Source organism: Kaistia sp. SLG-1 (assembly GCF_059699055.1).
Map to the genome: position 1 here is coordinate 5079976 of NZ_AP048544.1, position 57671 is coordinate 5137646.

At 59.7% G+C, this 57671-nt stretch carries 42 protein-coding genes, 1 tRNA gene and 1 pseudogene (2 of these 44 only partly in view); 21 read left to right on the forward strand and 23 right to left on the reverse strand.

What is annotated here, in order from left to right:
* The 4 genes and pseudogenes from AC6HZP_RS23525 to AC6HZP_RS23540 form a co-directional block, all read left to right on the forward strand.
* Nucleotides 1-445, forward strand: a pseudogene (locus AC6HZP_RS23525) (DUF1254 domain-containing protein) (its annotated part extends 967 nt beyond the left edge of the window); the annotation flags it as partial.
* Between the two features lie 81 nt (nt 446-526).
* Complete coding sequence (locus tag AC6HZP_RS23530; protein WP_497524797.1) at nt 527-2038, forward strand: DUF1254 domain-containing protein; 1512 nt, start codon at nt 527-529, stop codon at nt 2036-2038.
* A 777-nt stretch (nt 2039-2815) separates the two neighbouring features.
* Nucleotides 2816-3196: an immunity protein CdiI family protein gene (locus tag AC6HZP_RS23535; protein WP_497524798.1), complete on the forward strand. Its 381-nt coding sequence runs from the start codon at nt 2816-2818 to the stop codon at nt 3194-3196.
* Between the two features lie 55 nt (nt 3197-3251).
* A complete protein-coding gene (locus AC6HZP_RS23540; RefSeq protein WP_497524799.1) occupies nt 3252-3695 on the forward strand; it encodes a hypothetical protein in 444 nt (147 codons plus the stop codon).
* Nucleotides 3696-4072: 377 nt separating this feature from the next.
* Here the strand turns inward: AC6HZP_RS23540 and AC6HZP_RS23545 are convergent, their stop codons facing one another.
* Both AC6HZP_RS23545 and AC6HZP_RS23550 read right to left on the reverse strand, forming a co-directional pair.
* A complete protein-coding gene (locus AC6HZP_RS23545) occupies nt 4073-4744 on the reverse strand; it encodes a response regulator (RefSeq protein WP_497524800.1) in 672 nt (223 codons plus the stop codon).
* Nucleotides 4717-6345, reverse strand: coding sequence for a sensor histidine kinase (locus tag AC6HZP_RS23550; RefSeq protein WP_497524801.1), 1629 nt, complete (start codon nt 6343-6345; stop codon nt 4717-4719). Before AC6HZP_RS23550 ends, AC6HZP_RS23545 begins: the two co-directional genes overlap by 28 nt.
* 238 nt (nt 6346-6583) lie before the next feature.
* On the opposite strand from AC6HZP_RS23550, the gene AC6HZP_RS23555 reads away from it, so the two are divergent.
* The 4 genes from AC6HZP_RS23555 to AC6HZP_RS23570 all read left to right on the forward strand — a co-directional run bounded on the left by AC6HZP_RS23555 (nt 6584) and on the right by AC6HZP_RS23570 (nt 12151).
* Complete coding sequence (locus AC6HZP_RS23555; protein ID WP_497524802.1) at nt 6584-8005, forward strand: DUF1254 domain-containing protein; 1422 nt, start codon at nt 6584-6586, stop codon at nt 8003-8005.
* 62 nt (nt 8006-8067) lie between these two features.
* Complete coding sequence (locus AC6HZP_RS23560) at nt 8068-9459, forward strand: DUF1254 domain-containing protein (protein ID WP_497524803.1); 1392 nt, start codon at nt 8068-8070, stop codon at nt 9457-9459.
* A 278-nt stretch (nt 9460-9737) separates the two neighbouring features.
* Nucleotides 9738-10571 (forward strand): acid phosphatase, encoded by an 834-nt coding sequence (locus tag AC6HZP_RS23565; protein ID WP_497524804.1) that lies wholly within the window; start codon nt 9738-9740, stop codon nt 10569-10571.
* 503 nt (nt 10572-11074) lie between these two features.
* Nucleotides 11075-12151, forward strand: a complete 1077-nt coding sequence (locus tag AC6HZP_RS23570; RefSeq protein WP_497524805.1) for a tyrosine-type recombinase/integrase — start codon at nt 11075-11077, stop codon at nt 12149-12151.
* Nucleotides 12152-12572: 421 nt separating this feature from the next.
* On the opposite strand, the gene AC6HZP_RS23575 is transcribed toward AC6HZP_RS23570, so the two are convergent.
* Nucleotides 12573-12800: a helix-turn-helix domain-containing protein gene (locus tag AC6HZP_RS23575; protein ID WP_497524806.1), complete on the reverse strand. Its 228-nt coding sequence runs from the start codon at nt 12798-12800 to the stop codon at nt 12573-12575.
* 61 nt (nt 12801-12861) lie between these two features.
* Between AC6HZP_RS23575 and AC6HZP_RS23580 the strand changes: the two genes are divergently transcribed.
* Nucleotides 12862-13704 (forward strand): hypothetical protein, encoded by an 843-nt coding sequence (locus AC6HZP_RS23580; RefSeq protein ID WP_497524807.1) that lies wholly within the window; start codon nt 12862-12864, stop codon nt 13702-13704.
* 151 nt (nt 13705-13855) lie between these two features.
* On the opposite strand, the gene AC6HZP_RS23585 is transcribed toward AC6HZP_RS23580, so the two are convergent.
* From AC6HZP_RS23585 to AC6HZP_RS23600, 4 genes are all read right to left on the reverse strand, one after another.
* Nucleotides 13856-14851 (reverse strand): phospholipase D family protein, encoded by a 996-nt coding sequence (locus AC6HZP_RS23585; RefSeq protein WP_497524808.1) that lies wholly within the window; start codon nt 14849-14851, stop codon nt 13856-13858.
* Between the two features lie 230 nt (nt 14852-15081).
* A complete protein-coding gene (locus AC6HZP_RS23590) occupies nt 15082-17580 on the reverse strand; it encodes a phospholipase D family protein (RefSeq protein ID WP_497524809.1) in 2499 nt (832 codons plus the stop codon).
* Entirely contained in the window at nt 17577-19052 is a 1476-nt protein-coding gene (locus AC6HZP_RS23595; protein WP_497524810.1) for a hypothetical protein, read from the reverse strand. The genes AC6HZP_RS23590 and AC6HZP_RS23595 overlap by 4 nt, the downstream gene beginning before the upstream one ends.
* 550 nt (nt 19053-19602) lie before the next feature.
* The gene (locus tag AC6HZP_RS23600; protein ID WP_497524811.1) at nt 19603-24021 is read right to left on the reverse strand and encodes an NACHT domain-containing protein; all 4419 of its coding nucleotides are present in this window, start codon (nt 24019-24021) and stop codon (nt 19603-19605) included.
* 193 nt (nt 24022-24214) lie between these two features.
* Here AC6HZP_RS23600 and AC6HZP_RS23605 point away from each other — a divergent pair, with 193 nt between their 5' ends.
* Nucleotides 24215-27058 (forward strand): type I restriction enzyme HsdR N-terminal domain-containing protein, encoded by a 2844-nt coding sequence (locus AC6HZP_RS23605; protein ID WP_497524812.1) that lies wholly within the window; start codon nt 24215-24217, stop codon nt 27056-27058.
* A 486-nt stretch (nt 27059-27544) separates the two neighbouring features.
* On the opposite strand, the gene AC6HZP_RS23610 is transcribed toward AC6HZP_RS23605, so the two are convergent.
* The 5 genes from AC6HZP_RS23610 to AC6HZP_RS23630 all read right to left on the reverse strand — a co-directional run bounded on the left by AC6HZP_RS23610 (nt 27545) and on the right by AC6HZP_RS23630 (nt 30315).
* The gene (locus AC6HZP_RS23610; RefSeq protein WP_497524813.1) at nt 27545-27865 is read right to left on the reverse strand and encodes a hypothetical protein; all 321 of its coding nucleotides are present in this window, start codon (nt 27863-27865) and stop codon (nt 27545-27547) included.
* 287 nt (nt 27866-28152) lie between these two features.
* Nucleotides 28153-29052 carry a bacteriophage abortive infection AbiH family protein gene (locus tag AC6HZP_RS23615; protein ID WP_497524814.1) on the reverse strand — a complete coding sequence of 300 codons (900 nt, stop codon included), beginning with the start codon at nt 29050-29052 and terminating at the stop codon, nt 28153-28155.
* Nucleotides 29053-29108: 56 nt separating this feature from the next.
* Nucleotides 29109-29798: a hypothetical protein gene (locus AC6HZP_RS23620; RefSeq protein WP_497524815.1), complete on the reverse strand. Its 690-nt coding sequence runs from the start codon at nt 29796-29798 to the stop codon at nt 29109-29111.
* Between the two features lie 5 nt (nt 29799-29803).
* A complete protein-coding gene (locus AC6HZP_RS23625; protein WP_497524816.1) occupies nt 29804-30022 on the reverse strand; it encodes a hypothetical protein in 219 nt (72 codons plus the stop codon).
* Between the two features lie 29 nt (nt 30023-30051).
* Nucleotides 30052-30315: a hypothetical protein gene (locus tag AC6HZP_RS23630; protein WP_497524817.1), complete on the reverse strand. Its 264-nt coding sequence runs from the start codon at nt 30313-30315 to the stop codon at nt 30052-30054.
* 176 nt (nt 30316-30491) lie between these two features.
* On the opposite strand from AC6HZP_RS23630, the gene AC6HZP_RS23635 reads away from it, so the two are divergent.
* Genes AC6HZP_RS23635 through AC6HZP_RS23645 form a run of 3 tightly spaced genes read left to right on the forward strand, consistent with a single transcriptional unit; the run spans nt 30492 to nt 34310 of the window.
* The gene (locus tag AC6HZP_RS23635; protein WP_497524818.1) at nt 30492-31274 is read left to right on the forward strand and encodes a DUF5677 domain-containing protein; all 783 of its coding nucleotides are present in this window, start codon (nt 30492-30494) and stop codon (nt 31272-31274) included.
* A gap of 33 nt (nt 31275-31307) precedes the next feature.
* Nucleotides 31308-32861 carry an amidohydrolase family protein gene (locus tag AC6HZP_RS23640; RefSeq protein WP_497524819.1) on the forward strand — a complete coding sequence of 518 codons (1554 nt, stop codon included), beginning with the start codon at nt 31308-31310 and terminating at the stop codon, nt 32859-32861.
* A gap of 27 nt (nt 32862-32888) precedes the next feature.
* Nucleotides 32889-34310, forward strand: coding sequence for a hypothetical protein (locus tag AC6HZP_RS23645; protein WP_497524820.1), 1422 nt, complete (start codon nt 32889-32891; stop codon nt 34308-34310).
* Between the two features lie 281 nt (nt 34311-34591).
* Here AC6HZP_RS23645 and AC6HZP_RS23650 read toward each other — a convergent pair whose 3' ends face one another.
* From AC6HZP_RS23650 to AC6HZP_RS23675, 6 genes are all read right to left on the reverse strand, one after another.
* Entirely contained in the window at nt 34592-35686 is a 1095-nt protein-coding gene (locus AC6HZP_RS23650; protein WP_497524821.1) for a tyrosine-type recombinase/integrase, read from the reverse strand.
* The gene (locus AC6HZP_RS23655; RefSeq protein WP_497524822.1) at nt 35670-36314 is read right to left on the reverse strand and encodes a helix-turn-helix domain-containing protein; all 645 of its coding nucleotides are present in this window, start codon (nt 36312-36314) and stop codon (nt 35670-35672) included. Before AC6HZP_RS23655 ends, AC6HZP_RS23650 begins: the two co-directional genes overlap by 17 nt.
* A complete protein-coding gene (locus tag AC6HZP_RS23660; RefSeq protein ID WP_497524823.1) occupies nt 36311-36940 on the reverse strand; it encodes a hypothetical protein in 630 nt (209 codons plus the stop codon). Before AC6HZP_RS23660 ends, AC6HZP_RS23655 begins: the two co-directional genes overlap by 4 nt.
* Nucleotides 36941-37069: 129 nt before the next feature.
* The gene (locus tag AC6HZP_RS23665; RefSeq protein WP_497524824.1) at nt 37070-37273 is read right to left on the reverse strand and encodes a helix-turn-helix domain-containing protein; all 204 of its coding nucleotides are present in this window, start codon (nt 37271-37273) and stop codon (nt 37070-37072) included.
* 100 nt (nt 37274-37373) lie between these two features.
* A complete protein-coding gene (locus tag AC6HZP_RS23670) occupies nt 37374-38312 on the reverse strand; it encodes a hypothetical protein (protein ID WP_497524825.1) in 939 nt (312 codons plus the stop codon).
* 195 nt (nt 38313-38507) lie between these two features.
* Nucleotides 38508-38597, reverse strand: a tRNA-Ser gene (locus tag AC6HZP_RS23675).
* Between the two features lie 218 nt (nt 38598-38815).
* On the opposite strand from AC6HZP_RS23675, the gene AC6HZP_RS23680 reads away from it, so the two are divergent.
* The 4 genes from AC6HZP_RS23680 (at nt 38816) to AC6HZP_RS23695 (ending at nt 47670) form a co-directional block, all read left to right on the forward strand.
* Nucleotides 38816-41683 (forward strand): SNF2-related protein, encoded by a 2868-nt coding sequence (locus tag AC6HZP_RS23680; protein ID WP_497524826.1) that lies wholly within the window; start codon nt 38816-38818, stop codon nt 41681-41683.
* Nucleotides 41683-43359 (forward strand): site-specific DNA-methyltransferase, encoded by a 1677-nt coding sequence (locus AC6HZP_RS23685; protein ID WP_497524827.1) that lies wholly within the window; start codon nt 41683-41685, stop codon nt 43357-43359. Before AC6HZP_RS23680 ends, AC6HZP_RS23685 begins: the two co-directional genes overlap by 1 nt.
* Before the next feature lie 2 nt (nt 43360-43361).
* Nucleotides 43362-46169: a DEAD/DEAH box helicase family protein gene (locus AC6HZP_RS23690; RefSeq protein WP_497524828.1), complete on the forward strand. Its 2808-nt coding sequence runs from the start codon at nt 43362-43364 to the stop codon at nt 46167-46169.
* 379 nt (nt 46170-46548) lie between these two features.
* Nucleotides 46549-47670, forward strand: coding sequence for a hypothetical protein (locus tag AC6HZP_RS23695; protein ID WP_497524829.1), 1122 nt, complete (start codon nt 46549-46551; stop codon nt 47668-47670).
* Between the two features lie 158 nt (nt 47671-47828).
* Here AC6HZP_RS23695 and AC6HZP_RS23700 read toward each other — a convergent pair whose 3' ends face one another.
* Entirely contained in the window at nt 47829-48518 is a 690-nt protein-coding gene (locus AC6HZP_RS23700; protein WP_497524830.1) for an NUDIX domain-containing protein, read from the reverse strand.
* 91 nt (nt 48519-48609) lie between these two features.
* Here AC6HZP_RS23700 and AC6HZP_RS23705 point away from each other — a divergent pair, with 91 nt between their 5' ends.
* From AC6HZP_RS23705 to AC6HZP_RS23720, 4 genes are all read left to right on the forward strand, one after another.
* Nucleotides 48610-50124, forward strand: a complete 1515-nt coding sequence (locus AC6HZP_RS23705; RefSeq protein WP_497524831.1) for an ADP-ribosylglycohydrolase family protein — start codon at nt 48610-48612, stop codon at nt 50122-50124.
* The gene (locus AC6HZP_RS23710) at nt 50121-50921 is read left to right on the forward strand and encodes a hypothetical protein (protein WP_497524832.1); all 801 of its coding nucleotides are present in this window, start codon (nt 50121-50123) and stop codon (nt 50919-50921) included. The genes AC6HZP_RS23705 and AC6HZP_RS23710 overlap by 4 nt, the downstream gene beginning before the upstream one ends.
* Nucleotides 50922-51050: 129 nt before the next feature.
* Nucleotides 51051-51530, forward strand: coding sequence for a hypothetical protein (locus AC6HZP_RS23715; RefSeq protein WP_497524833.1), 480 nt, complete (start codon nt 51051-51053; stop codon nt 51528-51530).
* Between the two features lie 400 nt (nt 51531-51930).
* Nucleotides 51931-52269, forward strand: a complete 339-nt coding sequence (locus AC6HZP_RS23720) for a hypothetical protein (RefSeq protein ID WP_497524834.1) — start codon at nt 51931-51933, stop codon at nt 52267-52269.
* Nucleotides 52270-52891: 622 nt separating this feature from the next.
* Here AC6HZP_RS23720 and AC6HZP_RS23725 read toward each other — a convergent pair.
* From AC6HZP_RS23725 to AC6HZP_RS23740, 4 genes are all read right to left on the reverse strand, one after another.
* Nucleotides 52892-53656, reverse strand: coding sequence for a VIT1/CCC1 transporter family protein (locus tag AC6HZP_RS23725; protein WP_497524835.1), 765 nt, complete (start codon nt 53654-53656; stop codon nt 52892-52894).
* A 520-nt stretch (nt 53657-54176) separates the two neighbouring features.
* Nucleotides 54177-54503: a hypothetical protein gene (locus AC6HZP_RS23730; protein ID WP_497524836.1), complete on the reverse strand. Its 327-nt coding sequence runs from the start codon at nt 54501-54503 to the stop codon at nt 54177-54179.
* 317 nt (nt 54504-54820) lie between these two features.
* Nucleotides 54821-56017 (reverse strand): hypothetical protein, encoded by a 1197-nt coding sequence (locus AC6HZP_RS23735; protein ID WP_497524837.1) that lies wholly within the window; start codon nt 56015-56017, stop codon nt 54821-54823.
* A gap of 962 nt (nt 56018-56979) precedes the next feature.
* Nucleotides 56980-57671: the 3' portion of a site-specific integrase gene (locus AC6HZP_RS23740; protein ID WP_497524838.1), read on the reverse strand. The gene runs 301 nt beyond the window's last position; 692 of the gene's 993 nt are visible here — the last part of the coding sequence; the start codon falls outside the window, past its right edge; it ends in the stop codon at nt 56980-56982.

Below are 57671 nucleotides of genomic sequence, written 5' to 3' on the forward strand. Positions count from 1 at the left end.
GCGCGCGACCTATTTCCAGGTCGCCTATGCTTCCGCGCCCGCCATGGTCATGCGCTCCATCGGTGCCGGCTCCAAATATCCCTTCACGTTCCGCGATGCAGACGGCGATTTCCTGCACGGATCACAGACCTACAGGCTCCATGTGCCGGCCAATCCTCCCGCAGCGCTGTTCTGGGCGGCGACGGCCTACAACATCACGGATGGCACGATGACCGAGGCGGCGCAGCTGCTGCCGTCGATCAACGGCATGAACAAGGTCACCAAGAACGACGACGGCACGATCGATCTCTATTTCGGCCCCAGCAGGCCGGCCGATGTGCCGGCTTCCAATTGGATCCAGACCGTCGACGGCCGCGATTTCCTGGTCGCCTTCCGCCTCTATGGCGCGGGAACCGAGTTCTACGACCAGACATGGAAGCTGGATGACGTCGTCAAGGTGAAATGAACCCGGCCGGCTGACGCCTCGCATCGTCCGGCCTCTCCTGTAGCGGCCGGACGATGCGATTGAACAAGGGAGTAGTGGGGAATGCTTGTCTCGCGCAGGGAACTCTATCGGCTGGCAGGCGGGGCATCCGTCGCCCTTCTGCCCGCCAGTGTCAGCACGCCGTTGCAGGCTGCCGAGTCTCCAGCATTCGAGCCGCTCGGCTCGGCCGGTGAAGAGCCGCTCGGTGGCCAACCCCGTCCCGGCGCCAGGCGCTCGGTTGATGACTTCGACTATATGATCAAGCACCAGCGAGCATTCGAGGCAGTGCTCTGGAACATGCCGGCGATCGCCATTTACAGTTTTCGCCGGGCAGCCTTCGACACGCTCGGCCTCAAGGACAATGACATCATCGCCTATTCGGCGCCGGCGACACCAAAGCTCGAGGCGATTACCGCCAACAGCACCACGCCCTACATCTCGGCCTTCACCGATCTCCGCCAGGGCCCGGTTGTGCTGGAGCTTCCGGCTGCAGGACCTGATGGCAGCGTTTACGGTCAGGTCGTCGACGCCTGGCAGTTCACCATTGCCGATGTCGGCCCATCGGGACTCGACAAGGGCGGCGGAGGTAAGATTCTGTTCACGCCTCCGGGCTTCGACGGCGCGGTACCGCCTGGGTATATGCACGTGGCGTCGCCGAACTACCGGATCGCTCTCGCCTTCCGCTCGGTGCCGGCCACAGGCAAGACCGCGGCTGACGCCTATGCCTACGCGAAGCGGCTTCGAATGTACTACCTCGCCGAGGCTGACCATCCGCCCCAGCAGCGCTTCGTCGATCCGATCGATCAGCGATACCCCACCCTGCCATTCTATGATGGGCGGCACTTCGAGGACATGCACGCCATCATGAGCGTGGAGCCCGTCCGCGAACAGGACAAGGTCATGATGGGCATGCTGACCTCTCTCGGCATTGAAAGAGGCAAACCGTTTTCGCCCGATGCCACCGCGAAGCGCGCCATGGAACAAGCCGCCGTAGATGCCTGGTTCTTCCTTCAGGAGTGGTTCGACAACATACCGGCCGACAGATATTTCTGGCCGGATAGACACTACGCCTCGCTGCTGATGGCGGATCAGAACCGGACATTCACCTGGGTGTATGACGACCACATCGACCTAATCAGCCGCGCCGCCGAGTATTTTTGGTGCACCTATATGCCCAAGGTACTGAGCGACTCGCCGGCGACGCAATATCTGATGGCCATCCGCGACAAGAATGGCAAATTGCTGGAAGGCGGTGCGCTCTATAAGCTCGACGTGCCGGCGGAGATGCCGGTGAAGCAGTTTTGGGCCCTGACCGTTTACGACCGGGCGACCAATGCCTTTATCTACAACGATTTGAACCGCACGACGCTGTCATCGTACGACCTGCCGAACATGAAGAAGAACGCCGACGGCAGCGTCACGCTCTATGTCGGACCGAAGGCGCCCGCGGGTCAGGAAACAAACTGGATACCGACGCGCGGCAAGCGGCCACTCCCCGCCATGCGCCTCTACGGCCCCACCGAGGCGCTCAACACCAGAAGCTTCAAAATGCCGGATTTCGAGAGGGTTGGCTAAGGCAGAGTTGTCCAAGGGCCGACCGACATAGCGACCGGCCGATTGAAAGGCAAACACCACCGCGCGTTACTACGACCTCTTTTTACGCCGTTGCTTGGTGGTCTCAGGAAGAGGAAGGATGGCTGCCTTGGATTTTGGCTTTTTCGGCGAGGGCACCGGCGAGGCGATAGTAGCATCCTCATAGTCGTCGTCGGAGCTGCCGTCCCGGTCATCCAGGCGATGCTGAAGCGCTAGCGCGTAGATGGTATCAAGGATATTGTGATCTTTGAGCGAGGGTTCACTCAGAGCGTCGAAAGCGGCCCTGGCAATCTTTTGCGTCTTCGCCTTGGGATATCGCTCTCGTACGTAGACAAACAGCTGGCTGCTCGCGAGACCCTGGGTTGCCCTTCGATCAAGGCTGTCTCGAGGTCGCTTTTGGACACGGGCATGCGCAAACTCCGCCGGTGGCTGGACACATAGCTAGCCAACCTGGAGGTCTTCGAGTCAACTCCCCGATCGAGAGCCTCGCCGCCAGCCGATGTATGGGTCACTGCAATGCTAGACGGTACTTCGCCGGCGTGATCCCAAGTGGCGGGAGAGCATGCGGATAAGGTGAGCCTGATCTGCAAGGCCGCACATCATGGCGATGTCAGCGAGCGATATGTGGTGATTGAATAGCACCGACTGCCGGTTGCGCTTCCGAACGTGCTAGGACGGGGTTGGAGGGGTGCCAAGGATGATCAGCCGCAAACTGGACACCTGCCAGGCCGACGTGAGCAGCGCGGAAAGGGGGCATTCATGCGCGACGACGATATCCTGAACCGCGAGAAATGGGTTCGCATCATGTGTGACTTCTCAGCGGACGGGGTTTGGGACAAGGAAGGTCGCGCCTGCAGTGCCGATGAGTTGCCGATTTCGGCGGAGATCAAAACCATGATCACCGGCTGGCAAGCATGGTATGAGCACAATGACCATAGCGAGATGACGCGCTGGTTCGATGCCAGCGCCCACGCCGCCTTTGGGCTCTTCATCGCCCGGCTCGTAAAGCGTGCCCTGCCCGATTGGACGGTCATCTACTTCGACGAGTCAGCGCCGCTCGGCGGATGGCGGCCCGGAAAACCGCGCGATTCGTTCGAATACGAGATCCTGCTCAATCCCGACGGAACGTTCTCTCGATGAACTCTAGGCGCTCGTCGCCAAGGTCTGGAACCTCGCGCATTGACACAGATCTGAGATGACCAGGTCGAAAATTCTCGCTCTGACCCTCGTACTCATCTCGTTTGCAGCCCCGAGCCTCGCAGCGGAGACTCGGGATTGCCGAGAGGCCAACGTTGACCTGACGTCGATCGTGATGCCACCATCCGCTAATGTGGTCACGATCTATGACGGCAAGGTTGCCCTCTACAACGTAGATATCATCGAGCCGGCCTGCTGCTCTGCGGCTATCGCGATCGTCCTGCCGGATGTGGAGAGCGAGCTTCACACTTCAAAATGCGTGGCGGTCACGGGCTTTCGGGAAGTCGACATCGTGCGAGCCCCACGCAGCTACGATCCGCGTCGCGGGCTGTTGATCAAGCTCCCGACCGTTGTCAGCACCAACGACGGCAACGGCGTTCGGGGGCCGACCCTGCACATCCGGATCAATCTGGCGAAGTCTTCGGTCGAACTGGAAAACTGAAGCCTCAGTGCCCCGGTCGTGGCCCGTTAGCCGAGGGCCGCCACAAGACAAGCGCCAGAGGCGCACAACCGGCCGGAAGAGCGCTTAAAAAGCCAACAATATCATGAAGTTAAATGGCGGAGAGGGGGAGATCGAGTCAAGCCCCTCTCGAAATCCAGCGTTTCTGCGGGTTTTGCGAGCCCGTGAGAGACGTCGTCTGTACCAGCCTGCTGGCCTCCAAGTCGAGCCCATCGGTGCATCAAATTGACAACACGAAGCCGCGTGTGAAGCATGTGCCGACAGCGCCGGCACCGACGACCGGCAAGAGGGACGAGGCTTCGGACTGAAGCGAACGTCTTGAGCCTTTCCACAAACTACGGATCGCCCGTCCCGGGTGCCTACGGCCACGTGCGTTCGAAAGGTTCCGCCGCCGCTCCAATGCGCAGTCGGCCAGCCTCCCTGACAAGTTCGATGCCGTTGCGGACGCCAAAGAGGCTCAGCAGCGCCTGACGGTGCGCTTCCACCGTGCGAACAGATAGGTTGAGCTTCGTGGCGATCTCACGCGAACGGAATCCGGAGACGAGCAAATCCAGAACCTCGCGCTGGCGAGCGGTAAGCTTGGGCGCGGCTTCGGTACGGGCGCACCTGGACCAGAGGGATGGGCTGACATAGGTTCCGCCACGCAAGACATCCCGCATGGCGCGGAGCAGATCATCGCCCGCCATGGACTTGACGACATAGCCTTGCGCACCCGCCCTGAACGCTTCCTCCACCATGGCCGGCTCGGTGTGCATCGACAGGAACAGAATCGGAACTGTGGCGCCCGCGGCCCTCAGCCGGCGCGTGGCCTCGATGCCGCTGAGTGACGGCATGGAAATATCAGTGATGACGAGGTCGGGAGCCTTATTCATGGCAACCTCCACCAGGCGCAGGCCGTCCGCGACGAGCGGCAGCACGCAGTAGTCGAGACGCAGCAGCTGCGCCACTCCCTCGGCCACGATGGTATGATCATCCCCGAGCAAAACGCGCGGTCGCCTGCCACCTAGGCTGTCGCTGGCATCTCGATCCAAAGTTCCGTCCCTTCCCCCAGACCTGTTCGGATAGTCAAGGTACCATTCGCCAGTCGAACACGCTCCTGCATGCTGATCAGCCCCAGGCCTGGTGCCGTTCCGATGGCGTTGAGATTGAACCCTTCGCCGTCGTCCTTGATGCTAAGCTGGTAGCTTGTTGCGCTGCGGGTCAAACGCACGACAATCGCGTGTGCCCTGGCATGCCGAACGACATTGCCGAGCCCTTCCTGTGCGACCCGGTAGAGGCACAACGACGTCGCATAGTCGGGCCGGTCTGACGCAACGTCACACACGAAGTAGATTTTACCCGTCCATGCCCTGGCCACGTCGTCGACGAGCGACTGAAGCGCCGGGACCAACCCGGTATGCTCGATGATGGCGGGATGGAGATTGTGCGATAAGCGCCGGACCTCCTCGCTGGTCGTCGCGATCAGAGACCGGAAATCGGCCATTCCGACTTCGCCCGCACCGGCGCCGTTGAAGCGGCTCGCCTGAATGGCCAGCAGGGCCAGGTGCTGGTTGACGCCGTCATGCAGCTCTCGCGCGATGCGGGCGCGCTCGGTTTCCTGTTCCTGCAGCAGCCGCGTAGCGAGATGGTGGATGCGCACCTGGCTTGCCGCCAGATCGTCCTGCGCCCTCCGCTGCTGATCCGAAAGGATGGCGAGGACATAGACCAGCAGACCCACGCTGAGCAGCCAGATCTGCATGAGGTGGACATTGGTCTGTCCGCCGTCGAACGGACTGCCTTGATAGACGCTCAGGGCCGCCGCCGGCGTCGCCACCAGGAGCAGGCCGACCGTCGATCCGAGCGCGCCGAAGCGCAGGGCCGCCAGCAGCAGCACGGGAAGGGGCGCGAACAGCAGGAGCGGAAGCGTCGTCGGCGCGTTCGGAACGACCGACCAGAGCCCGACCGACACGGTCAGGATGGCGATGGCGAGTAGCGAAGCTTCCATCGCGATGGAATGCACACCGCGATGCGGCGGGCGCCGATATCCCGCAAGCGTCAACACGAGCGGCGTCACGAGCAGGAAGCTCATGGCGTGGGACGGCGCCACGCTCAGCCATGCGGTGAGGATGCTGGCCCGTTTTCCCGCCATATGGAGAATACCGGCCGTCACCAGGCCGGAATAGGCCGGCAGGGCGACCACGGCGAGGAGGAAGAAGCGCGCGAAGGCGCGCCCGCTGGCGAACAGCTCGAGCCGCGCCGGCGTCAGGGCGCGTGCGACCATCACGATGACCGGGCAGATCAGGACATAGCCGGCCAGCGCGTAACCGAACGGCCGCCCAAGCGGCAGCAGGCCGATCCATCCGCCAAGGATCGTGCCGGCCACGAGCGCCAACCAGTCCCGCCTTGGCCGCAGCATCAACGCCGCGAGTAGGAGCCCGCCGGGCAGCCAGATCGGGCTGGACTTGTCGGGCTGAAACCAGATCAGCAGGGCGAGGGTCTGCGTCACGTAGCAGACGATGGCCGCCGCCAGGAACAAGGCAGGGTTCCGACCAAAACGGGCCGCCGGAGACCGGACCGGATGATCCGGGCGCCCCTCGCCAGCCGCCGACGAAACGGCGAGCCGCCCTGCGGCGAGTTCGGATGTCGGGTTCACGGCCGGCCGCTCATGCGGAGACATCCCCTATCGCCTCGCTCGGGAGGCCCGTTACGTATTTCCACGGTGGAGCGTACCGTATTTGTACGCTTGGAACCTCTGTTATTGCGTGATTAGCATCCATCCACTTCCGTCCACCACAGTTCAACTGCCAGGGTGATGAAGGTTCACCATCATCCGGGAAAAGCCCCGCAGCGCCGTCTGCGGTTGATATGAATATCCATCTCGGAGGTATGTCGTGGCTCGACGAGCTCTTCGTGACTTTCTCAAATCCGCGGTTTTCGGTCTCGTGATGACCTCGGCCGTCGGCGGCGCGCACGCCCAGCCGACCCTTTCGCCCGACGAGACCTATGCCCTCGCCAGGGATGCCTATCTCTACGCCTATCCGATCGTCTCCATGGACGTGACGATGCGGCAGGCGACGAATGTGCCGGATGCGCAGACGATCAACTTGCGTGCCCCGGTCAACCGGTTCGCCCACGCGCGCGCCTATCCCGAGGCCGGCGAAAAGGATGTCGTCCGCTTCAACTTCGACACGCTCTACTCGTTTGCCTGGCTCGATCTGGCGCCCGAGCCCATCATCGTTTCCGTGCCGGATACCCAGGGGCGGTATTACCTGCTGCCCATGCTGGACATGTGGACGGACGTCTTTGCCGTGATCGGCAGCCGCACGACGGGCACGCAGGCTGGCGACTACGCGATTGTCGCGCCGGGCTGGACGGGCAGTTTGCCGGACGGCATGGCCCGGATCGTCGCGCCGACCTCGGCGGTCTGGATCATCGGCCGGACCAAGACGGACGGTCCGGCGGATTATGGCAACGTCCACAAGGTGCAGGATGGCTACCGGCTGACGCCGTTGTCGCAATGGGGCAAGGATCCCACAGCCCCCGCGCAGGCTTCCACCGACCCGACGATCGACGACAAGACGCCCCCGGTCGTCCAGGTCGACAATCTGGACGGCGTCGCGATGCTGACCCGGCTGGCCGATCTCCTGGCCAAGTACCCGCCGCATGCCAATGATCATCCGATCCTGTTCCGACTGCGGGCGCTCGGCATCGAGCCAGGCAAGCCCTTCGACCCGTCGAAGCTCGATGAGCAGGCAATCTCCATCATCAACAAGGCGGCCAGCGAGACGCTGCAGGGCCTGCAGGCGGCCTGGGAACGCAGCGGCAAGGTGGTCAACGGCTGGACCATCCAGAACGACAATATCGGGACCTATGGCACGTCCTATCTCAAGCGCACGCTCGTCGCGAAGGGCGGGTTGGGTGCCAACCTGCCGGAGGATGCCGTCTACCCGACCGCCGCCTTCGATGGCGCGGGCGAGCCGCTGACGGGCGAGAATCGCTATGTGCTGCACTTTGAAAAGGGCAAGTTGCCGCCGGCCGATGCCTTCTGGTCGATCACCATGTACGACATGGACGGCTTCCAGGTGCCCAATCCCATCAATCGCTTTGCCATCGGCAGCTATGACGAACTCGCCTTCAATGACGATGGCTCGCTCGACATCGTGGTGCAGGCGGACTCGCCCGGCAAGGACAAGGAGGCCAACTGGCTTCCTGCGCCCAAGGGACGGTTCCAGCCCAGCATGCGGATCTACTCACCGCGCGCGGAAGTGCTCGACAGCAGCTGGTCGCCGCCGCCGTTCACCAGGCTGAACTGAGAAGGGCGGCCTCGAGGCCGGCCTCCGGTTTGCCGAGACGCAACAATTCCCAGGAGGGATCAATGAGGACGTTGCTCGCTCTCGCGGCATTCGCGGGATTGACTCTTGGAGGGCCGGCAGCGCTTGCGCAGCCGGTCTCGCCCGAGGAGGCACGGGATATCGCCCGCGAGGCATTCATCTATGCCTATCCGCTGGTGCTTTCGGGGGTGACCTTCGATGTCGGCAAGAATGTCGAAAAGCCGATAGGAACAAGCGCGCCGCTGAACCAGTTCGGCCATATGCGCGAATTCCCGGATGCTAACTTCACCATTGTCGTCCGGCCGAATGCCGACACCCTGTATTCGTCCCTCGGCTATGACGTTACCCGGGAACCCCTCGTCATCAGCGTTCCGCGATCCGACGGACGCTACTACCTGTTGCCGTTCCTCGACATGTGGAGCGACATCTTCACCGTTCCCGGCACACGCACCAGCGGCAACGGCGAACAAGTCTTCGCGATTGTCGGCCCCGACTGGGAGGGAACCCTGCCCGAGGGCGTGACGGCATACCGGAGCCCGACGGGCCTGGGGCTCCTGATCGGGCGGACGCAGACCAACGGCAAGTCCGACTACGAGGCTGTCCGCAAGTTTCAGGACGGCATGCAGGCCGTTCCCCTGTCCGCCTACGGCAAGCCCTACACGCCGCCGATCGGAGTTGTCGACCCCGATCAGGACATGAGTGCGCCGCCAGATCAGATCGACCACATGGACGCGGCGACGTTCTTCGCCAAGTTCGCCGAGTTGATGAAGGACAATCCCCCGCACGTCAACGATCACCCCATGCTGGACCGGATGAAGCGCATCGGCATCGAGCCCGGCAAGAGCTTTGATCTCGCATCAGCCCCGGAAGCCATCCAGGAGGCACTCAAGGCAGCTCCCGGCGTGGCGCTGCCGCAGATCAAGAACGCGTGGGCCACGGCCGGGGTGATGGCGAATGGCTGGCGGACCAACGTGACCGCCATCGGCACCTATGGCACGGACTACCTGCATCGTGCCGGTGTGGCCTATGGCGGCTATGGCGCCAACGTCATCGAGGACGCACTCTATCCGACGGCGTTCGCCGACTCGGAGGGCAAGCCGTTCAGTAGCGAGAACCGCTATGTCCTGCATTTCGCCCGGGATCAGATACCGCCCGTGCGCGGCTTCTGGTCATTGACCATGTATGACGAGCGCCAGCTCTTTGCGCCCAATCCGATCGACCGCTACGCCATTGGCGACCGCGACCCGCTCGTCTTCAACGAGGATGGCTCCCTCGATCTCTATGTGCAGGCGGCTTCGCCCGGCCCCGACAAGGAAGCCAATTGGCTGCCGGCCCCGAAGAGCGGTGCGTTCACCATGAACCTGCGCCTGTATTGGCCCAAGGCCGAGGCGACCAATGGTTCGTGGGCGCCTCCGCCTGTCCAGCGCGTGAACTGAGACACGCCACGAGCCATGACAGCAAGCGGCCGGTTCGCTGACCGCTTCCACCACGGAATGCGCGCCTGGCTGCCCCAGGCGCTGGTCGCTTTGTGTCTGCGAGAGAAATGTGAGGCTGCACCTCGACCAGCTCCAAAGCATCGAGCCGACCGCAGAAATACAGTGCGGCGGGAGCGCTCGGATCGAGATTTGCGAAGTGGGTGCAGCCGCCGTTCAGAATTGCTTGCACGAACACGACGGATATTTGATGCGGGCAAGAACACCAATCGCGAGGATCGATGAGCAGACTTGCAGTTCTTCGGGTTGCCGGCGCGGGTTTGGCACTGCTGACCAGCGCATGGCCCACCTCCGCCCAGGTCAGGGACGGCGTGCCGGAACTGATGCCGGGTGTGCCGGCCGGCTACCTCTCGGAGGATGAGAAACTCGATAGTGTGGCTCTGCTGCCAGCGCCGCCGGGATCCGGTTCGGAATCAGGCGCGTTTGACCAGCAGATGCACAATCGGGCGGCTGCCCTGCGCGGGACGCCGCGCTGGGAACTGGCGAAAAGAGACGCGAGCCTCGCGCCAGACGACGCCGTTGGCGCCTTTGCGTGCGCTGTCGGTATCGAGATTTCCAGAACAGGAACGCCCCGGCTCTATCAGATGCTTCAACGGGTCATGGTTGATGCCGGCACGTCGACGGATGGAGCCAAGCGTCGCTACCAGGCCCTGAGGCCGTTCGTCGTCAACGGCGAGACCATGTGCACGCCGGAGGAAGACGCCGAGCTCCGCGCCGACGGGTCCTATCCCTCCGGGCACACGGCCTTGGGGTGGGGAGCAGCCCTCGCTCTGGTTGAGGTGGCCCCAGACCGCGCCAATGAAATCATTGCTCGGGGCCGGTCGTTCGGCGAAAGCCGAATGATCTGCAATGTCCATTGGCAAAGCGACATTCTGGCAGGCCGCTTCATGGCAGGAGCGACGGTCGCGAAGATCCATTCCAATCCCCACTTTCGCGAGGACATGGCCCTGGCTCGTCAGGAATATCTGAAGGCCCGCGACGACGGCGTGAAAACCTCCCGAGATTGCAATGCCGAGAATTCGGCATTGGCGATCCGGCTGCCAGGCGCGCTGTAGGCGGGCGGCTCGCGACCTCGCGGCAACTCGGCCAGCACGTCATTCGCGCCCCTCCACGCGAGAGGCACCTCGAGGCGCGCCTTCTCAGCCGGAGTGCCTAGGTCGTGGCCTTCACGAATTGCGTCGAGACCGACCATCACCAACAGCCGCTCGGCCCATCGAGCGAACGGGTAGAATCCAACGATGTCGTGAAGTTAAATGGCGGAGAGGGGGTCCGCCTAACAGGCCATCATGATAATCTGCGGGCGTACGCCGTCATCAAGAAAGTAGAAGACTTCAGCCATTCCTCTTTCCTCCGGCGACCGCTAGCGTCCTTGACCATACGCCACAATCCACGCCATAGGTTAGGATAAGAGTTGGGACAATCCGGGGAGGCTTCATGGTACGCGCTGTCAATCGGCTTTCGGCGCTCTTTGTGAAGTCGGTCACGGCGCCGGGGCGTTACGCTGACGGCAACCGCCTCTACCTACGTGTAGCACCAGGCGGATCCAAGCAGTGGACGATTGTATTCCGGCGTGACGGCAAGTGAGATGGGGCTCGGTGGGGTGAATGACATCTCGCTGAAGCGGGCCCGTGAATTGGCCGATCAGCATCGCCAAACGATTGCAGAAGGCGGGGACCCCATTGCCGAGCGGCGAGCTCAACGCTCCAAGACAGCCACGATCCCGACATTCGGCGAATTGGTCGATCAGGTCGTGGCCAGCCTCAAGGAGGGTTTCAAGAACGACAAGCACATCGCCCAATGGGAGATGACGCTTCGGGAGTATGCAGCACCTCTTCGGCCACTCCGAATCGATCAGGTCCAGGTCGATGACGTCGAAGCGGTGTTGAAGCCCATCTGGAGTAGCAAACGGGAAACTGCATCACGGCTCCGCAGTCGGATCGAGAAGATCTTGGACGCAGCAACCGCCAAGGGCTACCGGAAGGACGCCAATCCAGCGCGATGGAAGGGAAGTCTCGACAGTATTCTACCGAGAGACCAGCAGGTGCGCGGCCATCACGCCGCAATGCCGTTCAGCGACATTCCCAAGCTGATGGCACGACTGCGGGACATGACCAGCGTATCAGCGAGGGCGCTGGAGTTCACAATCCTGACCGCTGCCCGCACGGGCGAAACGCTCGGTGCGCGCTGGAGTGAGATGGATCTCGCTGGAGGGATCTGGGCTGTCCCAGCCGAACGAATGAAGGCCGGAAAGCTGCATCGGGTACCATTGTCGGGTCGAGCGTTAGAGATCCTCGACGAGATGGCTTGCCTCCGATCTGAGGGGAAGAATGACGGCGTCGTGTTTCCTGGAAGACGCCAAAACGGCCTGTCGAACATGAGCCTGACGATGGTGCTTCGGCGCCTCAAGATTGAGCCCGAGCCAACCGTTCACGGCTTTCGCTCCTCGTTCCGAGACTGGGCCGGTGAAGCCACGCACTATCCGCGTGAGGTCGCGGAAGCGGCATTGGCCCACACCGTGGGTGACAAAGTCGAGCAGGCGTACCGACGAGGGGATGCGCTTGAGAAGCGGAGGGGTCTTATGGTGGCGTGGGAGGGATTTTGCCTTGCCAGTACTTCACACGCTGTAGCCTCCTGATCTTGTCAGGATGTTTCGACCCACGCCCCCGTGAATCGGATTCATTAGGCCCAACGGCCGAATGAGGACCGTCACCTTCCAGCTGTACCGCAGGTGTTCCGCTTGCCCTATTCGAAGTAGAACGGCCGCCGCTCGGCAGAGGATATCGGACAGCTGCCGGTTTCGCGGCAAACACTGCCGTTCGACCACATCGATTTTATCGCTTTATGGGCCGCGCCCGGTCGCGCTCGAAGTGCTCCAGGGCTGGACGCCACCGCGCCGAGCTACTTTATGCAAACCTTAGGCTCAGAGGAAACGGCTGCAACCACGCCACCCCGCCTCCATCGACCAATCGCACTACCTTAGGCGGTCCAGCCAGCGACCATCGTTAGGCGTGCGCGGTCATTTCGCAGGCGCCCCCACCGCACAACGAATGGATCTCTCATCGGCAGTCTTCTCTGCCGTCCGGCCGGACAAGGTCTAGATGAGTGACGCCAAGGGCGTGTGCGAGCTCATGTAGGCTGAGGATGGTCGGGTTTCGCTTACCGCGTTCCAGGCCGCTGAGGTACTGCTGACTGAAGCCGGAGCGCTCTTCGACTTGCTCTTGGGTAAGCCCCTTCTCTCGCCGGATGCGCGCAAAATTCCTTCCAACTAGGGCCCGGATATCCATGGTCCATCGATCGCAGTTTACGCACTCCGATATTATCAACTATAGTATGTATTGGCGATGCATGCTGGAGGATTTTGGGGTGACTGATGTGGGGGGCCTGGATCGGTCGGCCAAGCAAATTCTCGACCGGCAACTCGCAACCGGCGCGATCGATGTTGACGATTACCGCAGGCGCCTTGAAGCCCTGCAGGGTATCGTTGTCCCGACCTGCGACCATACCGCCTCCCTGGAGAGGAGACCGAAAGCTCCAGTGGCGGAGTTCGAAGAAATATCCGTCTTCGATACCCATATATCGATCGAAAACAGGGTTTATCGCTTCTCTGATGTAGTTACGGTCGAGGGATACTCTTTTGAGAATCGGATAAATCTCATCCCGTTCATTAAGTCATCCACCATTGAGATTACGTTTCTCGATGGCACCCGTGTTGTAAAAAATGAGGAAGGTTTGTTCTTCAAAGGGCGCCGCCACAAGGCTATCCGCCATCTGCTATCGTTAATCCGCAAGCTGACATTTCAACCATGCTTGGAGGAGCTTTGTGCCGACCTCCGCTCTGGTGCAGTCAAGATCGGAATGGAGAGCGACGCCCCGATCAAGTCGGTCGTATCGATCGCTTTGGACAGCATGCGGTCACGGAGGATGATGGCTGTCTATCTCGACCGCGAGGGGTCGATCGGCAACGGTAGTCTCTCACTCAAACTTTCTCACTGTCGATCGGAAGGAACGCTTGAGCTTGGCATACATCGTCATCAGCTTCGGCAGCCGTATAGTGTTTATGCCAGCGATAAGAAAACCTTCATCGAGCGCTCGCCTAATGTCGCCCTGCGGTTCGACATCGAAGGGCGATATCGGTCTGACGTCGTTATGGCTCTACTGCGCTGGATGGCCGATGGCAATCGTCTTTAGCGTCCCCGTTCCAGATAGCCAGAGACTGGATCGAATGACAAATCTGGGGCGCGTTGCGACAGCAACGGGCCGACATCCTCGTGAGAGGTATCGAACGGCGGCTTTCGGGAAATCGGAAACTGTCGCTGAACGACCTGAGTGAGGGCGCGCGTCATGCTTTGTAGTAGATCGCGTCGAGCATTGCCACCCGCGCGTCCCAAAGTTCGAAGTCCGGGCCCGCAGCACGAGGACTGTTGTACCAAGGCGCTTGGCGGATGGGCTCGATCACGCGCGTCCAGTAATTCTGCAGAGTCAGCGTGGAGTATCGGTAGGACAGCGCATTGGCCAAAGACCGCTGGTTGCCGCCATTGATGCACACGAACATGTCGGGACGCTTCATGGCGAGTAGGCGCGTTGCAGGGCCTACTCTGGCGGTTCGCGAAGCTCCGTCGAACGCATCTGTGAAGGTCTCGCAATAGGCCAGGAAATCGCGTTCCGCCACCTCCCCGCGCATGGGAATAGCATCCAGCGCCGCAGCCACGCGGACGTCCTGAAGCCCCACGACGCTTGCAAAGGTACCTGCGCCTCCCATCGAACCGAACCAACCCCAGTCAAGATGGCTCAGGCCGGCAGCGACGGCTTCAACACGGCCGAGAATGCCTGCAATCGCCTTCCATTCTGCAGCCGACAGGTCGGCGAACGATCGCGTCTTGGCAAACATCTGCTGGACGGCTCGGATCAACTGCATGCGTTTACTGTAGTCGTGATAGCGATTGGCCTTGGTAAGATTCGCGAAGTCGTCCCATGCCATCGTCGCAAGCGGTGCATTGATCCTTTCCCACCTCTCGGGATCGTCGGGGAAGATGGGATTGCTAGGCTTAGGAGTCGCACGGGCTGGCGCGGACTGGCGTCGGTAGCTATTGGCCAGGGCTTGGGTGATGGGGAGGCGCAAGTCTTCGTACCGTGCAAGCTGATCGCGAAGGTCGACGAAGAACGCGTCGCTGGAAGCGCCGTCGACATGCACACAGGCTTCGAAGTTCTTTTCGAGGCCGCCGTCCGTGAAATTGGCGCTGCCGACGATCGCCTCCGCGCGACCCGCAGTCTCGAAGTAGAATATCTTAGGATGGAAACACCCGGGTCTGCTGCGAGCGACATAAGCGTTCGGCATATCGACGAGGCGATCGATGAGTTTCGGATCGGTCGCGCAGAAGTCGACGCCGAGTAGGACGCTCTCGAATTTGGATCAATTGACGAGCAACACCTCGGCCAATGGAATCATGCTCCCCCACGCCACGGCAATCGATATCCGGTCGTGCCTATTCATCAGCTCAGGGAGAAGTCGGGCGGCGGCCGCCGAATCCAGCAGGGATATGCGCATCGCTGGACCAGCTTCTTTCCTCATCGGCGGGCCTCCGAGGGCAAAAGGGGGACGACGATACTCTTTATAGTGCCGACGACGTCCGGTGGCAGATCAAGTCCGTCGGCCACATCGAGTATCGGGATAGCGTGGCTCCCGGCGAACTTCGCTCGGCGGCGTTCCTTGAGCAGCAGGAAATTCCCCTTGTTTCGGCGGTCGTATCCGGTCTCGGCGACGGCGAGCTGACTGGCGACCCAGACGATCTCCCCACTGGAAATGCGATCTCGCGCCGTCGATGCGACCAGGTCCGGCGTCCGGATCAGGAAGTGCTCCAACGCCTGCACTGCCGCGGCGCCGCGAACCCAGCTCACCCGGAACTCCGGCAATGCCTCCGCAAGGCTAGAGACATGGATCGACAGCCGCTCAAGGCTCAGAAGGGTCTCCTCCCCGCCATCGGCCAACCAGGGATGAGCCGCCGCCAATCGTACGGCGGCAAATTCGAACCACTCCCCGGCCAGGCTCCTATCGGTGAGGTCTGCCACCCAAAGGGTCATCGCCGCCGTCAACTCTGGCGACCACATGGCTGCCGGAGCCTCGGGATGCGCTTCCACGTAAGCGTCGAGCAGAGGACGTGTCCCGTCTCCCACGAACAGCGCGTAGAACAGCTTCGCGCTCGCCGCATCTACTTTCTTCCTGTCCATGCCGGTCCGCCGACGCGCGATACCAAGGAGCAACGCCATCGTTCGGAGGTCGGCGGCGAGCCGGGCAGGCGGCCGGCTCAGGAGGAATTTCATCGATCCCATGGAAGCCACCGCCCGGTCCATCAAGCGATTGAGCTTCTGCAGTTGCGACGGCGTGATGGGATCGATCGAAGCGTTCCCTCGGTCGTTGGGAGGCGTTGGTTCGTCGGTTCCCTCGCCGGTCAGGTGGTCCGGCTCGTCGGTCGGAGGGTCCTTTTCCGATCTTGCGCTTCCCAGCCGGAAGTAGTCGTTCATCAAGGACCATTCGTCCGTAGCCAGATAGCCCCCGCCTGGCATCGCCCCATTGCTTCGACGTCCAAACCCGTCAGAGAACACGTCAGCCAGGTCGTACTGTTGATTTGAGGGTTCCCTCGGTCTGCCAATCATGCCCGACCACGGCACAGGGCTGTCGAGATGCTCCACAATCAGGGTGAAGATGTCGATGAGACCTTCCGACCCGATGGGACCTTCGCCCGCACCGAGCTTTGCCTGAACGTCGAGTTCGCGCCTTCCGACGCGGAGCACCGCCTCATGATCGATCCACATCGGCGCGCTTCGAACGCTACCGTCGTTCGTCTGAACCTCGACATGAACGCGGGAACCCGGCTCGTACACGTCTAGCCGGAATGCCCCGTCGCCATCCGCAGCTGCCGCGTGCGCGCCATCATAGAGGAGGACCTTCACATAGGGGCCAAGAATACCGGCTGCAAAGACGCAGCGGATAGTGAGCTTGCCGCTCTCGAAGCTCGCAGAGACGATCCGAACCGCTGGGGCCTCGATGGCGTCCCAGTCTTCGCTCGGCGCTGCTGCCGGAAGTACAGGAGGTTCGATGGATATGACGAGGCTCGCAACCAGAACCTCATATTCCTTTGGATGGAGCCGAGACTGCGCCATCAGCTCGGCGTTACCGGATCGCGTGCTCATCAGGGCGGCGCGTGAGCAGTTGGCGCTGCCGGCCATCAGGATGACGTGATCCGGGTAATGCGCAGCGTAGAACTTGGCGTGGATCGTTCGGCGCTCATCTGCGAGCGGAGCGACGCCAACGACTTTGACCAGGGGTGGCAAGCCGGATGCCGCACCAGAGGACAGCCCTTCCTTCCCACGCTGGATCATGACGCGGACCGGCACTGCGACGCCACTGGCAAAGGTGCTCAGCGCAGCCCCTTGTGCGTCGAAATAGGGCACGACGACATCGACAGACGACGGGGTTCCCGGAAGCCGTTCAAGCATTCGGTCCATGAGAGACCTGTCCGCGGGGAGCGCAAGCAGGCCGCCCGCTTGGGGAAGTCCGGCCGCCCATGGTTCCGACTTGAATGGACTCATGACCGTCTCGCGCACCGCGTCGTTCGCGCCGGCGAGATCGCAGACTTCGATCAAGTAGTCTCGAAATGCCGCGATCTCTGGCCCCCCTTCGCCCGGAAAGTCGTAGTAGGTCCATATCTCCTGATTGCCGCTCCAGCCGCCATGGCCAAGATTGCCGCTTCCCACTGCCAGACTTGCGCCTTCGGGGCCGGCCAGAAATATCGCCTTGGGATGAAAACGCCGGCCCGCTCCCAGGTCCACCGGGACCACGCGGAACGAGCGTCCGAGGCTGTGAACGAAATCCGCCTGTCGTCCGAATGAGCCTGCAGCGCACCCTGCATCTGCGAATATCGTCAGTCTGGGTGCGCCGCTTCGGCGCAATCGGTTGGCGAGGACCGACTGGGCGAAAACGAAGTCGATGTTGTGGGTGAGTACCACTGCCGTCGTGGCTCGCTTCGTTCCATCGACCAGCTTCTGAAGAACATTGACCTCGTTCATGGTGCGACCGCCATCGATGCGTTGGCGCTAGGTTCGAGCATTCCCACATCCGAAAGAATGCGAATGGTGTTCTGCAGCCGGCTACCCGAATAGGCCGGGTTGAAATCGATGTTGGTGGGTACCAGCAACGGGCCGTCCGGATAGAACCGGAGAGAACAGTCCTGATTGTTGCCCATCTTGCGCATGGTATTGGCGATATGCCTCTTCACCACGCATTCGTCGCAGATCTCGTGCAGCACTTCGGCCAGCGTGCCGTTCCCTTCCTGGACCAATTGGATCGCTCGAGCGGCCGGAGGCAGGCGCACGGCCCCGGCCTCTGGCCCGACAGCGATCGCGGACGCAATACGCGCCTGGATCATCAGGATCCTCATGGCCTCCAACGCCTGCAGAGGAGGCTCGCGCAAGAATTCCGCTGGCCGGAGTAAGCCGCCTTCGAAGCGGCTCATGTCGATGCTCGACACAACTTCTCCGATCGCCCTGTCCCAGTCGGCGGCCAATTCATCCTCCACCCGACAGGCGGTCCAGTGAGCGACGATCGCAGCGACAGACCTGCTGCCATCCACCGCCAGCGTCCTCGTCACGGCCGACAACAGCAGCTCCAGGGCGAAATGGACTCGGCGATGCCACTCGAAGCTCGCCCATTCTCTTTCAATACCGGAGGCGCCTGTGCGCACCGCTCGGTCGTAGTTGCGGACGATCAGATCGTTGGCACTAAGGGGCTGCCCACACAGCTCCTTGCTGAGCCAGGCGCGCGTAGCATTCAGGCGCTCGTACGCCGCGGCAACGCGTTTTGCGGCCATGATGTTGTTGGGGGCCCACGGCTCCTCCACCGCTTTTCGCAGCAGCTCACCTTCGCGCCCGAACTCGCCAAGGCGCCCCAGCGAAAATGCGGGCACCGCAGCCCTTGCCGTATCTGGACCGAGATTGCCGCCGCCGCGCAGCAGCTCCGACAACCCGGAGCCGACGAGCGCCGCTTGACGGTCTCGGAACAATTCGGTGCCTCTTGCCGTCAGGCCGAAAGGTAACCCACTTGATCCCGGGCGAGACTCCACCAGACCGAGCGCACTGGCAGGACCGAAGTAGGCGCCCAAGATAGCAAGATTGCCAATCGTAGGCATCGCCACGGCCTGGCCTTTGCGAAGCGCAGCGATCTCACCCGTGAATTGATCGGAACCCAGGACGCCCGGGCTGGCGTGCTCATCGAAGAATGTCGCGGCGAGCACGAGGAAGCGCACACGGTTGAAGTATACCGCTCTCGCTTGGTGGTCATGCCTCGTCCGACCGTCGGCGCTCTCGTCCGAGAAGTATTGTCCGATCGCCCAGGTGAGGATCGAAATGTAGCGCGCACGTATCGAGATCGTGGTGACCCCGTTCGTGAGCGACGCCTCGATCCCCTGATCGAGGGCGCGAATTCCCAATATGTCGAGACCCTTGGTCTCGTCGCTGAGACGAGCCCCCCAAGCAACGTTCATCAGCGCCCCCCCAGCGACCGAAAGTGTGAGCACAGGAAGGCAAAGTCTACGGCTCCTGTCGAGCCCGCAGTTCGAATTTCTTGCGCGCACGACATCTTGACCGGCGGAGGCAGAAGAGCCGTGAGCATCTTGGCAGCAACTTCTTGCTCGCCAAAGAGACGTGAGAGGCTCCCTGAGCTGAACTCCGCAATAATGCCTTGCCATTCGTCAGATGACGATCGCAAAGACCCTCGGTCGCCGTAATCTTTTGGCGAATGCGGATGTTCCATGCTCGGACCAATTTGAGGTCTAGGCTCTGGGACCGGTCGGATAGCAACACTCCTAACTTCATCGCAAGCTAGCGGCACTGCAATCCAGCCCGAAATGCGCGGTCGAGCCGTATGCGGTGCGTCTCCGATTTTAGGCCTTTGTTATGGTCACCTGAACGACCGGAACGGGGCCGGTAGCTGACCGACGGCTTTTCGGCGAAGGGCCACGGAGAGCGGACTTCGGCATCCGGTGTGGCAATAGCGGATTATCCATGGCCGCCCCCGGCGGGCACCCGAGTGCGTCAATGCAAGGAGGCCACATGGGGCCAAGGTCGGCCACTGCAAATATCAGGGTGTCTCGGCTCATCCTCCATAGCCCCATCTCCCTCCCGGATCATGTCAATGCGGGTCAGGTAATCCACCGCGAACGCCGCCTGGTCCTTGTCGGGAGACGCCGTCAATGCGAACAACTGCCGCCGGAGCTCGGAAGCGTTGCGCGGCCTCAGCTCGTAGGACGTTCCGTCAGGGCTATGCGGCTCCTTGGTATAAATCATGTCCTGTACACCGCGCTCTCCTTGCTGGCGGATAACCCGCTGCCCCACGGGGGAGCGTGCCGCGGCTATCAAGCCGTCGACGGAAGACGTTTTCAAAAGAATAGAGAAGAGCAGCGCTTTTGCTCGGTCAGAGCGTGCCGCGGCCAGTTTCTCGAAGGGATAGGATTCATCATCGCCCGCCATGGCGTACGCGAGCTGTTCAGGCAGTAGAATATGGCCCGACCTAAGGTCGAAGCCTTCCCCCAAGTCTCCCTCAACTCCTTGGAGCAGCAGGTCCATCGCCGGGCGGAACCCCAGCTTCTGCACCTGGTCGAACCACTCATGCTCGGACCGCATGTCAGGAAATTTGAGAGCGAACTCACGCAACATGCGTGCTCTTGTTTCAACGTCCAAAAGCCTGAGCTGGGGCAGGATATCCCTGATCCGCCACCTCGAAAGGTTCTTTTCAAGCACGAGTGCCAAGGCATCAAAAACAGACTCGGGGTGGTCGGTGTTCGGGAACACTTTCAGCCAACTGAACATCGCGTACGATGTCTGCTCGTCCCACCACCGGTCCCCTTTCTCGGCCAGGACCTTGCGGAATTCCTGTAACACCAAGTCGGACGAAGGCAGCAGCCCACCCACGATCATGCCGTTGAAGAAGTCGAGCTTGGTGTATGATGTCGCCTCGAAGCTCCCAATTTTAGCCATCAACTCTGGCCGCTCCGCATGCGGCATGACGACGGCAATCGCGGCCATTGCGACGGCACGCCCATGGGGTGGTTCAGATGCTGCCAGCTCCTCCACGACGTCGAGTATGCTTTCGGCCGCATCAAGGGAGAGTCCGGGCTGGCTGGACTTCCTCTCACGCGCTGACTGGGCGCCATCCAAGTCGGGCCATACGTTGGCCCGCTTCTCCAAAAGAGCGGGCATAGCGATGAGCCGAAGAGCAACCGCCGCGTCATGGCCAAACTCGGGATTCCGCAGCAACGACTTTGCAACCTCGTACGCCTCGTCGGAACCAATCTCGTAGAGCGCCTGCCGGTATGACAACGCATGACTGATGCGCCATTCGTTCAGAGCTTCCCGGTCGCGGCCCGTCCTGGCCAACTCCTTGAGCGCATCCCGCTGCTTGAGGTCCTCCCGCAGGAATGCCGAGACCCACTTCATTTGTGACGGGTCCGGCACCCGCCGCATGGCATCCACGACCTCTGCCATGTCGTGGCGTGACGGAGTTCCGGAAGCGATCAGACATTCCGCCCACCCGTTCAGGGCTTCAACGAGCTTGCGGCGTGCTTCTGCTGGAATGTCGTCCATGCGCTCGTTCGTGCCGTGTTTGCCGTGGGCGGTGATGAGGTCTGCAAGCGCCTCGATATCGCCATGGTCTTTGATTGCTGCGAACGACACGATGGCTTCGACGAACGCCTCCGGGCGCGTAGCTGATATCTTGTCCCGAAGCAGCCCCAGCGGCGCGTACTGCTCCGAGGTCGGCATCCCGTTCGCATAGATCTGGGACTTGAGCGCAAGAAATTCGCCTATCATCCGCGTAGTGATGCCGGGGCCCGCGAGGAAGAGTGCGCCGCCAGTGCGCTCATCGACCTTCTGACCATCCTTGACGATGTTAGCGAGTTCCGCCGCCTCACTGACTGGCTGTGGCGACAGGTATCCCTGCACCCGGAATGGCAATGGAAAGTCAGCCAGAATCCGATCCTGCATCGCCGCTGCAACGACTGCTGGAAAGGCGTTCACGGCCTGATGGAATGCGGCCGCCGTGCTGTCTGCATGGAGGTCCAGCTTTTCGTCGCGCAGGATGACATCGAGGTCGGCGACGTCCCCTGAAATCTGGGCCTTGCGGGTAAAGCGAGCAAGGCTGCGGGAAGGACTTGAGTTTGCCTTGGCGTCCTCCTCTTGTAGCGTTCGCAAGCGCGTCAGGACGTGCGGGACCGTCAGTCCGTCGAAATAATCCCGTTCAGCGACGCGTCGCCACACCGCATCGTCCGCGCCGTCGAGCACCGCTGCCGCCTGCCGGGGGGCGCCGCGGAAAAGCAATGCCGCAACTGCTTCGGACTTGACCTCGACGCCGGGATCCCGCTTCGCGAGGTCAAACGCTGTTTCGAGCGCTTCGATGCCCCCGCCGAAGATCAGACCGGACACAAGTCTTTCCCGAACCCGCTCCTGCAGGTGCTCGTAGTCACCTTGCAGGTGATCGCCGAAAACGGTCGGACGGATGCGGTCGCCCAGGTGTAGAGTTTCGCTTTGGATTTGATCACTTGAGTTGGAAACGAGCGGCCAAACAAGATCGGCAAAGTCAGCACGGCCCGTCTTCATCATGAATCCAACCGCCAAATCCACCTGATCGGCCCGATGCCATGCCCGTGCAAAGGCCTGCACTTCGGCAGAAACCAATGCCCAGACGGCGTCTCCCGTCCGATAAACAATTTCAGCCGCGAGCATCGGTCCCACCGACATCGCAAGTCTCACCGCTTGGGCGACGATCGCGGCACCAGAGGCGTCCATCGCAAGACGTTCACATGCAAAGAGAACTGCTTCTTCCCACAACCGATCATTTAGAAGCTCTTGGGCGAAACTGCTCTCAAGGTTAGCGTCCTTGGGAAGGTCACGCATTCTTGCCTCGACATGGCCGGCGGCATACCACTCCTGAAATTGCTGGTGCTGGAAGGCGTATGTGTCGCCTTCGCCATGTATCAGCACATGGGTGGCGACGAGGATTTCTAGGACGCTGGCTGGTTCAGGGGCGTTCTGGACCAATCCTTCGACCAACAACTTCGCGTTGGTTGCCCTTAGGGACTGTCGTGCTGCCGTGTCATCCAGCGCCGTGGTCCGCGCCTGCATCATGGCGACGGCCAGGTCACCCAGATAACGCCGGTGTTGCCCCAGCATGCTTTGTCGAAGTTGCTCGGCGCGTTCGGGAATGTCTTCATGCTGTTTCACCAGCAGCGCAATCGTGCCCTCCTTCGACGTGGGGAGTGCGCCGGCATCTCCAACCTGCAGGAGGGCCTGGAGATAGAACGGGATTCTGGCAAGGTCCCGCACACCAGAGGTTCTGCGCACGCGGTCCAGCAGGTCCTGCCCAACACTGCCGTGCCTCGACGCCAGCTCCTCCTGTTGCTCGTCGGAGAGCGACTCCACATGAATCGTCCGCGCAACAAACGGCACCGCAGCGGCCTGCGGACGTGTGGTGATGCAGATAACTAGAAGCGGAAATTCACGCCTAAGCGCTCGCATGGTCTTGATGAGCGCCAGCCGCGCGGCCGGTGTCACCTCGTTCCATCCGTCCAGCAGGAACGCTATTTCTCCGTGCGCCGCGAGGAACTTGAGATGATCCGAACGGATACCCGTAAATGCCTGACGAGCCGCCATCCATGTAAAGAGGTCGTCGACGCTCTGGCCGACTTCTGCGAGCGGGACCAGCAGGGGAAGGGGCCCGCCTTCCAATAGTGTGGCACCGAGCTGTACCAATGTGGTCGACTTACCCTGACCCGGTTCGGCCACAAGGTCCAGGATGCCACACGACCGGAGTGCTGCGGCCATTTCGACGTGCGTGAATGACCTGCCCTGGGATGAGGCCGCTGTGAGGTAGAGTGAAACCGCATGGGCGGGACCCTGTTGAGAAAATGTCTCGATGTGGCGTTGCGCTGCCGAACGCACCCTTTCCAACAGGTCAGGCAAGTCCTCGCTCTCCGGAAGGCCAAACTGCTGGCGCAGATATCCAAGGGCCTCCGCGAGTCCGGCGCCCATGGGCTCCACGCGAGCGCGCCCACCCGTGAGTAGTTGTTCGAACGCCCTTTCCTCCGCGTCCTTCTTCCACTTGTGGAGCAATTCGACCGGGAATGCCTTTTCGTCATGGTCGATCTGGTGAGCATGGTCGCTACAAAGCCAGATGCCGTTTTCCGGTGCTTTCCGTTCTTCCCGGGTCAATCGAGCGTCGTAACGCGCAAAGCCCTCCGAGGCCGCCGTGATATGCGCCGCAACGCCTATGTTCATCGTGCCGGAACCGCCTTTTTGCGGGCCGACAGTCGGCTTGGTACACGCCGGGTTGGAGCATAGCCATCCAACACGTTGGCCCATGAGCCGCTTGGTCGGTTCGGTGAAATTGTCGCGCTGGTTTGCGCCAGACGGTGATACTGGCGCGGATTTCTTCGTCGGCGTTTGCAAACTGGCACTCATGACGGAAGCATACGGCCCTGTGAATCATTCGGCAAAAATAATGCGACAGTTGACGGGGGATAGTTCCTAATGCCGTAGATGGACGCTTCTAATCAACGGCGCAGTCGATTAGCCGCCCCGCCAGACGATCATGGCCGGAGACCGCACTGGTCAAGGACCTCTGCCTGTCGACATGGCGACAGAGGACCGCAGCATGAATACCTCCGAAGATTTCTGGCAAGGCATCGCATCGCTTACCTACGCCAACGAGGCCGAGGTCGAGACCAAGCTTCTCGCTCCTCTCCTGGACCATCTCGGCTATGACCGAAACATCCATATCGCGTGGAAGTATAAGGTAATTTTTCGCTCGGGCACAAAAGGCCGCAAGCATGAGGCCGATATCGCCGTGTTTTCCGGTAAGCCGCACGGTCGCGATACCTCGCTGATCGCAATCGAGGCCAAGACTCCCGGCAAAGCATTGGACGACGGGAAAGAGCAAGGTGAATCCTATGCTACACACCTGAAAGCTCCATTGCTCATCACGTGCAACGGGGTGAGGTTCGAAGTCTGGCAACTTCAGCCGACGCTATCAAGCGAGCTCGTTTTTGAATGCACTGTCCTGGATCTCGAGGCAAGGCGATGGGAGGTCGAGCGCCTATTGTCGATTCCCGCGGTCGTGGCATACGCGAAAAGTCTCGCGCACAAGCCGCTTAGGCAGGTTTTGGAAGATCTCTCGGCTTATGAGGACGCGGAATACCAACGATCGCGGCAATATCCGTTCATTTCCCGTCGGGCGCGAAACGGCCGGCGAGAGGACGTCGACATCGAGGCAATCGCCAGCCAGTTCGAAGGTGGCGTCGTCGTCTACGCACCGTCGGGTTATGGCAAGACCAGACTCGCCGACTATCTCGCCGCCCGTGCAATCGAGAACCGAACAGCCGGAACGGACACCCGTTTGCCAGTGCTGGTGTTCCTGCCTGACGCGCCGACCGAGAGTTTGGCTTTCCAAAACTTCCTGACCGACCGCGTGACCGCCCACTGCCCGCACTTCATCCGGGCTGCGGCTGTCCAACTGATGAAGGAACACGGTATCACTATCATCGGGGACGGGTTTGATCGCGTGCCCCTGGGAGATAGGGTTGCCTTGGAAGGCACCCTGGCCCTGATGTGCAGAGACTATCCCAAGACGCGCCTGCAAATCCTCAGCCGACCCCACTCCCGACTTCAAAGGCTCGAGGTCCCTGAAGTCGAACTGCTGCCACTCAACGACGAGGAGCAGTTCGAATTGAGCCGTACTGTCCTTGGGTCCGAACGTGCAGCGCGGGGCTTCATCCGAGACGGAACTGCTTTTCTCAAGTCGCTATGGCCGCATCCGCTGTTGTTGGACCTCTCGCTAGAACACTATCGGGCGAGCTGCGAGATGCCGACCCGCATCGAGACCTTGTTCGAGAGCTGGCTCGACCGCCTCTTGCCGAGGTCGATGCCAAACGTACGCAGACTGCGGCTGCGCGACCTGCTGACGCTCATCGCGCAGGCTACCACAGCGGCGCCGATGCCGGTCGTCGCACTGATGAAGCTGGCTCACGATGGCGGTTTCGAAGAAACTGACCTGGAAGAGCTCTTCGCCAATGACGCCCTATATTCGCGAGATGGAGGCGTCGAGCTTCAGCACGAGGCACTGTCCGACTATCTGCGAGCCGCCGCCCAGTTGCGGTCCCCGGCACCCGAAATCATCGCGTCACTGAAACCGGAGACGTTGGTCGCCGACAGTAACTACCCTCCGTTGCTCATGGCACTGGCATCGTCAGCAGAGCTGCAGGCGGCCATATGGGCGCGCATCGTCGCGGTTGACCTGAGAGCCGCGATGATAGCGTTGCGATATCGCGCAGACGTGTCGTCGTCTTATGCAGGCCCGAATGGCGCCGAGACTATCTTGTCCGGAATACTCGCCGGTATCGAACTGCCCCTTCAACGCCATCTGCCGACCATTGCGGACAGGGTGAGGCAGCACCTCGCAGGGCCGCATGCTGACCTCCTCGGTATTCGCGGCGATCTGGAGGGCAAGACCCAACAGCTCACATACGAATTCTTCGCCCGTGCGAACGACGGGGCGCCTGTGCAAACCTCCGCTTTGTCCGAGCAGTGGATCCTATACGGAAAATGGCTAGGCGGCATGGGCTACCGTGTCGACAGCGGCGCATTGATCGGAATGACCCATCTGCGCGATGCGCTACTCGCGCTGCTTGATGCCTGTCGGCTAGAAGGGGGCTTGCTGTGGGTCGAGGAGCGCACTGCCATGAGGCTGCTCGATCTCAAAGGCAGGTATCGCCTCGAATGGAAACCGGGGGCTTCGCTCAAGGACCTGCATCAAATGCTCAAGCCATACGGTGCACAGTGGATCGGCGGTGGCGCCCTGCTCGGCCGTCGACCTTATCCGATGATGGAACTTTTGGGCGACCTCGATACCCTCATCCAGGGTCGGGTCAGTCTCGAGAAGCGGCTCTATACCCGATCCCCGAACGAGCACGACTTAAAAGCCGACCCCGAGGGCCTGCGGGCACTGCTTGTTGAGCATTTCGAGCGTACCCAGTTGCTCGTGAAGGAGGTCGTGGAAGCAAGCTTCACCGAACTGACCGATCACTTCCCCCACTTTGGCGTCATGCCAATCCGCTTCGATGTAGTAGTGCAGCACGATGTGGATCAGTACGGCGACTACTCGCCCAACACGCAGTATACTTGGATGCCGACCGCCGACTGGGGTCAAGCCGGAGCCAAGGTCGTTTTCGCTGAAAGGCTAACTGACCTTCGAGAGGCTGATCCGTGGCCGCCAGCTATGCAGGCACTTGGCCGCTTAGGGCGGAACACCGCCGGCCCGAGTTTTTCAATGGGGACCTCGTACAGCTTATGGTCCTATTTGTCCGGAAGCGCTGGCCGGGGCAACGACCGGTATGCGAGCTCGGCATTGCGAGCCGCCAAGAAGGCATTGGGAGATGACATCAAGATGCTTTTCTCGGATTTACCTTATCGGGATCGCGCTCCCGATAAGGTGCGGAAGTAAGCAGGTTCCGGTGACGGTGGAAGAAAGCGCTGTTCTTGCGTTGAGCGCTATAGAGGCCGGTCTAGGCGATCAGCTTCTCATCAGCCAGGCTCGCGGCTGGTACGATCCCGCCCTGCCAGGGGTAGGGACTCCCAGACCCTAAACGGTGGTCAATACCGAACCGATCCCGATGCTAGCGCGAGCCGGCGTTGGCGATGAGGCGATCACCCAGTTGTTCACCGAAACCCATTTCTGGCGTCCTCTCGCCCTTGAGGCTCGACACCATCTCGGGATGGGGAACTGCCTAGAGCCTGCAACATACCTGGAATTGATTGCGGCGCGTACGCTTTTGGGAACTGGCCGAGTCAAGTCGAGTAGCGGGAATGAGGGCGCGAAGCGGCCATTGCACATTGGATAGCTGCCTGTCCGCTTCCCCCCCAAGACCGACAGGCAGGGAACATGCGCGTCGAAGCGGTCATCCGCGATGAGACGGATAACCGCTTAAATTCAGATTTCGGTTCGCTCCGTCAGGAGCAGCGCATCCTCCACGTCGACCCTAAGGTATCGGATCGTGTTCTCGATCTTGGAATGACCGAGCAATATCTGGATCGCACGGATATTGCCTGTCTTGACCAGGTCGCAGCAGCGAAGCTTGCTGTCTATCGCAAGGTCGAACAGAGCACGGTCACGAATGCGGCGCTGACTATCGAGAAAGAAGCGAACGGCCCAGATCTGCTTCTGCGTAAGCGGACGCTTCGTGCCCACTTTCTTGCCGGCGTTCCAAGCTGCGCGCTCGCGGCTGGCATCATCATATTGAGAATGGCCCATGTGAGTTCTCCTCGGCCTTGATTGGCCGAGTATGAAACGCGCGTGTCACAACCGTTCGGGGGCCGATTCCGAACGGTCCGGTTCTGAGGAGCGCTCGCGGTAAGCTGCCATTCTGGGGCTGCCCGATCGGGCAAACTCGGCCTGGTCAGCTTTCGACCCCCATCACGGTCATTTGCGAGATTCTAAACCAATGGCAGCTTCTGGCCCACAGCCGACGTCTGGAATGTCTGCTCGTGGACGATCGTCGCAAAATTTATCCCCCTCCGATTTCAAAGCTCTTCAATGGCTCAAAACGCATTCAGCAACGCATATTCTGTCAGGTGGGCCGGCACACCCAGCGATTCCATGCGCTTACTCAGCCCATCAAGATCCCCATAGTAGCTGACCTTCCAGCGCACCCGTTTGACGTCGATATTCGCGATGACCTCCTCAAAATACGGGTGATCAACCTCCGACGCCGAATGACCCATCACAACAATCCGATCGACATCCGACAGCCCGGCAAAGAAGGCTGCGTTATTCTCGATGACTTTGGCGGTGGGTTTGAACGTGTCCCTGAAGTAGTCGTCGACAATCCCCTGCCCTTCGACGACACGCATATCCGCACCCTCCGGATCCTGCTCGAAACGGTAGGGATCCGGGTTCGGATCGGGCTCCCATCCATGGCCCAGCACCAACGTCTCCGTTGGGTTCGCCGCCGCTCCATGGATGTGCAACACGTTGATATCGGGAACCCCATACAGGCGTTGCAGCGACGGCGTGTAATTGAAGTTCAAGAAGACCGCCGACGGATCGAGTGGCACGCGCTGCCCGCTGAACTCAGCAGCCCATGGGACAGGAAGCTGGCGTATCCATTCGGCGAAACGCAACCGCAGCGTCGTCGAGATCGCCTCGACCGCCTGCTGAATCTCGTACTGGTAATCGTGGTGGTATGCGTCGCTCCAATCCTCGGCACCATATCCGACCAGAAAGTTGGACGCGTCCTCGATTAGCGAATCGCTGTCGAAAGAGGCCAACCGATCCTCGAATTCGGCCCAGAACTGAGCATCCATCTCGAAGTATTTTTTGACGACCTCATAGGTCTTGGCATCCGACCGCCGGAGATACTCGCCGAACGCCTTATAGGATGATGGAATTCCGTGGTGCAGATCGAAGCCGTTTCCGATGATGTAAAGCGTTTTCCCCATCCCAGCCCTTTACTGTTTTCCCCTTTGCCAACACATTCGCTCATCTGCGATGCACTTCAATCGCTCACGTCCATATCCGGCTCCGCGATCAACTCCTCCGCCAATTCCGAAAGCCAGGGCGAAACATCCTCGATCTGAACCGCGCTGGCGTGAGCCGCGTAATAATCGCCGACCGTCCGGAAGCGCTCCCCGAACCGCTCCGTAAACATTCTCTGCAGCTTGGCGTTTCTGCTCAAGACGCTCGACATGGCGCGACCACCTCGCAAGAACCTAATCGCATGCTCCGTTCCGAGCAAATAGAGGTGCTTGCGCTTCGACGTTGGATGCTCCGCAAGCAGCAGGTAATCCTTGAAAACCGAATTCTGACGGATCGTCTCGGGCCCGCCTCTCCACTGAATGAATTTGAACTCGGCAACCCGAACATTCGTCTCCAGATCGAAATCGCGGCCCGTATTTCCCGCACCGAGAGACACAGATTCGACGCGCTCGTCCGGCTCGAGAATATGTGGCAGGCACATGAGGATGCCGAGCGCGTGGATTGTGACATTGATCTGTCCGGCAAGTCGCTTCATGCCGGCCGCGGCCGCCAATACCTCACGGCCAGCCCCGGCATTTGCGATAAAGCCCGTGCAATCGCCGGCCGACACGCCTCCCATCGCGCCTTCGATGCGCGATAATGTCCGCGTCAGATCCGGCCCGGTAAAGCGGCCGAGCAGTTTTACGATCTCAACAGGATCCGCAGTCAATCTGCTCACCCCAGCTCGGCGCGCATCCACTCTGTCAACTCTTCGTTCAACGCAGCGTCGACATAGACAACGCAACGCGGCGCGATCCCCGCCTTCACGTCGATCACCAGATGAAGCCCAACCAGATACCCGTAAGCCCCGGCCTGCTCCGTCATTCCCTTTAGTTTCCAGATGTCCCCTTCGAAGTCCTTGTTGCTCGACTTCTTGACCTCGACGACGAGCACATTTTCACGCTTCCCGACCCGATGTACGATCAGGCAGGCACGATCGCGTCCTTCCCAATCAACTCATCATCGCTCAGGTCATAGCGAAGGCGCTTGATCACGTCCTCGCGGCGATTCCATTCCAAATCGATCGACCAGCCGGCATATTCCCCATGCAAGAGATCCCGGATCCGAGCGACAAGCGCCCGCTCGGAAGGATCCGCATAGGCAATATTCTTATCCTGCAGAAGGGCACGCACCGCGGTCGCGAATACTGAAAGTATTTCTTGCAAATCATCCCTCATGACGTTCATCTACCATGAAATACCTCAATGAAAATCGGGGCCGTGACAGTGAAAAACGAATGTGGCTGTCGGAGGACAAAACTCAACCCCCTCCGCCCAACCTATACTCGTACCGGTGGCAACGCGCTCTCGCGAAATTCTGTTAGGCAGCCTCAGCCATACCACTTTTTTCGGAGCTATTTTCCGTGACCGAACAGCAATCGCGCTCATCCCAATGGCTTGCCTGGATGCTCGACTATGTCGACGCCGACCGGCGGTTCACGGCAGAAGGTCCGGTCGATGTTGCGTCAGACGAGGAGCGGGAGCTGATAGCGCTCAAAATGGCGCTGTACGCCCGAGCGCTGACGCTGTTCGAGGGCACCCTGCTACTGCTCGAAAACGATCGACAGCTTGATTTTCGCATCCATTCCCGCGGCCTCCTTGAGGCCACGATGTATCTCATAGCGCTGGACCAGAATTCGGCTTTCGTCGCAAAGATGAAGGATGACGACTTCAAGAGTCGGCGTTCGCGGGCCATTCTTCATCTCGATGCAAAGACGTTCAGCGGTACGGACGACGTCAGGCAACAGTTGCAGGAATTTGTCGATCAAGGGCTCCAGGGCGCGAAGGCAATTAAACTCGGGACGCTCCTTGAGGGCAGCGACTTCGATCGGCTTTATCGCAGCTATCGCGATATTTCCGGTGACGCGGCTCACGTGAGTGTCACGGCCCTCAACCGGCACTATATCGAGCATCCAGAAACCGGCTTGGCAACTCTGATCCTTCATCCCGAGCTCGACGACGACGATTTTCACCGCACAATGACAGAGCTTGGCATTTCAATGACGATTGCCACTCTGCTCATCATGAAGATCAAAGCAAAAACTGAAGTTTGGGACGAATTTCAGACGCTACTCCAACGCTACCGGGCCTTGGGAAGCCAGCGACACCGCGCCGACCAACCGTCACCGCAGGATGAGAACGCCTAAGAATTTCAAGTTCAGTCTCTGGGGAGAGTTCAGATGGGAAATTTCATTGCAGCAGTTCACGGCGTTCGACAGGTACTCGTCGGACGAATCGTCACGATGGATGGGAACGGCACAATCTATCCTCATGGCGCGATCTGCATCGAAGCCGACCGCATTGCCGCCGTCGTCGCCGACCCTGCTCATGTCCCAAACGAATTCGCAGGCATCACGCCGATTGACACCCACGGGACGATCTACCCAGGCCTGATCGAACTCCATAACCACCTGAGCTACAATTTCCTGCCGCTTTGGAATGTCCCGAAGCTCTACACCAACAGAAATCAGTGGCGCGAGCACGAACCCGACTACAAGGTTTCGATCTCCCTCCCCGCCAATGTCATCGGCGGCAACGTTGATGTCGATTACCCCCGCAGCATCGCGCGCTTCGTTGAATGCCGGTCGCTGCTTGGCGGGACGACGACAACGCAAGGCCTGAGCCGAGGCGGCGGCTCAAAATGGTACCAGGGCCTGACCCGCAACGTCGAAGCACCGCGCGACCCTGCCTTCCCAGCCGCCAGCGGCCAAACACTGGACTACACCGCAGCCGAGATCGCATCTGAACTCGTCCCGGCGCTTCAGAAGGATCGCCCCTTCTTCTATCACCTCAGCGAAGGAACCGATCAGGACGCGCGCCAGCGCTTCCTCGATCTCGAGTATGCGCCCAACACTTGGGCTATCGATCCGGATCTGATCCCAATCCATTGCACCGGGTTGCAGGCGGCCGACTTCCAACGCATCGCCGCTGCGGCTGGGATGGTCTGGTCGCCGCTGTCCAACCTCCTCCTTTACGGAAAGACCGCAGACGTCGCTTCAGCCAAAGCCGCAAGCGTGCCGATCGCACTCGGATCCGACTGGTCTCCGAGCGGCAGCAAGAACCTCCTGGGCGAACTCAAGATTGCACGTATCGTCAGCGACCATCTGGGAGGACTGTTCTCTCCGGAGGAGCTGTCACGGATGGTGACATCGACACCCGCGAAAATGCTCGGCTGGCAGGGCCAAGTCGGTAGCGTTGAACGCGGACTGAAAGCGGATCTGTTGATCCTCGATGGTGACACGGGCGACGCCTATGCGCAGCTCATCGACGCACGAGAGAGCGACGTACTGGCTGTGCTGATCAATGGAAGGCCCCGGCACGGTCGCCTTGGCTTCCTTGACTTCGACGCCAAGGAACAGGAACGCATCGTTATCGGCGGGAAGGATTACGTCCTCGACTTAGCCGAAGCCGGCGGCGATCCGCTTGCCGGGCTCTCACTTGGTACCGCGATCGCAAAGTTGACGTTCGGCCTGGCGCACCTGCCTGAGCTCGCAGCAAGCGCTCCTTCGCCTACGATCATGGGATTTCAGGCAATCGAGCGTGATGCGATCACAATCGATTTCGAGTTGGAAGACGATCAGCAATTCTCGACATTGCAGGACATCATGAGGGCCGCGGCGCCGGTGTTGAAACCTTTGCCCATGGCGCCGATCACGTCGGTCGACGATTCCGGTTTCATCCCCGCGTTGAACGCCAACATCAACCTCCCGGCCTATGTGAAGCAAGCCCTCTAGCCGGCCCCAACAGCAGAAGGCGACGTAATGCGAAAAATCCCGCAGTGGGAGTTCGATTTCTATGCTTTATCACTCCCCCGCGGCCACGGCTTCGGCGACGAGTCTCCCGTCGGAGCGTGGGGTGGGTCGGATGGCCTCGCCTGCGGGATTGTCACCCGGAGCGTCGCGACCAAGACATTTGGCACGATAGTGATGCGCCGGCGCGTGGACTCCGTCTGGACCATCACAGGGGAAGCTAACGGTTTCGGCTCAATGGATGAGGCAGTCGAAGCTTTAGAGCCGTTCCTGGCCGAGGGGATACCGCCAGAACCTGTCCCGTCTGGCGTCGTCGCGCACCCGCCACTCTTTGACCTTAAGGATCGTGAGCCGAGCGATTCATTTCGACTGCTTGCAACTGCTGCGCGTCAGCCCGCCGCATGGGCGCTGAACCAACTCTATCTCGCCCTGCCGAGGCCCGACCGCAATTGGGTCAGCGACTGCCAGACCACCAATTTTCACACTCGCATTTGGGAGGCTCAGCTCCTCGCATCGTTTCGAGAACAAGGGCTGCTTGTCGAGCAGCCGTTCGAGTCGCCCGATTTTCGGATCGAAAGCCGCCTTGGCGGCGAAGCTTGGGTCGAAGCAGTCACGGCGAACGCGCCGGTGCCCTACAATCACGTCAATGCGCCATTCGCGGAGATACCAACGGACAGGGAGGAGATTTTCTTCGGAAGCGTCGCACTGCGCTTTGCAAAGACGATCGGCAACAAGCTCGCGAGACGGTACGATCAGCTTCCCCATGTCACTGGGAAACCCTTCATCCTGGCGGTCGCAGACTTCCACGCGTCTGGTTCCATGATGTGGAGCCGTGAGGGACTGATCGGCTATCTACAGGGATCCGGCGCGACCGTGGCCGAGGTAGACGGTTATCTGCAAGCCGTGCCGATGCCTGCTGAAACGCTTCTTGGCCCTGCCCAATTTCCGGCGGGTCTGTTCGCAAATGACCAACATGCCGAGCTTTCAGCAGTAATTTTTTCCAACGCTTGCTCAATCTCCAAGCTAAACCGAGTGCCGATCTCTGCATCGGCTGCGCCCGCCGGCTACCGCTATACCAGGATGGGAGAATTCTTTGATCGGGCACCAGGAGCACTGAGTGGCATCCCCTTTTGCCTCGACATAACCAGCGACGAGTATGGCAATCTTTGGCCGCATCGATACGAACCCTGGACCGCCGAAATCGAGGTCTTTCACAACCCGTTTGCCCTGCATCCAGTGCCGTTCGAACTGCTGCCGGATGCACAACATTGGTTCGAGTTGGATGGCGATTGGCAGTGTAAATCAGTCTACGAGGCATCGATCCTGTGGTCGCAGACACGGATCACAGACGCCGATAAGCCGGCCCCCACGCTGCAAGATTTTATGGAGGGAAAGAAGCGCAGCACTGACACTTCTTCATTCGGCGATAGATGAAACCGAATCGGCGAACGCCGAGCGTCTCGGCAATGAGGGCAAGCGTCACGAACGCCGAGACTTTTATCCCAGAGATACAAACCGGTAGGCGAGACAGACTTCGCGCGACAGGCGTTCTGCTTGGATGTTCGCTTTTCGGCTCGGCGCCAATGATGGCAATTTGCGCGAAGCCGCCGTTGAACACTGAGGCCGAGCAGGCTCCTTGGCACCCAATGCACCAGCGCCCCGGGCGCTAGTTCAACTTCATCCGCCCATGCAAGGCGTATCGTGGCCGTTTCCAGCTACGCTGGCGTGAGGATGTCCAGCACAGAGGCCCGCGTCTTCGGCGGCAGGCGCCGGAACAATATGAGCAGCTCCTGCTCTTCGCGCACCGTCAGGTCGGTCCGCACCAGGCTCTGCATGAGGTCGTTCTGCCGGTTGGTGTCGAGTTTGCCGTAGTGGACCATCGAGGTGTCCAGCTTCTCATGACCAAGATTCTGGCTCCACGCCTTGAGCTCTTCCCAGGTCGCACACATCTCAAGGCCCAACAGCATAAGCGTGCGGCGAACCGAATGAGGGTTGATGTAGTCGATGCCGGCGGCCTGGCAGGCGTCCCGGAAGACCCTGCGAAGGGGGCCAGTCGTGACCCAGCCCGTCTCAGTTTCCGGGGTCGTGTCGCCTGGCAGCCGATGACGGGGCTTCGCCGGGAACAGGGGATCATCGGGGCCCGCTCCAGCTTCCTGTCGCTCCTTTAACCACGCGACCACAATCTGCTCGATATCCTCGCCCACCGGGAACCAGGTGGTGAGCATGTTCTTGCCGAACTTAGTGTTCACCTCGCGTGCATCCTGATCAATCCGACGCTCGAGAAGCTTCACATGCTTACACAGCATCGAGATGACTGCGCTGACGCGCATGCCGGTCAGATAGATGAACGCCACCAGCGCCCGATCGCGCCGTTCCAACACGGTCTTGTCACCGATGGCCGTGATCATCGCACGCATATGCTCCGGCGTGGGGGGTGCCTTGTCCGGCTTGGACTTGTGGCCCATCAGCGCCCGCCGCAAGGCGGTAAGCCGGGCAACAGCCTCCGGATCGACCTTCCAACCCTTGATGGTCGTGAGCCAGGCATAGAAGGCCTGCAGGTCGTTCATCGTGTGTACAATGGACGAACTCGAAAGGGTCCCGGCACCAGCCTTCGAGGAGCGCACATGCAGCTGGTCGGAGAACGCCTTGGACTGCGACTTGGAGAGGCGCTCAAAATTCTTGCCGCTGATGAACCGTTCGAGCTCGCTCAGGTGGCGCATGACTGCATCGATGGTCTTCTCGCTCAGCTTCCTGGCGTCGCGCAGGTGCTCGATATAGGCGTGCCGCAGTCGCTCATTCGACGGGTTCATGGATAGCCTCCGATTCTTGGGGGATTTGCACAACCTCACCGGCGCGGCGAGGACGATAGTAATCGTCGTTCATGGAGGTCAGATTGACTCCCAACTCCGTGAGAAGCTGGACCTGGCTACGTGACTGATAGTTCCCGTTCGGCTTGCCGCAGGACGGACACGACCAGCTCAGGCTTCCTGCGTGCTCGCGGTCCCAGCGGAATTCGGCCGATTGGCAGACCAGCGAGACGATGGCCTTGCAGGCGAAGCAGAAGAATTCTCCCGGGCGACAGTCTTTCCGGGCCCTTTTCCGCCTTGCCGCATGGAAGGCGTTGAGGTCGCGTCCGCGGAACAGGATCGGCCGTCCGGGAACATAGACCAGCCCCTCTTTGATCCAGTTGGTAACCGTATTCCGGCAGACGTCATAGAGATCCATGACGTCTTGGCGGGTATAGCTCCAATCCTGCTTAGCCTTGCGGGAATAGAGGGTCTTGAACGGTTTCCGGGCCTCCTTCTTCGGTCCGTCTGTCGTCGGCCCCCGCGCGACCGGGTCGACAAGGCCGCTCACTTCCCGGGGAGACGTGGGCAGATCGAAAAGATCCGCCATCAGCGGCATCTCGTGCGGACGCTTGCTGCGATTCCTGATCATGGCGTGGAAGCCTCCAGGATCGCCCACGTGAGCTTGCCAGCCATGAGGAGGCGCTGCAGCTCATCCAGATCCGCCGGGAAGACGTCCTTCTCCTGCAGCCAGGCGAGAGCCGCCTCCGGATCGCGAATGGCTGGATAGGCAGGCTCGTCGCCGGCCTGAGGCGGGTCGGAAGCCTCGCACTTGCGAGGTTGCACCTCCGGCTTAAGGCGGGCCAAAGCCTGGCTTATATCCATGCTTGCAACAGGGCTTGTAGCCAGGCTGGTAGTCTGCGCAGTCGGCTGGCTTTCTCCGGGCTTTGTCTTGGCCTTGGCCTTCGCGTGGCCACCCTTCCTACCGGCGTTTGACAGCCGCTCCCGGGTGTTCATGGCCTTCTGACGCGCGAGGTGGGTAGGCTCGTGCTGCCAGTCCTGGCCAAAACGGGGCCGGATGATCGCTGCGACGGAGGACCAGCGCTCAGGGGCAACGCGGGCAATGCGCGCCAGCTGGTCGTCATCCACCGGAAGCGCCCCATACTGCCACTGAAAGGCCCGAAGCAGCATGGAGGCGCCATACTCTTCGGCGCTGAGGCTACAGGCTTCGGCCAGCTCGTCGACGGGCGAGATCGGCATGGGGAGAGAGCGGGTCACGAGGGCCCTCCCACCAATCCGGCCACGCCATCAGACGCGTGAACACATACGATCCTCGCCTTGAGGACGAAGGTGCCTACTACCGCGCGAATAGCAGGAATGGTCGGAAGAAGTCGGACACGCACGACCTTACTCCAACTTCCCATCATAAGCGGGCAACGCATCCAGATAGGCCCGGAGATCAACCTCCAGGACGACCGTCTTGCTGCCGATCTTGCGAGCCTTCAGCCGGCCGGCATTGATCTCCTGATAGAACTTCGTGCGGCTGATACCGACACGACGGAGGACATCCGCCACCGTATTGGCCACAGGCCGAGAGCCATTCACGCTCATGGATCGCCTCATTCGTTGCGACACTTAGGGATGTGTCTGAACGAGACTTGGCCGACCGCACGGACCCGAAATAGCCGCTGCGATTAAAATTCTGCGTCGATTAATTCTGCGCTGATTTGCGTTTGCGCCCAGCTGGCGCCCGCGGGGGCAGGCCGGACTGCTTCCGTGCCTCGGGCCAGATCTCGTTGACGAAATGGCGATTGTCGACAGGCCAGCCGACAAGCACAGCCGCCGCCGCTTTCGACATGGTCGGGCGCTCACTCAACGCCACAGCGAGGCGCGCAATGGCTTCTTTGGACTTGAGCTGCTCGCGAGCGACCTCAGTGCTTAAGACCGCAGGATAAGAGGTCTCCAGGAAGCGCAGGAACGAGGCTCGTTCGACGACGACGTCGCGATACGAGACATAGCTTCCGTCTGCCGGTGCCTCGTCATAGTCAGGCTCCGCGGCCTCTGGCCCGATGGCATGGGTGCAGTTATCCTCGTCGAAGTCCCGGTCCACGATGAAATAGGCGGCTGGAATGGTCTGTGGCTCGGATCCGAATGTGCTCGGCTCCAAGATCCACGGTCCATCGACAGGGGTTCCCATGAAGCGCAGATCGCCGGACCGGGCTGCTAGGCTCATCTTGCTGCAGAACGCAGCGTGGCGGCGTACAAACTCAGCCCTCCAGGATCGGAGGCCAGGATCGGGCTCGAGTCTTCGAGGCACTGACGCGTGAGCCTCGCCCTCTCCGTCATCCGACGGCTGGGTTCGGCCGAACTCTAAGCTGTCCTCGATATCGAACAGGATGGCGCCGGGTCTGGCAACGTCGGCGAGTCTGGGGCCCCGAATTGGTCCTTGGTCCGTGTCCAGGATCCACTCGTCGTCCGTCATCGACAGCGCGCCAGCCTCGATCTCAGACAGGGGCATCTGCCCCTCGTAGCGGATCGAGCGCACACCTCCGTAGAACGCCAGGTCCAGCGCGTCCGACAGCTCGACGAACTCGCCGCGCGGCAGGTCGCCCAGGAAGAATGTGAAACGATGTTCGGATACGTTATGCATGCTAACCTCCCCAATACCGAGGAGCCTAACTCGATTCCCGCCTCAATCGAGGCCGGCGCACAAACACCAGCGCATTTGCAAAGACACTATCGAACAATCGCGGAGAGCGGGCCACAGCGACTGGGACAGTGGTTAGGACAAGAATTGAGCGTCTGCCAAATTTGGCCGAAAGTTCAATAGCTTGGGGGAAGCTAATGGCGGAGAGGGGGAGATTCGAACTCCCGATACCCTTGCGAGTATGCCGCATTTCGAGTGCGGTGCAATCGACCACTCTGCCACCTCTCCGCGGTGGCGCTCAATCGGCGCGATTGGCCTGATACATGGGTCGGCGGGGGATGCCTCGATCGATGAGCCGCTGGCGTGCCGGTGATCCGAACCTGCCGCCCGCTGAGTTCCCCCTAGGTAGAATGACCTGACTGCGTCGCCAGGTCGGCTTGCCTGATACAGAGCGCCTATGGTCATGTGATGCTCGATTCGGGGATAGAATGCGGCGAACATCAGACATGAGCACAACCAAGTTTACCGCATATCAATCGGCATATTTCGCACACTATCTGACCCGGGAAGGCCTGGAAGAAGACGGCGGCCTCACTCAGTCCCTCTCGTCGGCGCGCGTCGACCTAAATCCACACCAAGTCGATGCTGCGCTGTTCGCGCTTCGGTCGCCACTCTCGAAAGGAGTGCTGCTGGCTGATGAAGTCGGACTTGGAAAAACGATCGAAGCGGCGCTGGTATTGTCCCAGCGATGGTGGGAACGCCAACGTCACCTGCTGTTGATCGTGCCTGCATCCCTTCGTAAGCAATGGGCGCAGGAGCTGCGCGAGAAGTTCTCGCTGCCGTCCGTCATTCTCGATGCCAAGCGCGTCAAAGACCTGACCAAGGCCGGAAGTCCAAATCCTCTGACCACGGGCGAGGGAGTGGTCATCCTCTCTTACGAGTATGCCTCACGCATTGCCGAACAGTTGCGGGCAGTATCCTGGAATCTGGTGGTGTTCGACGAGGCGCACAAGCTCCGAAACGTCTATAGAGCCGCTGAGAACTCGCGCGCGTCCATTCTCCGGAGTGCCTTGGCCGGCCATCAGAAGCTGCTCCTGACCGCAACTCCACTTCAGAACAATCTTATGGAATTGTTCGGGTTGGTGAGCGTCATCGACGACACGTTTTTCGGTTCCCCAGACGCCTTTCGGAGCGAGTTTGGCGGCCGAGAGAACCGTGCCGCTCATACACTGCTAGGGAGGCGCCTTGAACCCATTTCGAAGCGCACGCTACGGCGGCAGGTTCAGAAGGCGGGGTTGATCAACTATACCAATCGTATCCCTAGAACCTTTGACTTCACGCCCAGCCGGCTGGAGCAAGACCTCTACGAGCATATGTCAGAATACCTCCGCCGCGAGGACACGCTGGCCGTGGGGAAGAACGGCAGACATCTCGTGACGCTGGTGCTGCGAAAAATCCTTGGCTCCTCGTCCTTCGCCGTCGCTGCCACGCTCGACAAGATGGTCACCCGGCTTGAGCAGAAACTCTCGCTTAATGAGGAAGCCCTCAATGACATCGATGGCCTCGCGGAAGAAGCTGAAGATTGGCGAGAGGATGACCAGGGCGACGAGGTCGATGCACTAGAAGACGAAACAGACGATGCCCTCGATGACATCGATCCGAACCAACTCCGCGCCGAGATCGCTGAGCTCACCGGCTATCGCGATATCGCAGCGTCGATCCAGACCAACGCCAAGGGCAAGGCGCTGCTGGATACGCTGAGCGTCGTTCTTGATGAGATTGTCGACAAGGGTGGAGAGAGGAAGGCGGTGATCTTCACCGAGTCCGTTCGAACTCAGACCTACCTTCGTGAGCTATTGGAGACAAACGGCTTCCAGGGCCAGACGATTGTCCTCAATGGCTCAAACGCGGACAAGGACAGCAAGGCCGTCTATCAGGAGTGGCTCGACAAGCATCGCGGCACAGAGGCCGTTTCTGGCTCGAAGACGGCAGATATGAAGGCCGCCATCGTCGATGCATTCCGGGACGACCGGACGATCATGATCGCCACGGAGTCAGGTGCAGAAGGTATCAATCTGCAGTTCTGTTCCCTGCTGATCAACTACGACCTTCCCTGGAACCCCCAACGGGTTGAGCAGCGCATCGGTCGCTGTCATCGCTATGGCCAGAAGATTGACGTAACCGTCGTCAACTTCATGAACCGCAAGAACCTCGCCGAAGCTCGCATCGTTGAGCTACTGGAGAGCAAGTTCCGCCTCTTCGAGGGCGTGTTCGGTTCGTCCGACGAGGTATTGGGGGCCATCGAATCCGGCGTCGATATCGAGCGTCGCATCCTCGACATCGTGCAATCATGCAGGTCGAACGATCAGATCAACAAGGCATTTGACGAGCTTCAAAGCGAGCTGGTCATAGAGATCGATGAGGCAAAGACGGCCGCGCGGAATCAAATTCTCGCAGCCATGGACGACAAGGTGATCGAGCGGCTGAAGTTTCGTGAAGGCACAGTCAGCCAAACACTGACCGAATTCAAGCGCATCCTGCTCAACCTTGCTCGCGCTGAACTGCCCGAGGCTAGGTTTCATTCCGACCACGTAGAACGATTCGACCACGGCGAGGATACATATTCTACGGAGTGGCCCGAGGCCGATAAACGCGGCTGGCGCTTCTTCCGCTTGGGAGACGGTCAACTCGCTGATGAACTCGTCCGCCGCGCCAGGTCCAGGGAGTTGGTTCCAGCCGCAGTGGAGTTCGACTACGACGGCTATCAAGGCAATTTGGCGGATCTCGCCACGTATCGCGGATCGAGCGGCTGGATGCGTGTGACTCGCCTGACGTTGAACACTCCCGCGAAGACGTTCGATGAACTCATCGTTGCCACCGTAACCGATGATGGCCGAACGATCGTTCCAGAGACAGCTGAGCGTATCCTGGTATTGCCGGCCGCCGTCACAAACGAGGCGCCAAGCGGCGCTCCAGAGGCGAATTTGGCGCGCACCATCTCCGGAAGCCAAGTCGCGATAACGATGCGAGCCCAAGAGCGCTTGGGCAGCTTCCTCGAAGAAGAGCAAGAGCGGCTCGACAATTGGCGCGAGGATGCTCGCGTTTCCTACGACGCACAGATCAAGGCGTTGACGAAAGAGGCGAAGGAAGCCACCAAGCTCTCCCGCGCCGCTCACAGCCTGGATGAGAAAGTGGCACTACAGCGAGAATCTTCAGCCCTCAAGCGGAAAGCAGACGACCTTCAGCACCAGCTTTACACCAGACTGCGAGAGATCGACGAGGAGCGCGAGCGCATGCTCGACGACATTGCGGCGAAGCTCATTCTGACGCCCAAAATGACGACACTATTTACGATCCGATGGAGCCTTGCCTAATGGCCACCAAAACCAAACTTGAACTGACCTGGATCGGCAAGGAAGTGCACCTTCGGCTGGAGCCACGCATTCTAATCGAGGATCCGCAGCTGTCACACCTCGCTTCGGTCCGGCGTGAAAAGTCAATTTTTGACAATGTCCTAATCCACGGCGACAACCTGCTGGCACTGAAGGCACTGGAATCCGACCCCAACGTGCGGGGCAAAGTGAAGTGCGTGTTTATTGACCCCCCGTATAATACAGGGTCCGCATTTGAGCACTATGACGACGGCCTGGAGCACTCCCTCTGGCTATCTATGATGAGGGATAGGCTAGAACTTCTTCGAAATTTGCTGTCCGACGAGGGCTCAATATGGATAACTATAGATGACAACGAAGGTCATTATTTAAAAGTTTTGTGTGACGAGATTTTTGGTAGACGGAATTTTATTGCGACATCCGTTTGGCAAAGTCGATATTCCAGATCAAACGACGCCAGCATTTCGATATCACACAACTTTGTCTTGGCGTATGCTATGAATCCGGACCTATGGAAGACGGTCAGAAATCGGCTAACAAGAACCGAAGACCAAGAATCTCAGTATAAGAATCCTGACAAAGATCCGAAAGGGCCGTGGAGAGCGATTCCGTGGGATGCTCCCAATCTCAGGGAAAATCTTAGTTATCCAATCATCACTCCGAACGGTATAGAGCGGCGACCACCATCGGGACGATGCTGGTCCAGAACTGAGGATCAATGGCTAGAAATAGTCAAATCTGGAAGAGCCTATTTTGGTAAAAACCAGAATGGTGCACCTTCTTTCAAGCAATACCTTAGTGAAGCGTCTGGCATTGTCCCAAATACCTGGTGGCCCCACAATGAAGTGGGCCATACCGATGAAGCAAAAAAAGAAATCCAAGCCTTGTTTGGCAGGCAGGCGGCTTTTGATACGCCGAAACCAGAGAGACTGATGCAAAGGATTATCGAGATTGCCACGAACCCTGGCGACCTCGTCCTCGATTCTTTTGCGGGCTCTGGCACCACGGGCGCCGTGGCTCACAAACTGGGCCGTCGCTGGATTATGGTTGAACTGGGTGACCACTGCAAAACTCATATTGTCCCTCGCCTGAAGAAAGTCATCGAGGGACAAGACACTGGTGGCGTCACGGACGCTGTCGACTGGAAGGGCGGTGGCGGATACCGGTATTTCAATCTGGCGCCATCTCTATTGGAGAAGGACGCCTTCGGACAGTGGGTCATCTCTAAATCCTACAATGCTGAGATGCTAGCCGAGGCCATGTGCAAGCACATGGGGTTCACCTATGCGCCATCGACTGAGCACTATTGGATCCACGGACATTCGTCCGAAGCTGATTTCATCTATGTTACGACCAACAGTCTGACACATGAGCAGATGGCTGCGATCTCTGCGGAGGTCGGCCACGATCGAACCCTCTTGATCTGCTGCAAGGCATTTCAGAACTCGAACGTCGATCGCCTTAAGAACCTAACCATCCGTAAGATCCCGGGGGCCATTCTTAACCGATGTGAATGGGGTCGGGACGACTACTCCCTGAAGATCGAGGTGCTGCCGCTGGTTGAAGACAATCTAGAATCTGAGACTGCAGAGCCCGCAGGCAAACAATCAGCCTCGCGCTCAACGCAGCCGACTCTCTTTAGCGATGAAAGCATCTAGACGTGACCGAGCTTCCTCGTGACCAGCATCGCGCGTTCTCTCAAGTCCATCAGCGCCTTTCCCTCCGCAAGCCCCTGACAGAGTCACTGCGACGGCTGGCCGACATCGTTAACCTGACCTCGCCGTCGAAGGACACGGATGTCGAAGCCGCACGCGACGCGATACGAGCCGTCTACGGCAATCTCGGCGACGCCGATTTCGAGTCTTTTGAGCGCGACTTTCCGAGCGTATGCTTCGCCATCGCGACCGGCGTCGGCAAAACGCGCCTCATGGGCGCGTTCATCAGCTATCTCCTCATGATTGGCAAAAGCCGAAACTTCTTCGTGCTAGCTCCCAATCTCACGATCTATGAGAAACTTCTCACGGACTTCCAGCCTTCCAGTCCCAAATATGTATTCAAGGGCATAGAGGCGTTTGCACAGCAACCGCCTTTGATCGTTAACGCCGAAAACTATGAGGAAGGGCGAGGCGTTCGCGGAACGGACCTGCTGGGCCAGGAAGCGGCCATTATTAACATCTTCAACATATCGAAGATCAATTCTGAGGTGCGCGGCGGCAAGTCACCTCGGATTAAGCGGCTTCAAGAATACATAGGCGAAAGCTATTTTTCATATCTCGCTGGTTTGGACGACCTCGTCCTCTTGATGGATGAGGCTCACCGATATCGCGGCAGCGCGGGGTGGACCGCCATCAACGAATTGAAGCCAATCCTTGGATTGGAACTGACCGCAACGCCTAAGAGCGTCGGAGCCAGGTCAGCTGCCTTCAAAAACGTCGTCTATCATTACGATCTTCCGCAGGCGATGGAGGATGGCTTCGTTAAAGAGCCGGCCGTTGGCACGCGTGCAAACTTTGATCCGAAATCCGTCAATGAACGGGCCCTCGAACACATCAAACTAGAAGACGGAATCCACTACCACGAGCATGTGAAGGTAGCGCTTCAGGCCTACGCCAAGCAGCACCGAGTCCGAACTGTCCATCCATTCATGCTGGTCGTGACCCAGGACACCAATCACGCGCGAGAAGTGCGAGAATTCGTAGAGTCTGAGGCATTCTTCGATGGACGCTACAACGGCAAAGTCCTTGAAATCCACTCGAAGTTGACCGGGGAGGAAAGCGACGAAAACGCCACGCGCCTGCTCAACATCGAGCATAACGGTGACACCGACATCGTCATTCACGTCAACAAGCTCAAGGAAGGCTGGGACGTTTCCAACCTGTTCACGATCGTCCCGCTGCGCGCTTCTGCCTCCGAGATCCTGACCGAGCAGACCTTGGGCCGAGGCCTGCGTCTGCCCTACGGCAAGCGAACAGGGGTTGAGGCCGTCGATACACTGACCGTCATCGCTCACGACCGATTCAACGATCTCATCGAAAGAGCAAAATCGGCCGACGGCGTTATTCACAAGCTCAAGGAAATCAGGATCGGCGGAGGTGGCGATATATCGGCCGTGAAGCCTGTCTTGGTTGAAGCCCCGTCTGTTTTTCAACAGATGCTGAGGCAAGCCGCTCGCCAATCAGATGCGGTCGTCAGTGAGTTTGCCCCCCAGCAAGCGACCTCCGATTTTGCGGAGCCTTCTGCGCCAGCCTTTACTTTCAATCGGCCTGAGGAGTTGGCTCTGGCTGAAACGGTTTATGCAGATGTGCTGCCTTCGATGAGAACGCGGATGACAACCCTCGCGGATCTCAACGACGAGAAGATGATCAGGCGGATCGCCGAAGATGCGCTGGCGATTCAGCGTTCCAACGAAGGGCTCTTCCCGGCGCTGAGTGCTGCGCGAGCCGAGGCCGTCGTGGCCGAGCTTTGCGCAGCCTTTGTCGCTCGCACGATCGCCATCCCGAGCCTCACGGTCACACCGCAAGACCACGTTTCGTTCGGCTTCGGGCCCTTCAAACTCGACATAGGCAGTTGGAACTATCAACCTCTATCGCGCGAGCTTCTCGTGCAGGTGCTCAGGACCGAGCAGCAAACCGTGATCGCCGGCGGAGACGTTGGCGAGTTGCGTCTCAGGCTCGAAGACTACCTCGTGGAAAAGCTCATCGACTTCGATGAGATCGACTACGATGCCCACGCTCAGCTCCTATACGACCTCGCCGGCCAGGTGGTCGCTCATCTGCGCTCATACTTGAAGAGCGATGACGAAGTGCGCAGCGTGTTGATGACGCGTAGCAAGGAAATGGCCAAGGCCATTCTTGTCCAGATGCAAAGTCACATGTGGCGGACGGCAACGACCTATCGCGTCACATTGAACGCACCCTTCGACGAGTTGAGACCCCAAATGTTCGATGGCTCGGGAAAGGATGCAATCCGAGACTTCCGCAACCCGCCCGACCGCCTAAGCGAGATCAAGCGCTATATCTTTGTTGGATTCCAGCGTTGCTGCTATCACCGAGCAAAGTTTGATTCCGACCCGGAGCGGAAGATGGCTGCGCTCCTCGAAAGAGATCCAACCGTCCAGCTCTGGATGAAGCCGGGCCCCAACCAGTTCAGGATCTTCGACAACGACGGAAATCCCTATCAGCCCGATTTCGTTGTTGAGACGCAGGCGGAGAAGCTCATCGTCGAGGTCAAGAGAAAGTCAGAAATCGCGGATCCCGACGTGCTTCGTAAGGCCGACGCAGCTAGCCTCTGGTGCTTCATCGCCACCGAACACCATTCGAAGCCAAATAAGGAGAAGCCATGGCGATATGCGCTCGTGCCTGAGGATGCCGTGGAAGCCAACAGCACCCTGCCCGGCCTGCTCGCGAGCTATTCTAGGTTGCCCGACGCCGATCTTCTGGCTCGCTATGCGTTTCAGAACGAGCCATAGGACCGTTGCCACCTATCACCGTCACCATGCTTAAGATGGTGATTGCCGACTCAGGGAAGCTCGCTGACGAGAACCAGCGCCATTGCAGTTATCGGGCAGCATTCGGAACGCCGAACCAGCCATGAGTCACGGTAGGCGATTGACCCCTGCTCCGGACGCGACGGCCATGGATCGAGAGGTGCGTGTCGTGGGGCTGCGCGCGATATAGACCAAAAACCGGCGGCCGCATCAAAGCGCCTGTGCGATTGACCGCAACGCTGGCGGCCTGCTCTACCAGTGATTGCGCATCTACGTGGCAGCTGAACGCCGCCGACAACCTGCGCATAGGCTGATCCAGGTGATCAGGAGATCGAACGAGCGCGCTGCGGGGTAGTGAGACGTGTCCCAATCATACCTGTTCCATATCGGCGGCGACGGATCGCTCAGCGAAATGACGCCACAGCCCTATGACAACGAGGACCACATCCAGCGCCTTCTCGCAGAGCATCCAGCCATACTGGGCGGCCAATACCGGGACCAGGAGCCCCGTCGCTGGGCTTTGATCCAGAGAGAGGTGCCTGTCCCCGATGGCGCAGTCTCCGATCGGCGATGGTCGCTGGATCATCTGTATGTCGATCAAGACGCCATACCGACGCTCGTAGAGGTGAAGCGCAGTCGCGATACGCGCAGCCGCCGCGAAGTGGTCGGTCAGATGTTCGACTATGCTGCCAACGGACCGTCCTACTGGTCAATCGGCGAGCTTCGGGACGCGTTCGCCAGAACGCATGCAAGCCTATCGGAGGATTCCGGCGAGGCGCTCCGGATGGTGCTCGGCGAGGAGATTGATGCCGAGAGCTTCTGGTCCCTGCTTGAAGAAAACCTCCGCTCCGGTCGCATCCGGATGATCTTTCTGGTGGATGAGATGCCGCCGGAACTTCTTCGGATCGTCGAGTTCCTCGCCAGGCAGCTGCGGACCGCTGAGGTTTATGCGGTCGAGGTGCGGCAGCACGTCGGCAAGAGCGGGCAGGTTCTCGCCACGAGCATTCTCGGTCAGCTTCAGAATGACGAACAGAAGGTCACCACAGGCCGAAGTCTCGTCGCCCCTTCTCTTGACGAATGGTTCTCGACCTATCGGCAGCGGCATGGCGTAGCTTCAGAGGCCATAGCGGGCACAATTCGAGCCTGGGCTGAAGCTCAGGGTCTGGAACTCTTCATCACGGCCGCGCAGACTCCATCAATCGGCTGGTCTGTCCTGGAAGGTCAAGCACGGCGCTATCCCCTACTGTTGACCGGCAATGGCAAGGTAGCGACCTCGCTGGCGTATTTGGCCTCATCGCCTAAATATGCAGAGGAAGCCGATCGCCAGCAACTGGTCAACGCGCTCAGGGCGACCGGTCTCGAGTTTTCTCTTAGTTCGCTGAATGGCGACATCCGTATTCCGATCTCGGCGCTGGATGATCAAGGCAGACGCGAGCGCTACCTCAATGAACTCCAGCGGGTCATCGAACGAATTCGAGCCTGATGCGCGTCGCCCTGGCGGTCGGTGCTGCATTGAATAGCGATTGCCGAGTCAGCTGAGCTCACTGGCGAGCGCCGGCACCATCACGGCTATGGGACAGCATCTGGAGCAAGGAGCCAGCCCTGAGAGTCCGCAGGCGATCTCACGCGATCAATTTTCGCTCATCTTTCCGCAGCATTGATCTCTTCTCGTCGAACCGTGTAGTTCAGCGCCGGTCGATGCCGCCCTCTAGAGACCGTGCCGGCTGGCTCAAGCCAGTGTGCTAAGACCTGCTTGCGGAAATTCCGCTTGTCGCACGCCTTCCCGGTTATCGTCTCCACAGCCGCCTGCAATTCCGAGAGGCTGAATGCATCCCGCAGGAGGAGCGGTGCCAGAGCCGGGACGCCTTTGACCGGAGCATGAGAAAGCACGGCAACGTTGCGTTCCAGAGCTCTCACGGCATCCGCTAAGAGATCGCCATGGTCAAAAGCCAACGGTGCCGGCAACTGGTTGACTGGGAACCATTCAGCCTCAGCCGCGTCTGTGCCAGCCTTGAGAACGACTTTTGCCAGGTGCACTGCGGTCAAGTAGGCGACTGAGATGACCCGCTCTCGAGGATCGCGATCGGGTTCGGAATAAATTCCGAACTGGATAAGCGATACGCTCCCGACGCTAGTCTCTTCTGATAGCTCTCGCTTTGCGCAGTCCTCGATCGTCTCATTCGGGCGAAGAAATCCTCCCGGAAGCGCCCAGCGGCCCAGATGCGGCCCCTCCCCCCGTCGCACGAGTAGAACTTTGAGCTGGCTGTCGTCGAGCGCGAAGACCGCAATGTCGGCGGCAACGGCTGGATGCGGATGCTCATATTGAAACATGACACTTAGTGTATTGACTACACCACCTCAGTTTATGGTAGTGTTTATTTAACACGAACTAGCCAGTCGATCAACGATAAGGGGGCAGCTCATGATCCGCACCAGCCAAACGGACCCGCTTCAGATTGCCGAAATCGCCACTCGACCAGGCTGGGGCCTCATCGGCATCACGCTCTGCCCCGGAAAGCACGACAGACATGGATTGACCGGGAAATGGCAAAGGGATCTCGGACTGGATTTGGATGTAGTGGCGGATTGGGGGGCCGCTGCTGTCGTCACGCTAGTCGAGCCCGACGAACTGCAATGGCTGAAAGTCGCCTCCATGGGCGAGGAGGTCCGCCGGCGGCATATGGAATGGATTCACCTTCCGATCGTTGATGGCATGGCCCCATCGATCGAGTTCGACGCCCGATGGGTGTCAGCGGGCGAAAGCCTACGAGCGAGAATTCAAAATGGATTCAATGTCCTCCTGCACTGCAAGGGCGGCCTAGGCCGCGCGGGAACCATCGCCGCAGCGCTGCTGATCGAGCTTGACGTAGATCACGAAGACGCCATCCGACGCGTTCGGACATCCCGTCCCGGCGCTGTGGAGACAATCGATCAGGAGGAATACCTGCAGCACGTCCAGACGGCATTGCGGCGCCTGCCTCGAACAACGAAAGAGGCCGTTGAGGATCGCGCCATCGGTTCATTGCTCGGCCTGGCGATTGGCGATGCCGTGGGAACGACGCTTGAATTCGAGGGTCGGGATAGCAGTGACCTTCTGACCGATATGGTCGGTGGCGGGCCGTTCGATTTGCGTCCCGGTCAATGGACCGATGACACGTCGATGGCATTGGCGCTCGCGGACAGCCTGTTGCACGATCCGAAGCTCGACGCCATCGACCTGCAGGAGCGCTTCATTTCGTGGTGGCGGGACGGCCGTTATTCCTGCACGGGCGCCTGTTTCGACATCGGCATAACGACAGAGACTGCTCTAGAGAATTTCGAGCAGCAAGGAAGTGCCGTCAGCGGCTCCACTGACCCTGCGTCTGCCGGCAACGGCTCGTTGATGCGTCTGGCACCGGTGGCAATTGTTGGCTGGCACGACCAAGACCGGCGCCGCGACACTGCTGCACGCCAAAGCCGCACAACACATGCAGCTCCTGAAGCTGTCGAAGCGTGCGTATCCTTTGCGGACATCCTGGCCCACGCGATCGCAGGGCAGATCGCTACGTGGAATCTCAGAAGCGACGCGCCAATTGCCTCCCCATCGGTATCGGCCGTCATCGAAGGCAGTTGGCGGGGCAAGCTTCGCTCATCAATCAAGAGTTCTGGTTACGTGCTCCACACATTGGAAGCCGCGCTGTGGTGCGTGGGGCGCACGAACAATTTTCGCGACGCGGTGCTCCTGGCCGCGAACCTCGCCGACGATGCCGACACCACAGCCGCTGTAACCGGCCAGCTCGCCGGAGCCATATACGGCCGGTCGGGCATTCCGAGCGAGTGGCTCGAGCGACTAGCCTGGTCAGACAAAATCGAAGATATGGCGCGCCGACTGTTTCACGCAACCGATGCCCCAACTCAAGCCAAAAGCCTTGTCGACGAGGGAGCTCAGGCACGATGAATCAGCCTTCGGAGATGATCGAGTTCGCCAGAGAGATTGCACCCGCTCTCGTCGACAATTTTCAGCCGACGTCGCTCAGGCAGCGAACGAGCTGGAAGGAGAAGCGCGATGCCTACCATTTTGGTGGCCTGACGGCCGAGGATGCGATCAGCCGCTTCGCGGATTGGAACAGACGAATTCAGGTCGCCGCTAACGACCAAATCGAGATCTCAGGCATCGTGGATGAGATTAAGATTTGGGGAAAGGTGAGAGGCGGACAGTCCTTTACGGCCACAAACATGATGCGGGTATTAGACGTGTCAGTGGCGATGGCCTCAGTTCAATCAGGCAACTGGCTCCACGCCGTAAATGGCGTTCCTTGGAACAGTTCGTGGACAAAAATCGCCTGCGCCGCGACATTCCATCTTGACGGTCCTGATGCACGGGACGCTGTTCCCCTCGTGATTTGGGATAGTCGTGTCGCCGTCGCAGTTATCGAATGCATTCGATCGGCAGTTCTTTCTGGAGCGCTATCGGAGATTTCGGCTTCAGGACTTCAGAATGTCCTGCTGATTCCGCCTGCTCGTCCCGATGTTGGCTTGGAGCGCCGTAACGACCGAGTGAGGTCGCGGTGGCAGTGTGGTTGGAAGGGCGCTCCACACTGGCAAACTCCTGGCGCACCAACTCGATTGTGGCGCAGCCAATTTTGCGGCTCCGCTATTTCTTGCGCCATCGCCAACGAACTCAACAAGCGCTTTCCGAACGAAGGATGGACCAGTTTCGACGTTGGGCTGGCCCTGTTCATGCGGGGCTACTAGCGCGGCAGCTCAAAATGGCGAAGTAGGATCATACGCGGTGAGGAGCGGTCGCAACGAGATGGTCGAAAATGCCTGACGATATTGGTCCAATGCTGACAGCATGGCGACAGACACAAGGGAGAATTCCATATGGATCATACTACGCTTCTCGCTCAGATCGAAGACTGCGACGACGCTGACAAGTTGCGCTCGTGGATCGCCAATGCGCGCCGGGCCGCTCGACCAGACATCGCCGACGCTGCTTTCCGAAAGCTGGTGTCCATCTTGCCGAAGGAAGAGCCAGGCACTGTGGCCCATGATTTCTGGAAAACCATCCACGCGTTCGAACACGTCCTTTCCGATGAGAGGGGCAAGACCACGCGGCTCGCCCGCACGAGACAGAAGGTTGCACGGGTCGGCGAGGTTCAGACGCTGCGAGACTGGGCAATGAGCGCAAAGAGCACAGAGGGGTTTTCCATGCTGCTCGAACGAAAGATGCCTGAGCTGACCGGAGAGGCAATCGTTCTCCGACATTCCGACCAGTTCGACGACGAGGTGGTGACGGCTGCTAGGAAACGACTCCAAGCCGCAGGTGTCGATATCGCAGCGCTTCCAGGAGGAGCGCCATAGAGATCAAACCGAACAGAATAGCCAGAATGCCAATTGCCGAGTCAGGGGAGCTCGCTGGCGAGCACCAGCGCCATCGCAGCTACCCGGACAGAATCTGGAGCGCGGAGCCAGCCTCGAATCGCCACAAGCGATCCTTTCAACTAGTAGGGCCCGACTGCTTTCAGGTGAATTTGAGAGCCGCAAGTTGCTCAGCCGTAAGCTCTTGACTGTCAGACGCGCTCTCCTCGCGGCGGCGATGAGCACTTAGTAGATTGCTCGTCGGAATAGAACTCACATAGAATGTCGAGATCTGGGGTGTATCAACGTGGTCCAAGGCCATCGAATTCATGCCCGCCTCTTCGAACGGAAGTTCGTGGTCGATGGCATGACTTTTAATTTCCAGGCTGTCCCGGGATCAGCCGTGATCTTCTACATCGCAGGCGGCGGAACGAGGAAGCGGCGGTATAATCCTCACTTCTGGTTCGACGATGAGGACGTCGTTTCAATTGAGGATGGAGACTATTTTCGATCGGCATTCCCGGTCTTCAAGGCGGCACGAAGCGTTCTTCTTGAATGGGTATTCAACGAACGGCCTTATATGTTTCGACTTGAGGCGTCGACCGATCGCAAGAAGCCAATCTATCGCTGGATGGCGCATCGTTTGGCAAAGCGGCTCGAAGGGCACTATTCCGTGACCGAAGAGAACGAGACGCTCTATTTCCACCGAAGCAGCGCCTTCGGAGCAGATCCAAGTCAATAGGACGTAGGCCAACAAGTCGCAGCGAGGAACGATATGAAAGCGATCACGGAGAGGGAATATCACCTACGATTGTCTGCGTTCGTCGCGGAGGAAAAGGCTAAGCTTCCTCTTGAGAAAAGGCCCCAGGGCGTCTTCAGCAACTGGGGATTTTACGCGCAACAACAGAAGACGTTCGATCGAACTCTCGCCAGAGAAGGCATTGAAGTCATACGCCCAGCTGTAGTGAGGCCTCCGCAAACCGGCAGAATTCCAGGCTGAATCGCATTGGCGGGACATGCAGGCTAGCAGCCCAAACTCTCGCCGTCGCTCCGATCTGGCGCCTACCATGGCCAGGGTCGCACGCCAGGAGGCGAAGCTTCCTGATTGTCCGCATATCGATTGCCGAGTCAGGGAAGCTCACTGGCGAGCAGCAAAGCCATCGCATCTACTGGACAGCATCTGGAGCACCGAGCCAACCCTGAGTCACCGTCGACGATTTCTCGCGATCTACGGGGCAGCATCATCGCCCATAGCCTCGCTCCGAAAGCTGCCATTCCGTCGGCGGCCAAATCGGGGGTTTCAGCGCATCGGCCCGCATGCCCCGGGCCACGCCCGCTGACAGCATTCGTCAGGATTGCCTTCCCTAAAAGACAATCTGGCCTACGAAGTAACTGACTCCAATCGTGCCTATGCCAATGACAAGAGAGCGGATGAGGGTGTTCGACATGCTCATATGCCCGGCACGAGCGCCCAGTATCGATGTGATTGTGAGCGACGCTACCACGGCAGCCAGAATGAGCCCTGTCTCCAGGCGGACAGGGACGACAACGGTAATCGCGAAGGGAATAGCCGCGCCGAGCCCGTAGGCAACCGTCGATCCAACACTTGCCTGGATTACATCGGCCCGAGACAGCACGTCGAGAATGTGATGTTCGCTCTCCAACTGAGCCTTGAGTGGGGAGCGCATCATCAGCTCCTTCGCGACCTGATGGGCCAAATCTTGGCTCAATCCCTTCTTTTGATAGTAGGCGGCGAGCTCGGATAGTTCGGTAGCAGGATGAATTTTGATCTCCGCCCTTTCTTCATCCAAGGCTCTTAATTGTGCGTCGCGTTCCGTCGCCACTTCGGTCCATTTGGCACCTCCGGCAGTGAGCATCCCTGCAACGGTCGCCGCCAGTGCCGCCATGATCAACGTGGCGTCATTGGCACCAGCGCCGGTGAAGCCCTCCAGTATGCCAGCCGTTGCAATGATGCCGTCATTGGCTGCCAACGCCAGGTTGCGATGAAAGGCTCGGTCCGTCGCCATTAAATGCAGCCGCTGTAGCCAGGCGGAAACAACCGCAGTCAGGCTCGCCTTCCTACCCGGCCTCGCTTTATCCGTTGATGTTCCCTCAGAAGAATAGCGCATGGGCGGTCTATCGTTTCCTGGTCCAGAGACTTGGCGAGCTCGCGTCGGTTCGACGGACCGGCGATCATTGGAACAGCGCAAGGCGCGCATGTCGACCAGCCCATACACAGAACCGGATGGTCTGAACAATCAGCATCTCCTAGGGCATAGAGCTGCGATTGCCGACTCAAGGGAGAGCACTGGCGAGAACCAGCGCGACCACAGCTACCGGACAGCATCTGCAGCTCGGAGCCAGCGCTGAAGTCTGCAATGGGCGGCAATGTGGCCATATGATCGATCGTTCGGACTTCATCTGCCCGACGCCAGATAGCGATTACCGACTCAGGGAAGCTCACTGGCGAGCACCAGCGCCATCGCAGCTATCAGACAGCGCCTGGAACGCCGAGCCAGCCCTGAGTCACCGCAGACAATTTGGGCCGATAGTCTAGCAACCTTACGGGCGCGCGCCGTAAGCATAGCGCGAAGGCCCGCCGTGGTGAGCGGTGGACCTTTTGTGTTAACAGCGGCGCTAGTCGGAGCTCTACTGTCCGGGAGGGCCGGCAAGCACTGCTTCGATGAACTCGCGCCCGCTCGCATCAGCCATAAGAGAGCGGAAGGCTTCAAAGTCCTTGCCGAGGGTGTTGCGGAGAAGATCGGCCGCTTCACGGGCTTTCTCGCACTGGCGTTCGTGCTGCTGGTTCTGTTCACCGAGATCCATTTCACGCTCCAGCCTTAGCTTTTCCTCGCGCGCCTGCCTGGCTTGAATCTCGCTCTGTTTCCGTCGTTCCTTCTGCTGCTTGACGGTATCCCAAGCCTTGCGCTCTTTACCGATTTCGGCTTCGGTCTTGCCGGCGCCGGCAAGCTCCATGGCTCGCGCCTGCCATGCCTGCTCTTCCTCGCGCTACCGACGCTCTCCTTCGACCCTTCGCACTCTACCTGTTTCCGGACGCGTTTTTCTCCTGCGGCAGTATGGCGGGCAGGCCTACCGCGCGAAGCTCAGCAGCCGCGCAATCCGCAACTTTTTCCTACCGAGTAGCGTCGCTTTGAAATGGATAATTGACAGGGACTGCCGAGAAAGATGCTCCGCACGACCGTCCGGACCTAATAACTTGTCTTAGCCTACAGACAGCTATTCTTTAGACCCTTCTCCATGACCACCCTTAAAGCAAATAGCCTCTCTCAGCCCTAGAACGACGACGCAACCCGTTCACCTAAATGACGCAGCGCCACACCAACACGTTTGTTCATCTCCTGGTAGGCGACAAACGTGCCGGACGCACCATTACCAAAGCGAGGCAACGGCTTCATGATCAGTCCACGCTGACGGAAGTCGCTTCGAGCCTCTCGCCGGATGGCTTCTCTCTGTCGCTCGAGTGCGCCGTCCATGGCCTTAAGCCCAACCACTCCGGTCTTCGAGAATTTCTCTGCACGCTGCCGATCTCGCCAGGCAGAGATCGATGCAAGGAGGTCAACTCCTCCCGAACCGAATGTAGGCAGGCAGAAACTGAACGCCCTGGCTTGAAGACGCGAAAAAGAAAATGTTTTGAGATCGGCGAAGTGGTTGAGGTTCATTGCTGCCAGCTCTAGGCGAGAGAGCGTTACCTCAATGCGAACGCGCTTCTCAGCGTCTGGCAGATGGCGCTGAGTTCCGGCGGATCGATTTTGACGGTCGACGACCTTGTCCATTATGCGCCAGCGACTACCGGCCTCTTTGGAGCCGACATAGTAGGTGGCGTCCACATAGGGCAGACGATCAGTCGTTGTTGAGATAAGGAAGTGATCGTTCCTGCTGTGAGAAGCCTTGGAAAAGCCAAGGACACCAACGGTCGCCCCCGCTCCGGTTCCGAACGCAAATCGCGGACGATCCCTCAAATGGGCGATGACATCTCGCGGCGGCTCAAAGTGGTGCATCAGGACTCGGAATAGCTTTGCGCGGGCTGCATCGTCCGGTATTTTGGGGGTGAAATCGACACTGATTTCGATCTCCCCAACGACCGGATGATTCAGCAGGCCGAACTTATCTTGGATCCGCTGACAGAGGCGCCGGACCTCATCCAGTTTCGGCTCCTGCACTCGAATCTCAAACTGATCCGACACCCCACCTAGTCTCTCCTCAAGCGCCTTGATGTGGCTAGCTTTGCCCAGGACCGCTTTGACCTCATTTTGCAGCCATTGGTGCTGCGTCTCCCTCCCCAGCGATAGGCGAAGCGACAGCCAGTCGATCACTGCTCGGCAGGAATAGTCGTCCAGAGCGATTTCAGGCTCCAGCGCATACCGGCCTGCTAACCGTCGCTGAATATTTGCGATGGGCACCTTCCGGTAAGCTAATCGCCCGAGATCCAGCTTGGTCTTTACGGCAAACAGGGGAATTGAAATCGTCACATGAGGTTCCGACGAAAGACACAGGGCAAGGATCCCCTATCCGGCTCACGGAGGCCGGGCAAGCGTCGAGCAGCGTGGAAGAAACAGGCGGTTCTCCACGGCTAGTTGCCCGGTGCACCGCAGATCAATTCTAAAGCGCACCAGGCGAGATCCCGTCGCCGGCGCGACAATCTGTGCTGCGCGCGAAGGAACCCGCCAGTGACTCTCTCTGACGATTCCCGGCGATGTAGCAGCACACACCGGATCGTGCAGCCATACCGTCCGTCCTGGCTCTCATTCTCCAGAGGCTGTCCAGCTCGGTTCCCCCGCTGTCGTGACAGGAGGACTGATGGCACGGATGAACACGGAACTCCCGACCAGCGCCTCATCCGTCAAACAACAGGCGAGCCGCAAGGACGGCAGATAGCTCCGCCCAGCACTCAATGCCGCATCAGCCAGAGCCGCTTTTAGCGACCTGGCTTGAGAGCGAGCCAACGGCATAACGTCGCTGTCGAGCGCTGGAGCTAGCAGCCCTACGGATTACCGACGAAAGCGAGTCCGGGAAATAGCTATTCGCCGATCCGTCTAGATGCCGTCGCCAGCCTACAGTCGTTGCAACGACCCCGGAAATGCACGCTCGAGGCGCCACCCGGCACGCTGCTTTACGTTTGGTTGACAGAATGGGTAAAAAGCGAAAAACGGCGATTTTTGTCAACCTGTGTCAACCAAACGTAAACTTAGTGTCGCGTTTTGGGGGACATTCTCGTGGATGACCTACGAGAGTGGTCATTTTCAGGTCCATTGGAACGCGATTTTCAGTTGCCAAGTTGACACTTGGTTGACAGGATTACCATACGTAACAGCGAGATCGGGAAGACTCGCACGTCCTCTTCAGAGGAATGGGAGGTTTGGATCTCGGGAGCTCGCGGGCGCAAAGTGCATCCCGTCGAAATCCCTTGCCCTCTTCTAGGTCCTTCGTTCCCCTATCCCAGTCGCGCCACCAGGTTGTCGGCGGAGAGGTGCGAGTAGCGGCGGAGCATCCGGAGCTCCTTGTGACCACTGATGGTCGAGACTTCGATGACGTTCAAACCGAGCTCGAAAAGGCGGCTGACGCCCTCGTGGCGGAGGTCATGGAAGCGGAGCGCCTCGATCCCAGCTCTGACCAAGAGACGTCGCCAAGCTTGCTCCAGCGATCCTGTCGACATCGGGAAGATGCACGGCTCGTCCGGATTGGCGTTCGCCTTCCAGCTCACCAGCGCGTCGAACGCACGCTGCGAAAGAGGCACCTCGCGGCTCTCACCGTTCTTAGTCAAATCCAACGTGATCACGCGACGATTGTGCGAGAGATCGCTCCAGGTGAGCCCGAGAAGCTCGCCACGACGCATTCCGGTCTCGATGGCGAGGATCAGCAGTGTCCGGAGATAGGGCGTCTTACCCCCTTCGCAGGCGACCAGGAGGCGTTGTTCCTCGTCGTTCTGGAGACGACGCTTGCGCTCGTTCTTGACGCTCGGTCGACGGACTAGCTTGGCGACGTTGCGACCGAGCGGATATCCCCAATCCCGGATCGCGACTTCAATGACGTGGGAGAGGATCGCCATCTCTCGGAGCGTCGTCGCGGGACTGACCGAGGCGAGACGCTCATCGCGGAACGACGACATGTCTGCTGGAGACAGGC

Excerpts from the sequence above, each read along its gene's own strand:
- AC6HZP_RS23715 (WP_497524833.1), top strand. The coding sequence starts at position 51,051 with ATGGATCATACTACGCTTCTCGCTCAGATCGAAGACTGCGACGACGCT.
- AC6HZP_RS23615 (WP_497524814.1), bottom strand. The coding sequence starts at position 29,052 with ATGGGGAAAACGCTTTACATCATCGGAAACGGCTTCGATCTGCACCAC.
- AC6HZP_RS23540 (WP_497524799.1), top strand. The coding sequence starts at position 3,252 with ATGACCAGGTCGAAAATTCTCGCTCTGACCCTCGTACTCATCTCGTTT.
- AC6HZP_RS23650 (WP_497524821.1), bottom strand. The coding sequence starts at position 35,686 with ATGAACCCGTCGAATGAGCGACTGCGGCACGCCTATATCGAGCACCTG.
- AC6HZP_RS23530 (WP_497524797.1), top strand. The coding sequence starts at position 527 with ATGCTTGTCTCGCGCAGGGAACTCTATCGGCTGGCAGGCGGGGCATCC.
- AC6HZP_RS23535 (WP_497524798.1), top strand. The coding sequence starts at position 2,816 with ATGCGCGACGACGATATCCTGAACCGCGAGAAATGGGTTCGCATCATG.
- AC6HZP_RS23710 (WP_497524832.1), top strand. The coding sequence starts at position 50,121 with ATGAATCAGCCTTCGGAGATGATCGAGTTCGCCAGAGAGATTGCACCC.
- AC6HZP_RS23580 (WP_497524807.1), top strand. The coding sequence starts at position 12,862 with ATGCTGGAGGATTTTGGGGTGACTGATGTGGGGGGCCTGGATCGGTCG.
- AC6HZP_RS23605 (WP_497524812.1), top strand. The coding sequence starts at position 24,215 with ATGAATACCTCCGAAGATTTCTGGCAAGGCATCGCATCGCTTACCTAC.
- AC6HZP_RS23670 (WP_497524825.1), bottom strand. The coding sequence starts at position 38,312 with ATGCATAACGTATCCGAACATCGTTTCACATTCTTCCTGGGCGACCTG.
- AC6HZP_RS23560 (WP_497524803.1), top strand. The coding sequence starts at position 8,068 with ATGAGGACGTTGCTCGCTCTCGCGGCATTCGCGGGATTGACTCTTGGA.
- AC6HZP_RS23665 (WP_497524824.1), bottom strand. The coding sequence starts at position 37,273 with ATGAGCGTGAATGGCTCTCGGCCTGTGGCCAATACGGTGGCGGATGTC.
- AC6HZP_RS23725 (WP_497524835.1), bottom strand. The coding sequence starts at position 53,656 with ATGCGCTATTCTTCTGAGGGAACATCAACGGATAAAGCGAGGCCGGGT.
- AC6HZP_RS23705 (WP_497524831.1), top strand. The coding sequence starts at position 48,610 with ATGATCCGCACCAGCCAAACGGACCCGCTTCAGATTGCCGAAATCGCC.
- AC6HZP_RS23655 (WP_497524822.1), bottom strand. The coding sequence starts at position 36,314 with ATGATCAGGAATCGCAGCAAGCGTCCGCACGAGATGCCGCTGATGGCG.
- AC6HZP_RS23600 (WP_497524811.1), bottom strand. The coding sequence starts at position 24,021 with ATGAGTGCCAGTTTGCAAACGCCGACGAAGAAATCCGCGCCAGTATCA.
- AC6HZP_RS23645 (WP_497524820.1), top strand. The coding sequence starts at position 32,889 with ATGCGAAAAATCCCGCAGTGGGAGTTCGATTTCTATGCTTTATCACTC.
- AC6HZP_RS23700 (WP_497524830.1), bottom strand. The coding sequence starts at position 48,518 with ATGTTTCAATATGAGCATCCGCATCCAGCCGTTGCCGCCGACATTGCG.
- AC6HZP_RS23680 (WP_497524826.1), top strand. The coding sequence starts at position 38,816 with ATGAGCACAACCAAGTTTACCGCATATCAATCGGCATATTTCGCACAC.
- AC6HZP_RS23610 (WP_497524813.1), bottom strand. The coding sequence starts at position 27,865 with ATGGGCCATTCTCAATATGATGATGCCAGCCGCGAGCGCGCAGCTTGG.
- AC6HZP_RS23595 (WP_497524810.1), bottom strand. The coding sequence starts at position 19,052 with ATGAACGTTGCTTGGGGGGCTCGTCTCAGCGACGAGACCAAGGGTCTC.
- AC6HZP_RS23630 (WP_497524817.1), bottom strand. The coding sequence starts at position 30,315 with ATGAACGTCATGAGGGATGATTTGCAAGAAATACTTTCAGTATTCGCG.
- AC6HZP_RS23585 (WP_497524808.1), bottom strand. The coding sequence starts at position 14,851 with ATGCCGAACGCTTATGTCGCTCGCAGCAGACCCGGGTGTTTCCATCCT.
- AC6HZP_RS23640 (WP_497524819.1), top strand. The coding sequence starts at position 31,308 with ATGGGAAATTTCATTGCAGCAGTTCACGGCGTTCGACAGGTACTCGTC.
- AC6HZP_RS23685 (WP_497524827.1), top strand. The coding sequence starts at position 41,683 with ATGGCCACCAAAACCAAACTTGAACTGACCTGGATCGGCAAGGAAGTG.
- AC6HZP_RS23575 (WP_497524806.1), bottom strand. The coding sequence starts at position 12,800 with ATGGATATCCGGGCCCTAGTTGGAAGGAATTTTGCGCGCATCCGGCGA.
- AC6HZP_RS23590 (WP_497524809.1), bottom strand. The coding sequence starts at position 17,580 with ATGAACGAGGTCAATGTTCTTCAGAAGCTGGTCGATGGAACGAAGCGA.
- AC6HZP_RS23565 (WP_497524804.1), top strand. The coding sequence starts at position 9,738 with ATGAGCAGACTTGCAGTTCTTCGGGTTGCCGGCGCGGGTTTGGCACTG.
- AC6HZP_RS23730 (WP_497524836.1), bottom strand. The coding sequence starts at position 54,503 with ATGGAGCTTGCCGGCGCCGGCAAGACCGAAGCCGAAATCGGTAAAGAG.